Source organism: Endozoicomonas arenosclerae, assembly GCF_001562015.1.
Lineage (GTDB): Bacteria > Pseudomonadota > Gammaproteobacteria > Pseudomonadales > Endozoicomonadaceae > Endozoicomonas_A > Endozoicomonas_A arenosclerae.
Genome location: NZ_LASA01000088.1, coordinates 1 through 51,238 on the forward strand (window position 1 = coordinate 1; position 51,238 = coordinate 51,238).

General features: G+C 47.8%; 46 protein-coding genes and 2 pseudogenes. 21 read left to right on the forward strand and 27 right to left on the reverse strand.

Annotation, left to right across the window (positions count from 1 at the left end; genetic code table 11):
- The 7 genes and pseudogenes from WG89_RS13645 to WG89_RS13675 all read right to left on the reverse strand — a co-directional run.
- Window positions 1–196, reverse strand: a pseudogene (locus tag WG89_RS13645) (hypothetical protein); the annotation flags it as partial.
- A gap of 344 nt (window positions 197–540) precedes the next feature.
- Window positions 541–984, reverse strand: a complete 444-nt coding sequence (alaE, locus tag WG89_RS13650; protein WP_062266996.1) for an L-alanine exporter AlaE — start codon at window positions 982–984, stop codon at window positions 541–543.
- Between the two features lie 360 nt (window positions 985–1,344).
- A complete protein-coding gene (locus WG89_RS13655; RefSeq protein WP_062266998.1) occupies window positions 1,345–2,208 on the reverse strand; it encodes an SDR family NAD(P)-dependent oxidoreductase in 864 nt (287 codons plus the stop codon).
- The gene (locus tag WG89_RS13660; RefSeq protein WP_062267000.1) at window positions 2,192–3,952 is read right to left on the reverse strand and encodes an FAD-binding protein; all 1,761 of its coding nucleotides are present in this window, start codon (window positions 3,950–3,952) and stop codon (window positions 2,192–2,194) included. Before WG89_RS13660 ends, WG89_RS13655 begins: the two co-directional genes overlap by 17 nt.
- A 7-nt stretch (window positions 3,953–3,959) precedes the next feature.
- Window positions 3,960–4,739, reverse strand: coding sequence for an SDR family NAD(P)-dependent oxidoreductase (locus WG89_RS13665; RefSeq protein WP_062267002.1), 780 nt, complete (start codon window positions 4,737–4,739; stop codon window positions 3,960–3,962).
- 157 nt (window positions 4,740–4,896) lie between these two features.
- Window positions 4,897–5,727, reverse strand: a complete 831-nt coding sequence (locus WG89_RS13670; RefSeq protein WP_172806815.1) for a hypothetical protein — start codon at window positions 5,725–5,727, stop codon at window positions 4,897–4,899.
- 135 nt (window positions 5,728–5,862) lie between these two features.
- On the reverse strand, window positions 5,863–7,239 hold the full coding sequence (locus WG89_RS13675; RefSeq protein ID WP_062267007.1) for an alkyl sulfatase dimerization domain-containing protein: 1,377 nt from the start codon (window positions 7,237–7,239) through the stop codon (window positions 5,863–5,865).
- A 273-nt stretch (window positions 7,240–7,512) separates the two neighbouring features.
- On the opposite strand from WG89_RS13675, the gene WG89_RS13680 reads away from it, so the two are divergent.
- The 10 genes from WG89_RS13680 (at window position 7,513) to WG89_RS13725 (ending at window position 18,250) form a co-directional block, all read left to right on the forward strand.
- Window positions 7,513–8,130 carry a TetR/AcrR family transcriptional regulator gene (locus tag WG89_RS13680; RefSeq protein ID WP_062267009.1) on the forward strand — a complete coding sequence of 206 codons (618 nt, stop codon included), beginning with the start codon at window positions 7,513–7,515 and terminating at the stop codon, window positions 8,128–8,130.
- A gap of 2 nt (window positions 8,131–8,132) precedes the next feature.
- A complete protein-coding gene (locus tag WG89_RS13685; RefSeq protein ID WP_062267011.1) occupies window positions 8,133–8,612 on the forward strand; it encodes a GNAT family N-acetyltransferase in 480 nt (159 codons plus the stop codon).
- 278 nt (window positions 8,613–8,890) lie between these two features.
- A complete protein-coding gene (locus WG89_RS13690) occupies window positions 8,891–10,021 on the forward strand; it encodes a helix-turn-helix transcriptional regulator (protein ID WP_062267013.1) in 1,131 nt (376 codons plus the stop codon).
- Window positions 10,022–10,455: 434 nt separating this feature from the next.
- Window positions 10,456–11,031: an acyl-CoA thioesterase gene (locus tag WG89_RS13695; protein WP_062267015.1), complete on the forward strand. Its 576-nt coding sequence runs from the start codon at window positions 10,456–10,458 to the stop codon at window positions 11,029–11,031.
- A gap of 50 nt (window positions 11,032–11,081) precedes the next feature.
- Window positions 11,082–11,489 carry an ester cyclase gene (locus tag WG89_RS13700; protein WP_062267016.1) on the forward strand — a complete coding sequence of 136 codons (408 nt, stop codon included), beginning with the start codon at window positions 11,082–11,084 and terminating at the stop codon, window positions 11,487–11,489.
- Between the two features lie 273 nt (window positions 11,490–11,762).
- A complete protein-coding gene (locus WG89_RS13705) occupies window positions 11,763–12,830 on the forward strand; it encodes a 3-ketosteroid-9-alpha-monooxygenase, oxygenase component (RefSeq protein ID WP_062267018.1) in 1,068 nt (355 codons plus the stop codon).
- Window positions 12,831–12,993: 163 nt separating this feature from the next.
- The gene (locus tag WG89_RS13710; protein WP_062267020.1) at window positions 12,994–14,601 is read left to right on the forward strand and encodes a GMC family oxidoreductase; all 1,608 of its coding nucleotides are present in this window, start codon (window positions 12,994–12,996) and stop codon (window positions 14,599–14,601) included.
- A 408-nt stretch (window positions 14,602–15,009) separates the two neighbouring features.
- The gene (locus WG89_RS13715) at window positions 15,010–16,668 is read left to right on the forward strand and encodes an arylsulfatase B (protein WP_062267022.1); all 1,659 of its coding nucleotides are present in this window, start codon (window positions 15,010–15,012) and stop codon (window positions 16,666–16,668) included.
- A gap of 272 nt (window positions 16,669–16,940) precedes the next feature.
- A complete protein-coding gene (locus WG89_RS13720; protein WP_062267024.1) occupies window positions 16,941–17,150 on the forward strand; it encodes a YgdI/YgdR family lipoprotein in 210 nt (69 codons plus the stop codon).
- 278 nt (window positions 17,151–17,428) lie between these two features.
- Complete coding sequence (locus WG89_RS13725; protein ID WP_062267026.1) at window positions 17,429–18,250, forward strand: hypothetical protein; 822 nt, start codon at window positions 17,429–17,431, stop codon at window positions 18,248–18,250.
- Between the two features lie 39 nt (window positions 18,251–18,289).
- On the opposite strand, the gene WG89_RS13730 is transcribed toward WG89_RS13725, so the two are convergent.
- From WG89_RS13730 to WG89_RS13750, 5 genes are all read right to left on the reverse strand, one after another.
- Complete coding sequence (locus WG89_RS13730; protein ID WP_062267029.1) at window positions 18,290–19,120, reverse strand: SDR family NAD(P)-dependent oxidoreductase; 831 nt, start codon at window positions 19,118–19,120, stop codon at window positions 18,290–18,292.
- 121 nt (window positions 19,121–19,241) lie between these two features.
- Window positions 19,242–20,270, reverse strand: coding sequence for a 4-hydroxy-2-oxovalerate aldolase (dmpG, locus tag WG89_RS13735; RefSeq protein ID WP_062267031.1), 1,029 nt, complete (start codon window positions 20,268–20,270; stop codon window positions 19,242–19,244).
- Window positions 20,271–20,274: 4 nt separating this feature from the next.
- Window positions 20,275–21,189: an acetaldehyde dehydrogenase (acetylating) gene (locus WG89_RS13740; protein ID WP_062267033.1), complete on the reverse strand. Its 915-nt coding sequence runs from the start codon at window positions 21,187–21,189 to the stop codon at window positions 20,275–20,277.
- A 93-nt stretch (window positions 21,190–21,282) separates the two neighbouring features.
- Window positions 21,283–22,080: a fumarylacetoacetate hydrolase family protein gene (locus tag WG89_RS13745; RefSeq protein ID WP_062267034.1), complete on the reverse strand. Its 798-nt coding sequence runs from the start codon at window positions 22,078–22,080 to the stop codon at window positions 21,283–21,285.
- A 15-nt stretch (window positions 22,081–22,095) separates the two neighbouring features.
- Complete coding sequence (locus WG89_RS13750) at window positions 22,096–22,914, reverse strand: alpha/beta fold hydrolase (protein ID WP_062267036.1); 819 nt, start codon at window positions 22,912–22,914, stop codon at window positions 22,096–22,098.
- A gap of 286 nt (window positions 22,915–23,200) precedes the next feature.
- On the opposite strand from WG89_RS13750, the gene WG89_RS13755 reads away from it, so the two are divergent.
- Entirely contained in the window at window positions 23,201–24,214 is a 1,014-nt protein-coding gene (locus WG89_RS13755) for a hypothetical protein (protein ID WP_062267038.1), read from the forward strand.
- A gap of 122 nt (window positions 24,215–24,336) precedes the next feature.
- Window positions 24,337–25,080 carry an NUDIX hydrolase gene (locus tag WG89_RS13760; protein ID WP_062267040.1) on the forward strand — a complete coding sequence of 248 codons (744 nt, stop codon included), beginning with the start codon at window positions 24,337–24,339 and terminating at the stop codon, window positions 25,078–25,080.
- 232 nt (window positions 25,081–25,312) lie between these two features.
- Here the strand turns inward: WG89_RS13760 and WG89_RS13765 are convergent, their stop codons facing one another.
- Window positions 25,313–26,707: an SGNH/GDSL hydrolase family protein gene (locus WG89_RS13765; RefSeq protein WP_062267042.1), complete on the reverse strand. Its 1,395-nt coding sequence runs from the start codon at window positions 26,705–26,707 to the stop codon at window positions 25,313–25,315.
- Window positions 26,708–27,005: 298 nt separating this feature from the next.
- Between WG89_RS13765 and WG89_RS13770 the strand changes: the two genes are divergently transcribed.
- Entirely contained in the window at window positions 27,006–27,782 is a 777-nt protein-coding gene (locus WG89_RS13770) for an SDR family oxidoreductase (protein ID WP_062267044.1), read from the forward strand.
- Between the two features lie 2 nt (window positions 27,783–27,784).
- Window positions 27,785–28,270: an SRPBCC family protein gene (locus tag WG89_RS13775; RefSeq protein WP_062267046.1), complete on the forward strand. Its 486-nt coding sequence runs from the start codon at window positions 27,785–27,787 to the stop codon at window positions 28,268–28,270.
- 29 nt (window positions 28,271–28,299) lie between these two features.
- Here the strand turns inward: WG89_RS13775 and WG89_RS13780 are convergent, their stop codons facing one another.
- The 5 genes from WG89_RS13780 to WG89_RS32715 form a co-directional block, all read right to left on the reverse strand.
- The gene (locus tag WG89_RS13780) at window positions 28,300–30,225 is read right to left on the reverse strand and encodes a hypothetical protein (protein WP_062267048.1); all 1,926 of its coding nucleotides are present in this window, start codon (window positions 30,223–30,225) and stop codon (window positions 28,300–28,302) included.
- Window positions 30,203–35,479: a TniB family NTP-binding protein gene (locus WG89_RS13785; protein WP_153301596.1), complete on the reverse strand. Its 5,277-nt coding sequence runs from the start codon at window positions 35,477–35,479 to the stop codon at window positions 30,203–30,205. The genes WG89_RS13780 and WG89_RS13785 overlap by 23 nt, the downstream gene beginning before the upstream one ends.
- A 119-nt stretch (window positions 35,480–35,598) precedes the next feature.
- Entirely contained in the window at window positions 35,599–36,039 is a 441-nt protein-coding gene (locus tag WG89_RS13790) for a nuclear transport factor 2 family protein (RefSeq protein ID WP_062267052.1), read from the reverse strand.
- A complete protein-coding gene (locus WG89_RS13795) occupies window positions 36,036–36,437 on the reverse strand; it encodes a nuclear transport factor 2 family protein (protein WP_062267054.1) in 402 nt (133 codons plus the stop codon). The genes WG89_RS13790 and WG89_RS13795 overlap by 4 nt, the downstream gene beginning before the upstream one ends.
- 205 nt (window positions 36,438–36,642) lie before the next feature.
- On the reverse strand, window positions 36,643–36,768 hold the full coding sequence (locus WG89_RS32715) for a hypothetical protein (RefSeq protein ID WP_281177697.1): 126 nt from the start codon (window positions 36,766–36,768) through the stop codon (window positions 36,643–36,645).
- Window positions 36,769–37,455: 687 nt separating this feature from the next.
- On the opposite strand from WG89_RS32715, the gene WG89_RS13800 reads away from it, so the two are divergent.
- The 5 genes from WG89_RS13800 to WG89_RS13820 all read left to right on the forward strand — a co-directional run bounded on the left by WG89_RS13800 (window position 37,456) and on the right by WG89_RS13820 (window position 40,410).
- Window positions 37,456–38,433 carry a sugar kinase gene (locus WG89_RS13800; protein WP_216638486.1) on the forward strand — a complete coding sequence of 326 codons (978 nt, stop codon included), beginning with the start codon at window positions 37,456–37,458 and terminating at the stop codon, window positions 38,431–38,433.
- 126 nt (window positions 38,434–38,559) lie between these two features.
- On the forward strand, window positions 38,560–38,778 hold the full coding sequence (locus tag WG89_RS13805) for an anion permease (protein ID WP_062267057.1): 219 nt from the start codon (window positions 38,560–38,562) through the stop codon (window positions 38,776–38,778).
- 363 nt (window positions 38,779–39,141) lie between these two features.
- The gene (locus tag WG89_RS13810) at window positions 39,142–39,531 is read left to right on the forward strand and encodes a hypothetical protein (RefSeq protein WP_062267059.1); all 390 of its coding nucleotides are present in this window, start codon (window positions 39,142–39,144) and stop codon (window positions 39,529–39,531) included.
- Window positions 39,515–39,919, forward strand: coding sequence for a helix-turn-helix transcriptional regulator (locus WG89_RS13815; protein WP_062267061.1), 405 nt, complete (start codon window positions 39,515–39,517; stop codon window positions 39,917–39,919). The genes WG89_RS13810 and WG89_RS13815 overlap by 17 nt, the downstream gene beginning before the upstream one ends.
- Window positions 39,916–40,410: a hypothetical protein gene (locus tag WG89_RS13820; protein WP_062267063.1), complete on the forward strand. Its 495-nt coding sequence runs from the start codon at window positions 39,916–39,918 to the stop codon at window positions 40,408–40,410. Before WG89_RS13815 ends, WG89_RS13820 begins: the two co-directional genes overlap by 4 nt.
- 48 nt (window positions 40,411–40,458) lie before the next feature.
- Here the strand turns inward: WG89_RS13820 and WG89_RS13825 are convergent, their stop codons facing one another.
- The 5 genes from WG89_RS13825 to WG89_RS13845 all read right to left on the reverse strand — a co-directional run bounded on the left by WG89_RS13825 (window position 40,459) and on the right by WG89_RS13845 (window position 45,610).
- Window positions 40,459–41,661 (reverse strand): acetyl-CoA C-acyltransferase, encoded by a 1,203-nt coding sequence (locus tag WG89_RS13825; RefSeq protein WP_062267065.1) that lies wholly within the window; start codon window positions 41,659–41,661, stop codon window positions 40,459–40,461.
- A gap of 52 nt (window positions 41,662–41,713) precedes the next feature.
- A complete protein-coding gene (locus WG89_RS13830) occupies window positions 41,714–42,187 on the reverse strand; it encodes a MaoC family dehydratase (RefSeq protein WP_062267067.1) in 474 nt (157 codons plus the stop codon).
- A 5-nt stretch (window positions 42,188–42,192) separates the two neighbouring features.
- Window positions 42,193–42,975: an SDR family oxidoreductase gene (locus tag WG89_RS13835; RefSeq protein ID WP_062267070.1), complete on the reverse strand. Its 783-nt coding sequence runs from the start codon at window positions 42,973–42,975 to the stop codon at window positions 42,193–42,195.
- A 272-nt stretch (window positions 42,976–43,247) separates the two neighbouring features.
- Window positions 43,248–44,438, reverse strand: coding sequence for an acyl-CoA dehydrogenase family protein (locus tag WG89_RS13840; protein ID WP_062267072.1), 1,191 nt, complete (start codon window positions 44,436–44,438; stop codon window positions 43,248–43,250).
- A gap of 20 nt (window positions 44,439–44,458) precedes the next feature.
- Entirely contained in the window at window positions 44,459–45,610 is a 1,152-nt protein-coding gene (locus WG89_RS13845; RefSeq protein ID WP_062267075.1) for an acyl-CoA dehydrogenase family protein, read from the reverse strand.
- Window positions 45,611–45,941: 331 nt separating this feature from the next.
- Between WG89_RS13845 and WG89_RS13850 the strand changes: the two genes are divergently transcribed.
- Both WG89_RS13850 and WG89_RS13855 read left to right on the forward strand, forming a co-directional pair.
- A complete protein-coding gene (locus WG89_RS13850) occupies window positions 45,942–47,279 on the forward strand; it encodes a YcjX family protein (RefSeq protein WP_153301597.1) in 1,338 nt (445 codons plus the stop codon).
- Window positions 47,276–48,292: a TIGR01620 family protein gene (locus WG89_RS13855; RefSeq protein WP_062267078.1), complete on the forward strand. Its 1,017-nt coding sequence runs from the start codon at window positions 47,276–47,278 to the stop codon at window positions 48,290–48,292. Before WG89_RS13850 ends, WG89_RS13855 begins: the two co-directional genes overlap by 4 nt.
- Here WG89_RS13855 and WG89_RS13860 read toward each other — a convergent pair whose 3' ends face one another.
- From WG89_RS13860 to WG89_RS29395, 4 genes and pseudogenes are all read right to left on the reverse strand, one after another.
- Window positions 48,293–48,673, reverse strand: a complete 381-nt coding sequence (locus tag WG89_RS13860; RefSeq protein WP_062267079.1) for a thiol-disulfide oxidoreductase DCC family protein — start codon at window positions 48,671–48,673, stop codon at window positions 48,293–48,295.
- A complete protein-coding gene (locus WG89_RS13865) occupies window positions 48,651–49,982 on the reverse strand; it encodes a serine/threonine-protein kinase (protein WP_062267081.1) in 1,332 nt (443 codons plus the stop codon). The genes WG89_RS13860 and WG89_RS13865 overlap by 23 nt, the downstream gene beginning before the upstream one ends.
- A gap of 397 nt (window positions 49,983–50,379) precedes the next feature.
- Window positions 50,380–50,649, reverse strand: a complete 270-nt coding sequence (locus WG89_RS13870; RefSeq protein ID WP_062267083.1) for a hypothetical protein — start codon at window positions 50,647–50,649, stop codon at window positions 50,380–50,382.
- Between the two features lie 379 nt (window positions 50,650–51,028).
- Window positions 51,029–51,238, reverse strand: a pseudogene (locus WG89_RS29395) (hypothetical protein); the annotation flags it as partial.

Below are 51,238 nucleotides of genomic sequence, written 5' to 3' on the forward strand. Positions count from 1 at the left end.
ACGCAATAGAGGCCAGTAGCTGGTGGTAACAGCCCGTTGCTTCCATAGCCAGGGCTGTTGACTGGGGCAGAGAGAGAACCCACTCCGTGATCTCTGTGGGTGAATTAGCAATACGTTTGAAAGAACCATCCTGACTACAAATGTCTAACCATTGCGAAGACACATCAATACCAATGAAGTTAAGTATTGTTTCCATAACGGTCACCTAGATCTAATCTTCATACGGGGGGGGTGACCACAAGCTGGCGTTAGCTTGCAAAAATTGTCTACCGTAAGGTAGGAGTGCTCCTAATCGTCGCTCATGCTTGTGGGTGGGGATTTCTCAGTCAGTCTGTCCGAAAGGCAGTAAGCAGTCGATGCCCCTCACCCCCGCCTCTAACCTTATACAAATAATTAGAGACAGGTTAAACATACAAGCTTGTCGAAGTGCATTACCAGCATCCTTCGACAAGCTCAGGATGAACGGAGTATGTATGACTATTAACGATGGCTGCACTAGTGCCTATCCTGCTCAAAAAGCGCTTCAGGAGTCTATCCAACTCACAGAGGCTGAGGTGTCGCCTGCTGGCTTCGTTCAGCCAACATTTTTCGACAATACTTCAACCAGAAACCATAGGGAGCACCAAGTACAAACAGTGCCAGTGTTTGACTGATGGATGCCTTGATGATGCCTTCCAGACTGGTACCCGCAATCAACAAAATCACAATATACAGAGGCAGCTGGAAACTCAGATAAGCCAGAATATCCGCCAGCACAGATTTCAGCCAGTGAGGTCTGGAACCGCTCAGCCAGACCACCACTTTATCCCGATAGTAGCCATACCCCCGGGCTGTAAGAATATTCACAGGTTGGCAAAGTAGCCGCGAAATCAACGACTGCTGCAGTGTAAAGCCAGCAATGGCCACTTCAATAAACATGCCAGTGACAAAGGTAAATGAGATCAGCGCACAAGTGTCCGCCAACCAGAAACGATTGATTTTCATTGGATAAAAAATAGTTTTGCACTGCAAACCTGTTAGGACAGCTAACCTGGATGCAGAATTAAAATTTAAATGCCTGGAAAAGTGCAGATGAACTGCAAAAGACAGAAGGGATCAATCGTAATAAACAGTCAGACAGCGGCCACCGAACAGACCCAGAATGGCCCGTAAAGTAGAGAGAGTAACCTTTTGGTAGTACTGAGTGTTCATTGGGTAAAGACAGAAAACAAATGAATGAGATAATCCGACGAGAATAAGATTGCATGCAATCGTGATCAATCAGTATTAATCACGATCCGATCAAACAGAGAAGCCTTACCCAAAAACTATGCGCAGGTAAGACTTCCCGTCATGACTCACAAACTACTCAATAACGGCGGGGTTGGCTTCAGCAGGACCACCCAGAAAGGCTCTATGAGAAGGTGGTTGCTGGCCATCAACATCCGTTACACCCAACTCTTCTGCCAGTTCAGCGGCTACCCAAACCTTTCCGGAACGTTCCAGCAGATCATCGGCATTCGCCAGCGCATTAATGACTCGACCACCAAACTCTGGGGTTTCAGCAGTAGCCGCCATATCGGCATACTTGTCGGGCTCAGCATCAAATACCTGCTGGGTTCTTTCTGTTTTGACCAGTCCCATCCAGAGCGACAAACAGGTGACATTGTAGGGTTTGAAGTCCACCGCCATGTCAGAAGAGAACTTGTCCAAAGCCGCCTTTCCTCCCCCATAGGCAGGACCGTGCATATAGCAACGGGCACCGAATGAGGAAATATTAACGATCAGCCCTTCTTTTTGTGCAGCCATTATCTTCCCGGCATAAAAGCTGGCGACATAACTGGATCGGGTTCCCACTTCCATAATATCCAGCATGCCCAGACTCTTTTCCCAGAATGGGCCAGGCTGTGTCAATTCAGAAGGAATGGCTGTGGCATTGTTTACCAGAATATCCAGTCGACCACTTTCACGCTGTATGCGATCAAAGAGCTGCCTTACCTGAGAGTCATCACTGTGATCACACTCAATGGCAATCCCTTTGCCACCCAGCTCTGAAATTTCTGCTGCAGTGGCATAAATAGTGCCCGGAAGAGGGTTATCCCCTTCCTGGGTAGTGCGACCGGTGACATAAACAGTAGCGCCGGACTTGCCCAGTGCCAGAGCTATGCCCTTACCTACTCCCCTGCTGGCCCCTGTGACCAGAACCACTCGATCATGCTTCAACGGCATTCTCAACTTCCTGCTTGTTCTCGGTTGTCGCTTTTGGTTCGTACTGGCTCAGATGTTCTGCCGCCAGATAGCCAAAGGTCATAGCAGGACCAATGGTTGAACCCGCCCCCGGGTAAGTATGGGCCATAACCGACGATGACGTGTTACCAATGGCGTAAAGTCCTTCGATGGCTTCACCATTTTCATGCAATACACGCGCATTAACGTCTGTATACAGGCCGCCCTTGGTACCAATATCACCGGCATTGACTTTCAGAGCATAAAAAGGTCCTTTTTCAACCGGGGCAACACAAGGATTAGGTTTACAACCCGGATCTCCATAGAAACGATCAAACAGAGATTCACCTTTATTGAATTCAGGATCCTTACCGTCCTTCGCATGAACATTGAAGTCAGCAACGGTATTCACCAGCCCTTCTTTATCAATGCCAATTTTTTCAGCCAAAGCTTCCAGAGTGTCGGCTTTAACAAAATAATCCTTCAAACGCTTAGGCAGCGCGGCATCAGGCTGTGCATATCCTGGAAGAACCGCTCCACAGGGATACTTGTTGCGGAAGGTGGCATCAAATACAAACCAGCAAGGTACACCGGTGACACCTTCTTTATGGGTGTCGTACATGGCATAGCCGATGTCACTGTAGGGAGCGGCTTCGTTCACAAAACGTTTGCCACTACTGTTCACCATGATGCAACCTGGCAAAGCTCTCTCAACAAACAACGCTCTGGCCTGAGGCTCACCGGTTGGCGTTGTGGTCGGAGCCCACCAGCTGTGATCCATCAGAGCGGTTTGTGCGCCTACTTCCAGACCTGCCCGGATAGCGTCACCGGTATTATTGCCAGCCGGGGTAGCACTCCAGCTGCTGTTGGATGGCTGTGGATGATACTTTTCACGCATGGCCTGATTCTGCTCAAAGCCACCCGCTCCCAGCACCACACCTTTTCTGGCATGAATGGTTTCAACCTTGCCATTCCTGCGAATAGTGATACCTGTTACACGGCCATCTTCTTGAACCAGCTTTTCCATGGGAGAACTGAGCCACAGAGGAATATCACGATCCATCATGGATTTTCTGAGTGAACCGATCAAAGCACCACCCAGAGTCAGGTGACGATCTTTTGGCCCTTTAATACGACCACCGATGTCTGTGTAATAGCGAATCATGACTTTCATGTTGGTCCAGATCCAGCCAGGTGCTCGGGTGAGCATCTGCCGGGCTTCTTTCACACTCATGGTCATCCGACCCATCATGAGAGTGCCTTTACCTGGTGGACGCTGAAGATCAAATTGATCACCCAGTTTACGGGCATCAAAAGGGATAGGGTCCATGGAACGATAGCCTGGCATGCCATGATCCAGCTCCGGGTAGTAGTCGGTATACTCGGCCTGAGCTTCAAACTTTACATGACTATTGTCTTCCAGGTATTTGACCATCTTGCGGGCATTGGCCACATAGGCTTCAATTCGGCCATCTTCTACCGGGTTCTGAATGACATTCTTGATGTATTCCACGCCGGCTTCATCATTATCTTTCTGACCCATCTGGCTGATCTGGTGATTGTTGGGAATCCAGATACCACCACCGGAAATGGCCGAAGTACCGCCATAAAGGTCGGACTTCTCAATGACCAGTACTTTCAGGCCAAGGTCGTGAGCCTTGATAGAAGTGGTCAGCGCTCCTGCACCAGACCCCACCACTACCACGTCAAATTCATGATCCCAGTTCTTGTTATTATTGCTCATCATTGATTCCTTAAACGTGATAGCCGCCATCGACAGAGATCATCTGCCCGGTAATGTATTTCGCCCTGGACGATGCCAGGAAGCTGACTGCATCAGCCACTTCTTCCGGCCTGCCAAAGCGCTGCACACATAATCCTGATTTCACCAGCTCACACCACTGATCATCAAAAACACCTTCTTCCCTCAAACGCAGGAAAATGCCGGTCTCTATAACTCCAATAGCGACACTGTTCGCCCTGACGCCATGATGACCTTCTTCTTTGGCAATGCCTTTAATCAGCGCCTCAATAGAAGCCTTGGGTGCTACCGATAAAACGTCACGGGCCGGGTATCGGCTTAACCCTGCTGAGCTGATATGAACAATGGAACCGTGACTTTTTCTTAGATAGGGAATCGCTGTATGGGCAACGTTATAAAAGCCGTTAACGTCACTCTGGATAACTTCCTGCCAGAGTTGAGGTTTAATATTGGCGATGTAATCTTGAGGAATGTCATAACCTGTAGCCATGACAAGGGTGTGAACCTGTCCATACTGGCGGGAAAGCTGCTCAAACAATGTGGCAATGGTATCCAGATTGGCCATATCCAACTGAAAGGCTTCTACAGAACCTCCTTCAGCTTCAATCTCTGATACCACTTCCTGTGCCCGGGCCTGGTTCTTGTGATAGGTCAGGGCAACCTTCGCCCCTTGCTCTGACAGGCGTTTGCAGACAGCACTACCGACTCCGCCACTGCCGCCTATGACCAGCGCGACCCCGCCGGGGAATTCTTCATTATTGTTATTATTCATGAGGTGTCTCTGCAGAGAGAAGCAAAAGATCTATTTATAGTGTTCCTATAAATAGATTGGATACCTGAATTTTTTCGTCTGGCACCCAATCTATCATCGTCCGAAGAGACTAACGGCCTGATAGTACTTAAATGGCATTTAGTAAATATCTGGTCTGCTATTTGCGATCTTCATATCGAAGTGCGGCAAAAGTCAGAGAGACCAGTCTTTTGACATCATCCTCTGGCAACTTTCGGTAATAGCTCTCAACAAGCAGTTTTATAGTTTGAACATCATCATTACTCACCGGACGGGCAAACATTTTCCTGAACATCATGGCCATTCTTTTTATACGATCATCATCGTTCGATTCAAAACTGCTTGCAGACATCCTGGCCAACACAAGGTGTATCAGTCGAACCTGCTCATGCTCATTGACTTCCTTGCCATAAAGATCCTTCACTAAGGCCTTCAGAATTTCAAAGTGTGCATCCCCAAGCTCACTGGCAATATATCTACCAGCCATGTTCACCAGGTGCTCAACCCGCTCATCTCTTTTGAGCCTGCTTTCATAGTCTCGGCAGGCTCTTGAGAATTCCTGAGCCTGTAAGCAGGTTCTTCTGATCTTTTCCTGCTCAGGTAATGCTTCCAGAGCTTCACAAACACTGCTGCTCAATAGCTCAGCCTCCACCTTATCGAGACGTGGATAGAGGCATTGAGTCAAAAAGAAAATGCGATCTCTGCGGTGCCATAAGTAAGGCGCGTCCAGCACATTGGTCACCAGATTTTCGACCTTGTCCTGTTCGGTTATCTCCCAATCTTCAAGAGCTTTGGGTGCAGAAGCTGTAAAGGCTGGATTCAAGTGTTGGTAGCCGGTACTGATTGTCGAACATGCAGGCACAGCATAAATAACAGTTCCCGAATTAGAAGCCAATGCAGGGCTACGGGTCACAACGCCTGTTTGAGTGCTGGAAACGACGGGCTGCCAAAGGGGGTTCAAACTTTCCATGTCCTGTTTATCTCTCAGTCGGTCCTCGATCATTCTTTGACCGAAAAATTAAGAGATAGTTCCAGAGACAAGAGAAGTAGAGTGCTCAGTAAAAAAAGCAGGAAGGCCCAATCATCAAGCCTTCCTGCAGAGGTATTAAAGTTTGGCCTTTGCCTTGCCAATCTGTGACTGCAGCCAGGCAATTTCACTGAAGGTTTTATGCGTCTCAGCAGCATTCTTCAGCAATACTTGCAAAACCTGAATATGGGTCTCAGTCACTTTCTTGTTATCGGGCTCCGCTTCCAAAGCCACCTCAACCAGGTGAATCGCTTTGATCGGATCGCCTTCTTTCAAGCGTTTTTGCGCCATCTTGATGACGTTATCCACACCACCAGCCAGTTCTACAAGATCGGAATAAACTACAGTGGGCCTATAAGGATAGAGTTCACTGGTGTACTTGTATTGGAACCAGGCTCCAGCTTGATTGACAGTCTCACGAATCGTCCACTCAACACGACCATGCTGCTGGCTCAGCCCTGCGTACTCTTCAGGCAATTGAATGTCACGCATCAACTGGTAAACATCCTTACCCTGACTCAAGCCTGTCCAGATTTCATCATGAACATAAGTCGCAGCATCCCTGAGCAGTGTCAGGTTACTCATGATCTCTTTCTTATCAGTAATGGGCTTATCCTGACCTGGCAGCAGAATTTCAGGCTCCAGGTTGATCATGGTATTCAGGGTTTCAATGTACTCTTCCAGAATACGGTTCCGGTCGGAACGTACTGTTCCCAGGTTTGGCCACATGGGAATTTCAGGCCCTACTGAACCACCACCGGCGAAGAGTATTTTTTCATCCGGCATCCAGAGACCGGCTGAGTTAATTCCCTCTGCACCCGGTAGAGCAATCACTTCAAACTTAACGCCACCCAGCTCGAATTTATAGCCGTCATGGTCTTCAACCATGATGTCCGGAGTAATGGGTCTGTAAGGGAAAGGATCTTTTTTCCTGGCTTGCTGCTGGGACTTTTTCATCAGCTCCTTTGTCCAGCTGTAAAGCTCTGCATAACGTGGCAACAGGAACTGACTGGCTTTCTTACGATGCACCATGTATTCAGCCGATGAGCGAGTCATGATGATCTGGGTATCTTCATCCCTGATCATAGGAATCCCCCCTACATCGTCATGCTGACCCTGAGGCAGGAAGATGTATTTGACCGGTCCTTTCAACACCTCTTTCAAAAGCGCCATCTGCTTAGGCGCCTGGTGAGCAAAGCCGGTATCAATAACAACAGCCCCTTCAGGAGTGTTCACCAGATACACATTGGCCAGGCCGGAGACATAAAAAACATTTTCGGTTATGGCGACACGTTCAATAGGTACACGAATAAGGTCACCTACTGGAGTACCACCAGCACGGACATCCTTGGTGTTGAGATTCACATCGGTACCGGTGGAAGCACTGCTGGCAACACTGAGGCTCAAGCCAAACAGCACAGCAGAGATCTGTTTCAAACTGGAGGGAATGGACATGGGTTAGGCTCCACACTTTTGTTTTTATTCTTGCTATGAGCCTTGTCTCACTCGCTCACAGCCGTTTGCCCTTAAACCCCAAACCTGACAACAAAACAGTACATCATGGTAAATTTGATTTGAACTATGACAAATAGGGTTACACTTTTCAATATCTGTTTCATTTTTCCGAGTTTCTTTTACATCCATTAAGAATTTCATAGAATCCAGAGAACAGCCATGAGCGATAAAAGCAGTCATGAGCGATAAAATAGCCCAATAACGAGTTTGACCATGAGCAGTGATCCATTTAGCCAACAGAGCCAGAGCAGGGACACCAAAGCCAGTCGCACGCTTAACCTGATTCTGGATGCCGCTCTGAGCTGTTACGAACGCAATGGCATCGATAAAACCAATATTGATGAAGTGGCCCGTGAAGCTGGCGTAAGCCGCACCACTTTTTATCGGTATGCCAAGAATCGTGAAGACTTGTTTAACCAGGTACTCAAACGGGATGCCCAGGAGCGAACCGAAGAAAGAAATGTCGCCCTGCGATATCATGATAATCTGGCCGATGTTTTGATTGATGGTGCCCTGTTCAACATGCGTGGCAGAAAGCATCGCACCATGTTTAAACTGCTGTTTTCTGAGGATCAGCCTTCTGCCATTGGAAGAGGCAATCTATCACCCGCCAACTTCAGACCCATGGCTCGCTCCATGATAGAAAATGCTTTTAATCGTGAACTGGAACGAGGCAATATTCGCGAGGGCATGACACTCGATCTGGCTGTAGAGTTTATTTGCCGAATTCTGCTGTCACTCATGGCCCACCCCGACCCGTTTCTGGATGACGAGAGATCTCTCAGACAGTTTTTGGAAGCCACCCTGCTTCCTCCCATCATTAAGGACTAAAGATGTTTACTATTCGTCCCGCAGAAATAAAGGATTCAAGAAGTCTCGCCATAATCGGGCAAACCGTCTGGATTACCACCTATGCCATTGAAGGCATTCGCAACAGCTTTCTGGATTTTATTGCTGAAGAATTTTCAGAGGCGCACATGCACGAAAGAATCAAAACCGAGCAGGTACTGGTGGTAGAGTCGGGCGAACATTTATGTGGTTATGCCGTTTTGGAGCGCCCCGAAAAAGAACAAAAAAGTGAGCTGGTTACGCTTTATCTGTTACCGGAATTTCAGGGAAACGGGCTTGGAAAAACACTACTGGATGAAGCCATAAAGCTGGCGCCTCAAGGCATATGGCTTAGCTGTTACGAAGGTAATCAAAAAGCATTAAATTTCTATAAGAAGCAGGGGCTGACCGTGACGGGAACCCGCTATTTTGAGCTGGATAACGAGAAGCATCTGAATTGGATTTTAGAAAGTCAACCAGCTTAACACGAGCCTGAATCTTCACACAATATCGTCCAAAAAGACGATAAAGCGCTTGCTTGACGGGTCTGTAACGAAGTATCCTGCAGCCAGAACTGTGGTGACCGAAAGGAGTTTACGGGTTACCGAAACGGCAGCAGGGATAATCCCATCAGTACCATTGCATCTGATGTATACCAACAAACCCTGAGCGACTGTTAACCAGCTAGCACCAGTCCTGACTCGTTCAGGCTAAAGCTGAGTAAAAATACAGTCCTTGGGGTAAGAAGAAAAAGAACAGATCCATGAGCGAGATTATCAGCGTAGAAGAGTTCAGCAGCCTTACAGGCGCATTATATGAGGGGCTACAACAAAAGGTTCCCTGGAAATCCTTCCTGCACAGCTTGCAGGAAAAAATGGATGCCAATTATGTGACCTTTATCATACGCCCACCTTCCAACGAGTCTGACGGCCTGATCCTGAGCACTGGCCACACCGGTGACGAAGTCGTAGCCTCTTACAACAAACATTTTTTTGCCATGGATCCTTTTGTTGACCTGCCCAGCAGCAGCGTGGTGACACTGGACGAGTTTATTCCGGAAGGTGAACGAAAAAACTCAGACTATGTTCAGCAGTTCCTGGCACCCATGAATGTTCATCACATTCTGGGAACGGACATTAATACCCGCGACGGAGCCAAATACAGCCTCAGAATCAGCCGCAGTTCCGAAAGCGATCCATTTACCCAGAAAGATAAAGAAGTCATCAGCCTTTTTGTCCCACACCTGCAACATGCTATTGATATCAACCACCAGATAAACCGTGTTGAAACCGAGCGAGACCTTTATGCTGGCGCTGTTGATCAGTTAGCGGTAGGCACAATCATTCTGGACGAAGAAGGCAAGGTCCTTCAGACCAACCATGTGGCCCAGGACCTGCTTCAGGAAAATGATGGACTTAAACTGAGTGGCCATTCTCTGCAGGTAGGCACCAGCCGCGACACCCGAAAACTTCGCGAGCTGATCAAGCAGGCACTTTCTGCACAATTGAACAATACACCATCTGTCGTTGAGGCTTTGAGAATCCAGCGTCCATCCGGCAAGAGCGACCTTGGTATTGTTGTACGCTCAGTTCCCACCAATCAGTGGGCTGAGGGCAAGCATTGCCCATCGGTGGTTATTTTTGTCAGTGATCCTGACAGACAATCCCAGGCTCCTCAGGAAATTGTTAAGGCACTGTTCGACCTGACACCTGCAGAAGCGCAACTCGCCATGCTGCTGGCTAACGGCTTAACACTGGACGAAACATCCGAACAACTGTGCATCAGCCGAAACACGGCCAGAGCCCACCTGCGCTCCATCTTTTCCAAAACCGGTGTTACCCGCCAGACCATGCTGGTAAGACTGATTCTCAAGAGTGTTGCCACCCTGGGTTAATCTTCAGGTTTTGAATCAACTCTTTAAAAAGGGTTGATTCAAAACTTAAACACTCTCCTCTTCTTCTTAAGAAGCTTCAAAACGATGCATTAAATAAAAAACGCACAAAAATAAAGCTATTCATTAGTAAAAAACAAAATAAAAAAACAACAAAACCATCAACATTCAATCATCATAATGTCATAAAAAGCCTAATAACCTCACCTCCACCCCTTAAAAGCCATTACTTGATAAGTAATAAAGCATGACCGACATTAGTGGCACACTCTTTGCCTTAATAATTACAAACATCAAATTAATAACTTCTCCCAACCTGCTCAGATATATGGAATAGAGCACTCAACTTCAATGGAGGAATTATGAAAAGAACCTTCCCTTAGAAATAGAAGCGGATAACCAACGAGAGACACCAACAACCTAAAAGGATTTACCAAATGGCTAGAGTTAGCATTAATGCACCCGAAGAGTACGATTACAAAAAACTTTTCACTGTTACCTACAGCGATATAAACTGCGCCGGGCATATGGCAAACAACATGTTTCTGTCTCATTGTAACGAGGCATTACTTCAGTACCTCCTGGCGAAAGGGCACCCAAAGACTCCACAGAACTACCCTGGCATGATTGGCGATATTGCCATGATCACCACTGACTGCGCTCTGACCTTTAAATCAGAAGTGTTCTATATGGACGAACTTCTTTTGGAAGCCACCGTTCATGAGTTCAGCAAGAATGGTTTTGACTTTGCTTTCAAGATCTCCAGAGAATCAACAGGAAAACTGGTAGCCGTTGCCAAGATAGGTGCAATTTATATTGATACCGTTAATCACTCCGTAGTGCCAATACCCGACCTGATAAAGGAAATATTTTCAGATAATATGGCAAGAGATAAAAACAGTAACTTTATGCCCCCAGTAAATAACACTCTAAGTCACGACCCAAAAAAACATCCTAACCATATTAACAATGAATCACAGAGTAGTCCTAATTACATTATTAAGCGGATGTAGCTCTTAGTTATTTTTTATCCAAACAATGCTAACTAAGAAAGAGGCAGATTATGAAAAGTAACAAAGAAGTCATTCAAAAGTTCTTAAGTAATGTTAATCACAGAAACTACGATGCCCTGGAAAATATACTGGCACCAAATTTTCAAAGGCATTGCCAGGCCACTCCGCAGGTTGAAATCAAAAACAAAGAAGCCTTTATTGAATTCATTAAACTGGATCATCAGAGTTTTCCTGACGGTGTTATGAAACCTAAAATGATGATCGCAGAAGAGAACACAGTAGCAGGTATGTACACCTACTCCGGAACACAAGAGGGCACTCTGGGTGAGCTTCCCGCTCTGGGCAACTCATTCACACTCAACTTCCTTATGTTTAATACCATTGAAAATGGGAAAATCATGGATATGCACGTTGAATGGGATAATATCTCTCTGCTCGGACAGTTAGGTCATATGTAAAAGATTCTCTGTAGCAACCCACACTCCCTCAATACCAAAGCTGTGTTTCAATCAGGTGTTTGAGGGGGAGACCTTGCCCTTTCTGGCTTCTGGTTCCCGCTACCAGAATATTGACATAGATCAACACTGACCATCTTAATCGTCCAGTTAGACGATGCCCCCCCCTACCCTAAATCTACAATGCCAGAAAAGCATTATAAAAATTCCATACAGAATAGGCGTCTACCGTAGTTCTAACAGACTCCTAGACAGCCCAGCGGGAGAAGAATAACGATGAGCCAGCTGCACAGAATCGAAGCCAAAGAAATTGAAGACCGTTACGCCAGAGGTTGGCACTGTATTGGCCTGGCGGAAGAATACAAAGACGGGAAAGCACACACTCTGGATATTTTTGGCACCAAACTGGTGGCCTACCAGGGTGAAGACAAGCAGATCCATATCCTGGATGGCTACTGCCCACATATGGGGGCTGACCTGAGCAAAGGCTGCATCGAAGGTAATTCTATTCGCTGCCCTTTCCATGACTGGCGCTGGGACTCTGACGGCAAATGCGATGATATTCCTTATGCCAAACGCATTCCTCGCAAAGCCCAGATAAAGTCCTGGCCTATTTGCGAGCAGAACAACCTGCTGTTTATCTGGAACGATCCTGAAGGCAACCCACCCATCGAAGAACAGGCCATTCCACGTGTTGAAGCCTGCTTCAGCGATGAATGGGCAGACTGGGAAGTGGCCAACCTGACCATCAACACCAACTGCCGTGAGCTGATTGATAACATTGCAGACAAGGCCCACTTCGGTCCGGTTCATGACGCTCCCAACAAATTCTTCTCAAACCGTTTTGAAGCTCACGTTGCCGAGCAGACAATGATTGGTAACAGTCCTCGCCTGTCCGGAGAAGCTGATCTGAAGACAGTAGCCACCTATTACGGTCCGGCTTACCAGATTACAGAAATGACCGGTGAAATGGATGGCATGCCTATTCATTCCATTCTGCTGAACTGCCATGTTCCCATTGACCGTGACAGCTTCCAGCTGCGTTACGGCGTACTGGTTCAAAAGGTTCCAGGTTTGAGCGATGAACAGAACCGTGAAATTGCTCAGGGCTACATTCAGCTGGCTCAGGAAGCATTCTTTGAAGACGTAGCTATCTGGGACACCAAAGTCCGCGTTGACAACCCGATCCTGTGTGATGGTGACGGTCCTGTCTATCAGCTGAGAAAGTGGTATGACCAGTTCTACACCGATATTGCTGACGTGAAGGAAGAACTCAAAGAGCGTCAGTACTTTGAATACGTAGAAGAAAGCAAAAAGGAAGCACTGGAAGCTGAGCCTGCTTGATAGCCCAGACCACTTCCAAGCAATATTGAGATTAAAGGGATGCCAGGCATCCCTTTTTAGAAACTGTTTGAAGGTAAGTCATTCGACTTACCCCTAAAAACACTTCTATTGAAAATCCCCAATAAAGAGCCAGCGACAGGTTCACAAACAATAAGGGATCAACATGATTAATGCCGTTGACTATATCGTGATCGGAGCAGGGTCAGCCGGATGCGTCCTGGCCAACCGCCTCTCAGCCTGTGGCAAATACCAGGTAGTGCTGCTGGAAGCCGGAGGTGGTGATGGCAACCCTCTGATCCATCTGCCCATGGGCTTCAGCCAGCTTATTGCCACGCCCAGCGTAAACTGGGGCTACAAGACTGAGCCGGAACCTTTTATGCATAACCGGGTTATTGATTGGCCTCGTGGTCGGGTAGTTGGCGGCAGCAGCTCCATCAACGGCATGGTATACGTCCGCGGTCAAATGGAAGACTTTGATGATTGGGCAGACCTCGGTAATGAAGGCTGGTCGGCACAGGACGTACTCCCCTACTTCAAGAAGAGTGAAAAGTTTGAGCGTGGGGGTGACGCATTCCATGGCGACAAAGGTGAAATGGCCGTTTCAGACTCCGACTACCGGGATCGCCACCCACTGACCAACCTGTATGTTCAAGCCGCCAACCAGGCCGGACTGCCCTTTAATAATGACTACAACAGCTCTGTTCAGGAAGGGATTACCTTTACCCAGAACACTATTAATAACGGCCGAAGAGCCAGCACATATCGAGCATTTGTAAAAGATGCACTGAAAGAACGCAGCAACCTGACCGTCATCACTGACGCCCTGGTCGAAAAAATCGATATTGAAAACGGTGCAGCCACAGGTGTTACCTTCCAGCATAAAGGCAAGCAGCACACCATTAAAGCCGCCAAAGAAACCCTGCTGGCCGCTGGCGCCAATAACAGCCCAAAGATTCTGGAACTCTCAGGCATAGGCCGAAAAGACGTTCTCGAAAAAGCCGGTATCAAACAGCTGCATGAGCTAAGTGGTGTCGGTGAAAACCTCCAGGATCATATCCAGATGCAGGTGGTTCACGAATTAAAAGGTGTAGGCAGCGCCAATGATGCTCTGAAACCCCACCGACTGATTATGGAAGCGTTCAAATACCTGGTGAAAAGACGTGGCTTCCTGGCTAACGGTGTTGCACCAATCCTTGGCTTCATAAAAAGTAATCAAAATGAATCCCGTCCGGATATCCAGCTGCACTTTGCCCCTGCCGGTGGCGACGTAACAGACACTGGACGCTTATTACCTGCCAAAGTACCGTCCATTACTTCTACTGCCAATGTCATGCGACCAGAGAGCAGAGGCTATAGTCACATCAAGAGCAGCGACCCCAAAGAAGCCCCAACGATACTGGCTAACTATCTTTCTACCGAACTCGACCGTCAAAAATCCATCGATTGTGTGAAGTGGCAAAGGAAGATTTACTCCCAGTCGCCCCTGGCACCGCTCCTTGATCAGGAAACCTTTCCCGGTAATAAAGTAGTCAGCGACGAAGAGATTCTGGATTACGTGATGCGGGAAGCTAAAACAGCTTACCACCCCGTAGGGACCTGCAAGATGGGCAATGATTCAGAAGCGGTTGTGGATAACAAACTGAAAGTACACGGTGTTGATAAACTGCGAGTGGTTGATGCATCGGTCATGCCCTTGATTCCATCGGCCAATACTAATGCAGCCACCATTATGATTGCTGAAAGAGGAGCTGAGTGGATTCTGGCCAGTTGAGTAACCTGACCCGCTGACATTGAGGGATTTTTACTGATAAGGCGAAAATCTTAACAGTAAAAAATCTCTCCCTCTCTTGTTTCACCACTTTTCTTCTTCGCAACCCCGTACTTTTAACAATAACCAGGGTATAGCCCGACCTTTTATAATTAAACGACAGTTTACGAGCCTGTCACGTATCTACCCACCGCAAGTAACTCTTCGAAAAAATCCCCAAATTCATTTAATACAGACACATCAAACAATCATTTAACACAATTGACTTAAAATATATATACGACACTTCCACATTATTTTAAGGGTTTTATCTTACTCCATAAGTTAAACCACTTGCCTTACTACTAATCCCGTCGAGGTTAATACCAAGACACAGAACAAAAACATTTCAAGCAAACAAAAAGAATAATCATGAACATTAAGAAAGCCATTGCTCCGGTGATGATGCTGTCAGCATTGTCTGCATCCATGGCTGTAGTTTCTGAAGAAGCACAGGCCAAACAACCCAACGTAGTTGTGATCGTAGCGGACGATCTCGGCTCCTATGACCTGGGTTTTCATGCCAAGAAGTTCCAACAAGCGGAAGACGCACCTACAGTCATCAGCACTCCAAACCTGGACAAGCTGGCTGAAGAAGGCGTTCAGATGACTCGTTTCTATACCAGTCCTAAGTGCACCCCGACCCGTGCAGAAATGTTCACCGGCCGCAACACAATCGATATGGGTATCCAGTACGCTACCATCTACCCATGGGAGCAGACTTCTGTGCCTCTGTCTGAGCACTTCATGCCAGAATCTTTCCAGGCCGCTGGTTACGACACTGCTATGATCGGTAAGTGGCACCTAGGTCATACTTATGAGCGTCAAGCACCTCTTGGTCGTGGTTTCGATTACTTCTTTGGTCACCTGAACACCAACGGAGACTACTTCAAGCACACCGTTCAACGCTCTCCGGACCTGCAGCGTAACGGCGTAACTGCTCATGAATACTTCCCGGACAGACCAGAATTCAACCCGGAACTGCCTAACTACGGTCCGTTTGTTCTGAGTCATGAAGCGGTTCAGTGGCTGCAAAACGAAAGAACTGACAAGAACAACAACAAGAAGAACCCATTCTTCCTATATGTGCCTTTCAAGGCACCACACTCCCCCTTGCAGGCACCGGCTGAGCTTATTACAGAAACCGATGAAAACGGCGAACCATGGGAAACCCCTGAGCGCGCGACTTATGCAGCAATGGTTACTGCAATGGATACCGCCATTGGTGAGATCGTAGAAGAGCTGGAAGATCAGGGCATTAAAGATGACACTATCATCATGTTCTTCAGTGACAACGGCGGCATGATCGGCAGTGGCGGTGCCAGCAACTTCCCACTAAAAGGTAAGAAAGGCCTCGCGTATGATGGCGGCATTCGTGTCCCAGCTATCATCAACTATCCTAAAAAACTTAAACCTGGCATCAATGATCAGTTCATGTCAGCTATGGACATCTTCCCAACCTTTGCCACCGCCACTGGCATTGAAGCCCTGAACAAGAAAGAGTTTGTTGGCGAAGACCTGTGGAAAGAGATCAAGAAAGGCAAGACCAAACCTCGTGAAGAGTCACTGATCTACGGATCAAACGACGTAGTGGGTGATAAGCACCACTTTGCAGTCATTCGTCCGGATGGCATGAAGATGGTACAGACTGTACGCACCACTTTCGAAGAGCAGGAGATCACCAGCGAACTGTATAACATCATTGATGATCCTTCTGAGTCTGTCGATCTGTGGGGCACACGCCCTCAACTGCAACAGGAAATGCAGGAAGAGCTGACCGAATGGCGCAAGCGTCGTCCATGGGCTGGCGGCATCTCCCGCACCGTTCCACAGGCGGGTTGGAGAGCACCTGCTGACTGGGCTGTTGAACTGAAACTGCGTAGCTCCAATCTGCGTGAAGACGACGCTGGCTACGAAGATAAGATGGACAATATCTACGGTTTCCTGAATGTAGTCGATAACCCTGAAGCCCTGTTCTTCCAAGACATGAAGTACAAGAAAGCAGGTGTTGGTGTACTGAAGTATGAGTGATCACCACTCTGACCTTCATTAACCTGACTTAATAGGCCACCCCCATAGTTTGTTGTCATGGGGGTGGTTTTTTTTGACCATTTTAAATGTTCTTTAAACACATCTTTCTCAATCTGATAGGCACACCTGAATACCCGGCTTCTGCAAACAATCCATAACAGAGAAAGACTTTGCAATTCAGTCCCAGTCTCTGTATATCATTACTGACTCTAAGCGTTTCTCAAACTTCATACATGCTCACCCTCTCAATAAATGAACTACAGGAGTATTCAATGAAATCCTTGTACCTGGCTATCATCTCCAGCGTTATCCTGCTGGCTGGCTGCTCTTCTCCCCACGTCATCACCATGAAAGATGGTCGTACCATTACCACCCAGGGCTCCCCTGAAATGAACGATGATGGTTTTTACGAATATGAAACTCTGGAAGGTTCAGACGCAAAGATAAATGGCTCTGAAGTCCTGGAAATTAACGAAAAGTAATTGAACTGGAGGGTCCCTGATTAAGTCTGGACAAAAGCTCACAAGCGTCCAAACAAAAGTCAAAACCCTCCTTTTTATTGAAATCTACCCTTCTTGCTTCACCCCACCTTCTTTAAACACCTGCACAAACATTTTCCTGAATCACATTCTGCATATTACTCCTGAGAGACTACTTTTCTATCTGGTACTGCTGATTACCCTGACGATGAGGACATTCCCCTGCTGTCAGGTCACTCTATCCAGAACTAACTAACTCATAGTCAGAAGCAGGTTTCTCCATGAAAAAATCGTTCATTCTCTATCTGGTTTCAGCCCTGTTTTCGTCGACATGCCTGACAGCCCAGCTACCACTTGTACTCACAGCCAAAGTGAATGGCTTTACCCAAGCCCACGGTGACTACGGCCAACTTTCTGAAGTTGAAGTTATAGCTTTGGAAACAGGAAAAAAGATGGCCACTTCGGGTGAAGATGGAACCTTTTCATTTGAATACCCGATAGGAGAACAACTGACACTGATGTTCAAGCATGGAGACTACCATCCCTCACAATCAGCAACGATTGTCGTCCAGCCTTCAGATGGTAATGATCAGAAGAAGAATTTCTTTACCTACCAGGCTATATCCTACTCAAAAACAGAGCTGATCACCTGGACCCGGCACCTTCCTGAATTTGCCCCCAAGATAAAAAATGATCATTGCCAGATGATTGTTACCGTGGCGGGCAAAAATAAAACGCTATACGACAACGAACAGGGTGAGGAAGGAGCAGAACTGCTAATTAACTACTGGCCAACAAAAAAAAACACCTCTCGCCTTCCCGGCACGGCAGATACATTCCATCAATGTTACTACGGAACACTTCCCATTTTTCACACCAACCCGACCTGTATTGGCTCTAAAACCAGCCCGGACGGAGGGGTTTTCGTCTCTAATATCCCCAGTGACAACCAGCAAATGTATAAAGTGCTTGCCCATAAGCCACAGGTTTCTTTCAGTCATGCTTTCATTCAGTGTCGAAAGGACTGGTGGGAAGAGCATGCGCCTGAACATTACTACAAGCTGATCAATCTTTCCCCACCGAATGGGCCTACTGTTCAATAACGATGGTTAAAAACGGGTAGTCTTCGAGGCTGTCGGAGATCACCCCTGCTCCTTCGCAAACTGTTTGGCAAAGGGTTTGTGGATAGCTGAAGGCAGGAATCGTTTCAGAATTTCCACGATTTTGGCATCCACACCAATCACGACTCGCTGCTTGTCTTTCTTCACAGCATTCAGAATTTTTGCCACACACTTTTCAGGTGCCATAGCAAACTTTTCAACCTTCTCAGCTGTTTGAGTCGCTACTTTCACGTTGGTTGAACTCTCAAGGTGCGCTCTCATAATGTTGGTTTTGATTGCGCCCGGATGCACACTGGTTACACCCACATTATCGCCATGTAACTCAGCCCACATGGTTTCACTGATGGTTCGAACTGCAGCTTTGGTTGCACTGTAAGAAGCTGTGTTGGGCATCCCCATAAACGCAGCCAGGCTCGACATATTGATAATGTGAGCATTACCACGACCGGCTTTGGCGGATTCTTTCAGAGCGGGCAAAAAGAAATTACTGCCGTAGATAACACCCCAAAGGTTAATACCCAGGGCGAACTCCCAGTCTTCGATGGAATGACCTTCAAAGGTCTTTTGCAGGGTAATACCGGCGTTATTGGCAAGAATGTTGACCTTGCCGTGAACCTCCAGCACTTCAGCAGGCAGAGCTTCCATTCTTTCACGACTGGTTACATCGACTACGTGATGACTGACTTTGACATTATACGGCTCAAGTAGCTTAACAGATTCCAGAAGACCTTCTTCACTGATATCCGCCAGTGCCAGATTACAGCCTTCACTGGCCAGTTGCATAGCCATGGCTCTGCCAATGCCACCACCACCGCCGGTGATCACCGCTACCTTGTCTTTAAAGTCTTTCATCTACACCACTCTTATTATTGTTTTAGAAGACAATTTGAAGTTATGAGATAACAGTTTGAAGTTGACAGTAGAGAGCCAGAAAATACTGCCAACTGTCAACTCTCCACTGTTAACGCTTCACTTAAATCAGGCCTTTCTCTTTCGCCATAGTCAGCGCCAGATCTTCGATCATGTCTTCCTGACCACCGACAGTGCCACGGCGCCCCAGCTCAACCAGAATGTCACGAGCCTGAATGCCGTACTTGGCTTCAGCACGCTTGGCGAACAGCAGGAAGGATGAGTAGACACCGGCATAACCCAGAGTCAGAGCGTCTCGATCCAGACGAATAGGCTGGTCCATAATGGGCACGACCCGATCTTCGGCCACGTCCATGATTTTGTAGAGATCAACGCCACTCTCAACACCCATGCGATCCAGAACTGCAACAAACACTTCCAGAGGTGTATTACCTGCACCAGCACCCAGACCCGCTACAGAGCCGTCAATACGGGCGGCACCTGCTTCAATAGCAGCCAGCGAATTAGCAATACCCATAGCCAGGTTATGGTGACCGTGGAAACCAATCTCAGTGTTAGCGTTCAGCTCAGAACGCAGCAGACCAATTTTTTCAGTGACTTCCGCAGGCAGCATGTAACCGGCAGAATCGGTCATATAGATGCAGTTTGCGCCGTAGTGCTCCATCAGTTTGGCCTGCTCCAGAATCTTTTCCGGGCTGACCATGTGAGCCATCATCAGGAAGCCTACCGTGTCCATTTCCATCTTGGCAGACATACCAATGTGCTGTTCGGACACATCGGCTTCTGTGCAGTGGGTAGCAACACGAATGCAGGAAACACCCACATCTTTAGCCATTCTCAGATGATCCAGAGTACCAATTCCGGGCAACTGCAGGGCTGAGATTTTGGCATTTTTCATCTTTGGAATAACAGCACTCAAATACTCTTCATCGGTATGAGCAGGGAAGCCATAGTTCAGGGAAGAACCTCCCAGACCGTCACCATGGGTCACCTCGATCAAAGGCATACCGGCGTCATCCAGAGCAGTTGCAATGCTGACCATTTCGTCCAGAGAAATCTGGTGCTGTTTGGCGTGCATGCCATCACGCAGACTCATGTCGTGAAGCTTGACTGTTTTACCTTGTAAATCCATCGTCTTATTCTCCCCGCTCTGGCAGACTGGTGTTACCTGCTGCTACTTCTTCAGCAATCATTTCAGCCGTTCTCAGACCGGCCGCGGTCATGATGTCCAGGTTACCTGCATACTTGGGCAGGAAGTCTCCAAGCCCTTCAACCTCCATAAACACAGAGACTTTACGGCCATCAAAGATAGGACCGTTTACCAGCTTATAACCGGGAACATACTTCTGTACGTCTGCAACCATGTCATGGATGGATTGAGTGATGGCTTCAACATCTGGCTCACCTTCCGTCAAACAGTGAATGGTGTCACGCATGATCAGCGGTGGTTCGGCCGGGTTAATAATGATGATGGCCTTACCTTTCTTGGCTCCACCTACCTTCTCAACAGCACCGGAAGTGGTACGGGTGAATTCATCGATATTCTGACGGGTACCGGGACCTACTGAACGGGAGGAAACAGTGGCTACAATCTCACCGTATTCAACAGGCTGAACCCGGGAAACAGCGGCTACCATAGGAATGGTCGCCTGACCACCACAAGTCACCATGTTGACGTTCATTTTCAGATCCGTCGTATGCTCTTTCAGGTTGACTGGCGGCACACAGAAAGGACCAATTGCAGCAGGCGTCAGATCCACCATGATCACACCTTTCTCGTTCAGCTTGCGACTGTTTTCAGCATGAACGTAGGCAGAAGTAGCATCGAATGCAATACGGATGTCGTCTTCCAAAACGTGGGGGATAACACCATCTACACCTTCAGCGGTGGTTTTGATTCCCATTTCACGGGCACGCTTGAGACCTTCTGAATCCGGGTCGATACCCACCATCCAGACTGGCTCGATCCACTCGGAGCGCTTCATTTTCATCAGCAGGTCGGTACCGATATTACCGGGACCGATAATGACCGCGTTGAGTTTTTTACTCATGCTTCCTTTATCCTATTCTTTATTATGAAAAATCTTTCACTCCCCGAGGGATTGAAAATTTTTTCCATCGCTCATGGCTGTCTATTTTTTAGCTCAGGATCCGAAGGTCACTGCAGCAGTGCCCATACCTTCGATCTCAAGGGTCATGACGTCTCCCGGACCTACAGGCTCCAGAGGCACCAGAGATCCGGAAAGAATGATCTCTCCCGCCTTGAAAGGTATGCCAAACTCACCCAGGGTATTGGCCAGCCAGGCCACGGCTGTCAATGGGTTGCCCTGTACAGCGGAACCCAGACCTTCACTGATCAGTGTTCCGTTTTTAAAGACTTTCATCTGGGCATTGGGCAGGTCAATATCCCGAGGATCCACCTCATTTTCACCCAACACAAAAACACCGCAGGAAGCGTTGTCAGACACCGTATCCTGAATCTTGATCTGCCAGTTATGAATACGGGAATCAACAATTTCAAAGCAGGGCATGACGCACTCAGTAGCTTCCAGCACGTCTTTTTCTGTCACTCCGGGCCCCACCAGATCTTTCTTCAGTTTGAAGGCAATCTCACCCTCGGCCCTTGGCTGGATCAGTTTGTTCGCAGAGATAGAAATGGTTTCAGCATTCTCGAACCACATCTCATTAGTGATAAAGCCAAAGTCAGGCTGATGGACGTTCAGCATGTCCTGAACCGCTTTAGAGGTCACACCAATCTTTTTACCGACTATTTTGTCACCGGCAGCTACCCGTCTTTCCACCATATGCAGTGAAATGTGATAAGCATCTTCAATGGTGATATCCGATTCCCTATCCGTCAGGGGATCAATGGTTTTACCCGCTTTAAGAGCTTCGTAGAGCTCATCGCCGTACTGCGCTCTTTTTTCTTTAGTGAAAGACATTTTGCTACACCGTTTTTATTGTTGGATAAACTGGATACATTCACGATTGAACAGAGCCTGATGCTCTACCATCACCCAGTGACCACACTCGCTCATAAGGTTAAAACGGATATTGCTGCAGTTTTCCATCATGGTCTGGGCGCCACTGACGGGACAGAACTTGTCGTTCATGCCCCAGAAACCGAGAATCGGGCACTGCAATTCTTTCAGCCGCTCTGTCAAAACAGGCACCTGCATAGTGGACAGCACACATTTGGGCTGATTCAGAACAATGGCCACACGCTCGTGAACAATGTCATCGGTGATTTGTTCCGGGTTATAAAGCTGCAGGCCCAACAGGCGTTTCATACCTTCAGGCTCGTTCAGTTCTCCAGCAGCAAAAGCAGCTCCCATCTTCTGAATGCCTTCCATTTGCAGGTAGTACTGCTCTTTTTCCATCAAGCCACCGGGAGCCATCAAGATGAGCTTCTCCACCAGCTCTGGCTTATCCAGTGCCATTTTGATGGCAATGGCACCGCCCAGAGAGTTGCCGACCAGCGTGACTTTATCGACATTCAGCTTGTCCAGAAGCCCCATCATGGCATCGACAAAAAAATCCAGAGTGTATTCCGTTTCAGGCTTGTCGCTGAGACCGTAACCGGGAAGGTCCGGAAGAATTGATCGATAACCGGCTTCGGCAAAGATCGGATAGTTGCCCTTGAAGTTACTGAAACCACTGGCCCCCGGACCACTGCCATGAATGAACAGAACAGCGGGCCCTATGCCGGCTTCCTGATAATGAAGGGTTAAGCCGTCGTCGAGTTTGACAAACTCAGCTTCCGGAATCCTGCTCATGACCTGACCTCCTGATGATGACAACCGGCCAGCGAATAGAGACAAATGGATTCACTGCGCGGTTTTTCTTAGCAAGAGATTTTTTCAATGCCTGCATCAGCAATCATCGTCTGTGTGGACTAACACTGACCAGCTCTGGCCTAAAACCGGAGACACCCGCTTTCTGGTTGTCAAACCCGGTTAGCTGAAACTGTCTACTTCAATACAATCGGATCATCCTCCCAATAACGTATTCTCCTGCTTTGACGATCAGCCCATACAGGCATTTCGAAACAGGATCAGAATCATGTCAGTGGATGGACTGGGAAAACACTCTCGCTCTACGAGCCCTCTGTCACATACAGAAGACGAACATTCAGGCCATAGTACTGATGAAAGCTCGGGCAAGGCCTTTAATCGAACCGTTGATGCTACCGCCACCCTGAAAAGAGGCAGGCTCTCAAGAAAAACATCTTCAAAACACCGTTCAGGCAGTCTCAACAGGAAACGCAGTCAATCCTTACGAAGGCGTCTGACTACACGAAAAGCCAATAATCCTGATGACCGATCCCGGGCCCCTACCAGCTTCCAGGAACAGCTGGTCCGAGAGCTGTTTACCATAAACCCAAAGGATCAGAGAGAAATTGCACGCTGGGCAGGCACTCTGAGGGCAGTTGAGCCAACGGAACAGGACTTTGAGAGCTGGGACATGGAATACTCGAAACAAGCTGCCATGGATATCCTGTTCAGAGATTTGCACTTCACCCTTAATGACCTCGACACCCTCATCAAACTCAATCAGATAAAGGGGTCTGATAAAACCCTCAGCCACCTGGAGAGTGTTGTTGCCAAACAGATTGCCGAGAGCACCCAGGGGGAAGCCGACCCTTTAGTAGAAAACATCACGACCAGAGATCAATACACAGCGGCAGAAGCCAGTACAACCCGGAGGTTTTTTCTGACTGACCATAATCTATCTAGCTTCAAAGTTTATGAGATCAAGGACATTCTATGTGGCTTGATCGGTCGCCCCTATGGATTGAGAGAAGACCTGACGGCCCTGAAAGATCAGCTTGAAAAGACTTTGTCGAACGGCTCGCCACTCAGCAGCAGCGCCAAAAAAGAAATCAAAAAGATGTGTGACAAGATCAATCGTTTATTTGCCAATGAACAGAAACGCAGCGATGTGCTGAAAGTTAACCGATTGGTACTGAAACTAAAACGCGCTATAGAGAGTAATCCTGAACTGACCGTAAACATGCCAGACATATCTGGATGGCCTGTCAGATTTGCCAGAATCATGCAGGGTCAGGAGGACTGAGAGATCTTCCTGCAATGCTTCCAAGACTCCATGAATATCGGTTTCTGAATATCAGGAGACATTGACTTCGGCGCTGCTTTTATAGAGATTCAACCTCACAATAAAGCAGTGAGTGTCTTTCAATGGAGTTCGTACAGGACAAATTTAACGGTATTATTATCGAGAGTGGCTCTGTCAGTGATTGCAGTAATACATTTCATACCTCACTGGTTGAAATTATTACCTTTGCACAAAACACAGAAAAGAACCTGATATGGCTGACCCTGCCTATTCATCAGTCACACCTGATTGAACCCTGCACCAGGGAAGGTTTTAAATTCCATAACTGCCTTGAGACAGAAATCACGCTGGTCTACAAAAATGTCAGCAACGTTTTTGTCCCTTTCATCCCTACTCATACCCTTGGTGCTGGAGCCTTGATCGTCAACAGCTCCCACGAAGTTCTGCTTGTTAAGGAACATGGCATGAATGGCTATAAACTGCCTGGCGGCCATATTGACCTGGGAGAACCCATAGAATCGGCTATTCAGCGAGAGGTTTTGGAAGAGACCGGCATTGAGAGTGACTTTGAAAGCATCGTTGGTATTACGACAAAGCATCCGTATCGATTTGGCAAATCCAACATGTATATTATTTGTCGTTTAAAGGCGGTCACCGACATCATTTCAATACAGGATAAAAACGAAATTGAAGATGCCCGTTGGACGCCCATATCGGATTACCTGCAGGACACCAATAACAGCCTTTTCAACCGCCAGATGGTAGAAAAGTTATCCAATGAACAGGGTCTCAGGCGAGTCCAGCTTGAAGGTGACCGGGGACCTCATAAAAAACAGGAAGTTTTCTTTTCCAACTCAAAGAACTGACTTCACAGCTCTGGGAAGGTCTTTGGATGACTGAACAGTCTTCTACCACCCAAAGACCTGAGAGCTGTACAAGCGTTTAAGAATTAAGGACTCGTCTCGAAATAAATTCCCGGTTTACATACGGACTCCGTTCACCCTGAGCTTGTCGAAGGGTCGTGGCATTGGACTTCGACAAACTCAGCCCGAACGGGTTTGAGTAGGGTTCAAAAAAGGAAGCTGTTTAGGACTATTCCTAAGGATTAAATGCAGGCCTTGGATAAGCAGCATTATCGTCTGGACTGGGTGTAAAACAGGAAGCCTGGATATCTGCATTAACAATCTTGCAGATTTCACTGGCCAGACTGGCATAAACTACACGTGTCGGATGCACCACATCCCAGAAGAAATAGTCATCCTGTTTATCAGACGCACAGGGTTTAACCGTACTTTTCTGATGAATATTTTCCATCAGAAGAGCCGATGAAAGCATATCGTTGGGATAGCAGGCATCGACTTTATTTGAAACCGTGCTGCCCGCATAAAGCCGCTCAAAAATCGAGAAGGTATCAACGAATCGAAAATTAACCTTTCCATGATAAGCAGGATTGGCCACCAGCTTATCAAAAGCAGCCTTTAATAAACGGTTGTGTTCCAGAACATCTGCATCGACATATTTTCCCTGTCCTTTCTTGCCACCGGACCGATATCTGGGCGCAATACTCATCCTGGGAAGGTTGGCTATATAGATAAAAGACTCAGGTGCTCCTTGAGGCGCTTTACTGGCCCAATCTGCCAGCCGAACCAGCTCATGATTAATGTCATTGACCGTACTTTCAGGAGTGATTCTTGGAGGGAACTTTCCTGGTTTTGCCAGGTAATCATTATTCATGTAATCGTTCGCACCATAGAATACAGCAATCAACTCTCCACCCTCTGATGCAGGGTGTTCCAAGTCGATATACGCGCTGACAATAGAGTGCATATTAGGCGGCAATAACTTGCCATTAACAAACTCTACGATGGATGCCTTGAGTTTTCTGAGATTCCAGGTCCAGTCAATTTTCTGCTGCCCCAGCCTGGAAGCCCAGCTACCTCCATAAGCCCGGTTAACGTAAACCTCGGGTAACTGAACCTGATTGCCAAGAATCATGTATCCCAGCCACTCTGACCAGTTGGGACCATTGCTGAATCGTCCAAACCCCTTGCCGTCAGGACCGTTGTAGTAATAGTGATCCGGATAAACGGGTATATCCACAAAGAAATCAATAATGCGGATAAAGAACCTGGCTATTTTGTCTTCCAGATTCTCGACAGCTGAAATAGAAAGATTCAGATAACTCAAGAGTTTTTGGAATTTTTCATTTTTATTCAGGGGTTTGAAGATGACTCCCGGTGTTTCCTCACCCGCCAGAGTTTTAAGCAACAATTGCGTATTCCCTATTTCTGACAGACTGTCTCCAAAAATAATCACTTTTTCAGGTAAAAAGGTTTGCCCACTCAGGACTTTCCTAGATGGCTCTTGCTCATGGATAAAGTCTTTTACAGCTTCAACGGGATTCGTGTCTTTTGAGAACCCAATCGGGACAGCATGCCCCCCAACCGGAATGGCAAACATCGCCAGGACAGCCAGTCTCTTAAACATAGACATACAACAACCTGATGTTAACTACGACAGGAAACAGAAATGAGTGATGCCACGCAAATTAAGGGGAATATAGTCAAGCTTTTTTGAATGAGCATTAAAATTATCTTTCACCTTAAAACATCAAACAACACAACAAATCAATTCAAATCACATCCATTTCCTAAGTATTCATAGAGCCCACTCTATTGTTGAAGTAGCCTTAAATCGTCCACTTGAACTAATACAGCTTTACAGGCAGTGGTTAACATCGCCTCATAAAAGCCAATATCATTTAACACAATAAATAGAATAAGAGGCGAAGATGCAGAACCCATTGGATTTCACAGGCAAAGTGGTGCTGGTAACCGGGGGTGGCAAAGGCGCTGGCAAGGGCATCAGTGAGCGTTTTCTTGAGCAGGGTGCCGACGTGGTCATCTGTGGTCGCAGCGAACCCGAAGATATGCCTGAGCATAACGGCAGGAAAGCGGTATTCTTTTCCTGTGACGTTCGTGATGTCGAACAGGCTCAACAGCTGGTTGACGCCACGGTTGAACGATTTGGCCGTTTAGATGCTCTGGTCAACAATGCCGGCGGTGCTCCCCATGCCGATGCAGCCACCGTATCACCCCGCTTTTCTGAAGCGATTCTTCGCCTGAACCTGATTGCTCCCCTGAATCTTTGCCAGATAGCCAATACCGTCATGCAAAAGCAGGAAAGCGGTGGCTCCATCGTTAACATTTGCAGTGTCAGCGCCAAACGACCTTCTCCAGGCACCGCCGCTTATGGTGCTGCCAAAGCAGGCTTGCTGAACCTCACCACCTCACTGGCTGTTGAATGGGCACCTAAAGTCCGGGTGAATGCCGTGATTGCCGGTATGATTCTGACAGAACAATCCCACCTCCATTATGGCGACGATGACGGCATTGCCAGTGTGGCTTCAACGGTTCCATTGCAGCGTCTGGCCAACCCTTCTGATATAGGCGACACCTGCCTTTATCTGGCCTCTTCACTGTCGTCTTACGTCAGTGGCGCTGATGTCACTGTTCACGGTGGTGGTGAACGTCCGGCATTTCTTGATGCGGCCAATACGGAGGGCTGAAAATGAGCTCTGAGATCAGCACTCAAGTCATGATCAACCTGCCTCTGGAGCAATCCTGGGACAAATTGAAAGACTACACACTGTCGCCCAACTATGTACCCAACCTGACTCACTGTGAACTGCATGAGGGTCCTTCAGAGGGTGTTGGAGCCAGCCGCAGGGTGTATCAGAAGAACGGCCAATATCTGGATGAAACAGTGATTCACTGGCAGGAGCAGCAGGGATTCATTATGCGCCTGCACAAAGGTGACAAGGTAGCGCCTCCTTTCAAGGAAGCCAACTTTCGATACAAGATCAAAGCTGTGGGTGATCAGACTGAAATGACCACCACCATGACCTATGAACTGGGTGGCGGGCTTTTTGGCAAACTGATCGACCGTCTATTGTTCCGACTGATTGTCAAAGGCATGGTGAAAAAGATTGCGGGCAATCTGAAATCTTTTTATGAAACCGGCCAACCTGCAAATCCGGCCATGAACACTCAATAGAAGAAGGGCTCTGCCCTTCTTCCCCAATTCTACTTTTTCACTCCAAACACTCTTTCGTACATAAACTCTGAGGTAATTTGCTGACAGAACTCTGCCACATATTGTTTCATCAAATCCCGGTCAACAAAGGTTGCCTCTGGTTCATCGATGGTATCCATCACCCTTGCAGGATCGAGCTTATAGTAATTTTTGCCATTTTGATCCCTGACAAAGTCTTTGCTGTGGACTCGTCCCAGAAGCGCAATTTTAGCGCCATCAGCTCCATAGCGACCGGCATGAAGATGCCCTTCCTGCCCAGACTTTAAACGCGAAGCAAGATAACCAGGCGCATTCAGCTTTTGGGGAATGATCGCTTGCAGATTAATCTTACCCTGATAGCTGAGCAATGAGTGCACAAAAATCGAGTAAAGAACCTGAACAGATTTCCCTTTCGTTCCTGGCATCAACAGTTCCGGAAAATCGTCCAACACTTCCGATAAAATCACTTCCAGTTCTCCCTTCTGGGCCACCATGACCAATAGCGGTCTATCTTCACCTCCCTCCTGGAGTTCATAGGGAGCCACTCTTCGGGTAAGCCTGCCAATATCTATGGGACTGCCGCTATCATAATCCACCCAGTCATCCTGAATGGTTCTTTTGCCCAACATGGCATCAATCGACGGTATGGAAAAGAGTTCCGGGACTGAAGCCTGTTCTATGACAAGATCACCTGGAAAAGCAGTCGGGACCGTTCTTTCAACCGAAATGTCCCCGCTGTATAGAGCCTCCAAAGTTTCTGTAGCCCAACGGCTGTGTACAGGGTGCTTCAACAGATCAGGAATGAGATGGATTGCCAGCATAGGCTCTACCTGAGGTTTCTGGGCAATCGACATATACAGAATCTTGCTATAGGCCTCGTAAGATAGTTTCCCCTGGTCATACAAATCTTTAAATCCATTCAACAGCAACAGGGTATTGAGTTCATGAGGAGAATCATTTACCAACTTGGCTATGTCAGTCGAGAGAGCCTTAAAACACCCCATAAACCTGACCAGCTCCTCACCATCAGCGTCAGAATCACTTAGATGATCTGAAAGCAGTTCAAAAAGTGCTCTTACACCCTCATCAGGTAATACCGCTACTACATTGCCTGGTACTTCCTGAACATACCAGGACAAAATTTCAGTAACCGGGGTACTCTTCTGAATCCCTCCCATGTACAGATTGGGCAGCTTAGTGTTCGGCCCACCATACTGTTTCATTTCTGTCCTGGCTTTCATCGCTCTGAAAGTCATTCGAGTAACGGGACTGCCTGCTCCAGTCACAAGTTGTTGTCTTTTACTGACATCAGGTTCATTCAATACCTTGTTACGGTGTGCTTCCAGGAGTTTTTTCTTTACTCCTGGAGGAAAACGAAAAATTGTCAGGTTATTCAGTTGAGAAAAGCTAAGCCTTTCAAACAGGGCTTCAGCTTCGGTTTCATTCGCAGATTTGAGAGCTTTGAATAACTTGCTTGAGTCTAAGCCCGATAGTTCTGATTCTTCTACTCCAGCACGTGCCAGAAAAGTCTCAATAGGCGGCCTGCTATCCCCTCGCTGAACAGAGGGAGTTTCAGTATGCTCCACAGCCCTGAAGACTACGGTTTCTTCAGGTTCAGACTCATCAGACTGATTCTCACTCTTGAGACTGCCCACCGTATCCAGGCGGTTAGCAATACGCTCCAGGAGATCCCTCTTATCACCAGCCTCGAATTTGGCCTTGAGGGAGTCCAGTTTTTCCTTGGGGACTTTTTCCGCCAGCCTTTCAAAAGTGCTGGAATCAAAGCCCTGGGTAAGGGTTTTCAGTTTATCCGCAGACAGGTTCTCTGCCAGCTTTTCAAAACGGGATGGATCAATGTTTTCAAAAGCACCGGCAAAACGATCAAGATCGATATTCTCTGCCACTCCCACCAGCTTATCGATAGGCAGATACTCCACCCAGCCAGCCAGCCATTCGATCCAGGGGTAAATGAGAAGCGGCTGAAATCAGTTTGTCCAATGGCAGTCGTGATGCCATATCAATCATTCTTTCATAGGGGAGATACTTCAGTGCGCCCACCAGCTTATCCAGAGGCAACTTGCCCAGTAGCCAGAGCGCTTTTTCAAACGGAATGTAGCCCAGTAGCGAAGCCATCTTGCCAAGAGGTAAAACAAGAAGCACTTTCAAAACCTTGCCTAAGGGGAGTATTGAGACAATAGACACCAGTCGTTTTACGGAGAAGAACTTATACATGCTGCTTAGCATCCCACCGCCACTGCCTGCCTGTCCTTCATCCGTTTCATCAACCGGATCCGTCATGGCTTCTGCTTCGAGCTTTTCTTCTTTTTCTATGTCATCCAGCCTGCTCTGTATCTTTTCAACAGCGACCTCTGCCTGTTCATCCGGATGTAAAAGCTTCATGGCAGAGGCTACCAGGGCGGGCATATCCTCCTGATCGGGCAATAATAAAGTCCCATTCGCAAAGGAGAATATCCCGGCTTGATCAGGGTCGGTCAAAGTAATGCAGACGGGATCAGAACTGTCTTGATTAATGATTCGAGATAACTTCCTTTCCCTTTCCTGTCTCTGTGCACTCCCTTTCTCTTCCTGCACTTTTGCGTGATGAGCTTTCTGATAGCTCAGAGCCATTCGGGCTAATCCATACTCTGCCTCAAAAGCCTCTTCTCTTTGAAAACCGGGCACTGATTTCAAAGCCTTTGCAGCATCGAGCAGCTTGACTAAAGGCAATTTCACAGAAGCGCCGTACGACTCCAGCTCCCTGTTTAAGTGACAATGTTTGCTCACCAGCCAGTCACTGAACGACCGGGTAAAGCCACTGAACGACCGGGTAAAGCCACTGCGCCGATGCATCAGGCCTTTCAGCTCTGCTTCTGTAAACTGGCCAATTCTGGCCAGAGTGCATCGGCTCTCCATGGCACTGGACAACTCTTCACGGCCACTGTAGCTGGCGGGATTGATCGTGGCGAGCAGCTTGAATCCTTCCACTGCCTCCCCGTTCAGGACTTCGTTAAACAAGCCTTCGAGGTAGCGACTGGGCAAAGTATTCAGTTCACTGATAACCAGTACTGAGCCTTCTTCCATAGCTTTTCTGGCTAATCTTTTGATCTCATCCCAATTCTCCGGACTGGCGTTTATTCTGTTGATGCTGCGGGCCTTGCCATGGGATTCGATCCAGGCGGGTAAAAGACGATCCAGTAATACATCCTTACCCCGCCCGGCCTCACCTTCTATGACCAGGGCATGCTTACCACCCGTCTTTTCAAGATCCAGCCAGACTTTCATCGCCAGCTGTCGTACAGAAGGTACGTCGTAATCAAAATCATCCCTTGGATTAGATCGTATCAGGGCAAGATAAAAACCTTCAAACGCCACCTTTCTGGCATCCACAGGCGTGCTGTCGCAAACGTAATGAGCGTGGAACCAATGATCAAGCGCCATGGCGTTCCGAGCCTGATCCGGTTTGACTTCACCAGCCAGGGTGTCGGAAATCGCCTGCCACAAAATGGCATTGACCTGTGCTTGTGAAAGGTCATCTACTCCAGCTACATAACCTTCTATTCGGGCCAGAATATCTTTGAGATCCCTGGGCCCAAACGTGTGATCGGGCAATACTTTGTGATAGGCCTGATAGATCTTCAAACCTACCGTTGTGGCGTGTTTTTTCAGTTCGGGTGACCATGCTTCTGGCAACCCTGGAGCAAAGACAGATTCCGCCAGGACTGCAGAAGGAATCTTTCGATAGTACAGAGTGACCGCTTCTTCCCTGATTCTGCGATCCATCACCCGACCATCATACGACTCAGGATTACCTGTCATGATCACCCGGTGACGATCCGTCAGCTCAATCCGCTCGCCAAAAATAAACAGCTCCGGAGGCTTTTTCTTCAGGCCTGCCAGAGGCTGTAATACTCCCTGTTTCACCAGATTGGCTTCATCCAGAATCAGCACCGGTGGATCCTTCATCCTCGCCCATTCCAGAATCGGACCAGGCTGGAAGACACTCTGACTGTCCTGAAAAGCTTCCAGAAGTTCATGAAACTCCTTTTCTTCCATGACTTTCTTCAGGCTGTCACAAGTCTCCTGATCAAAAGTAATTTTGACTTCCCCGGAATTCAGGGGAACTTTGGTCAGCTGACAGAGGGTTTGCCAGGTGGCATCAGGTGAAGGGCTGAAGACTAACTGTTCTTTCTTCAATCGAACTTCATTGGCCTTCATTACCTGACGACCAAACAACTCCTCCTGGGTATGTTCAGGACTCAGAGAAATCACGATCGGCTCTTTTCCTGGAGCATAGAGTCGAGCAGCAGCATCAGCCGTATAAGTTTTACCTGTTCCTGCTTCCCCCTTAATCATCAACAGCGGATTGGCTGCCAGCTTTTGCACCAACCTAACCACTCTGCGCATTTGCCTGAGCTTGCTGGTTTGTCCTGAACAGAATGCCTCGGCCAGATCACTGAAGTCATGCTCCAGTAATTCCGGTGACAGGTAATGGCTTAAAACGGACAGGACTTCCAGACGATCCAGGGGCTTGCCCAGTTGATCCAGTTGCCTTGAGAAAAGCAGCGCCTGCTCGTGAACAGGCTCCTTTTTTAACCTTCTCTCATGACCCGCCACCATCAGGGCATTGTAAGTCCTTCGATACTGCTCATCATTAACGGCAAGGAACGGTTCAATAATCTGCACAGTGCAACCCAACTGCCCGGCCAGGCTGACCTTTTCAACTTCAGGGACTGACTGCACCAGAAGATGGACCAGTTGCTCCACTCCATCAGCAGTTACCTGCCCCATACTCTCAGGGACAGTACAGCTGGGAGGGCTGAAATGTCGGGCCAGTTCCCAGTAATGTTGCTGGATAACTTCCCTGTTTATTTTGGGCTGATCTTTAAGCCACTGGCTGACGGCAGTCACATTGACACGACCGGGCATGACCGGGTCGGGGAAGCAGCGAACAATCTGGCTTTTCACAAAGCCATAAGCCAGAGGATCACCCCGATATTCTTTTGCCACCACATCATTAAGGGCCTTTTGCCAGTGATATGGGCCAACCTCTTCGGCACCATCGGAATGTCTTTCCATTTCGACTTGTGCCAGCAGCTTTTTCAACAACGTCTGGCTCAGGGTCTGGGGGCTTCCTGGATAAATTTTACTTTTACTTCGCGGGATGGAGCCCAGGCTGACCAGCAACTGGTTGACTTGCTGAAGTGTTCCCAATTCTATCTGCCCATGCAGTTCCACTGACTTGAGCCAATCAAGATTGACGACTGGAGTAGGGGCGGCTTTGGGTAATGGCAATTGCTGCCAAAGCCCTTCCAGTTTTTTCCCCCGGCCGACAACACAGGTCAGATTCACTTCTGGCAAAGCAATAGAGTTACCTGCAACAAAAAGGCTGGCCTGGGGAGAAAGCAGAGGCTCCAGTAACCGTGCCACTGCTGGATTGGTTTCCAGACCGTACAACCGTATCGGCTGGCCTTTTTGCAAAGCCTCCATCAGAGGGGTCAGTTTCTGATTAAAAGACATCGCCTGCAGACTCGTCATTGAAACAACGTTCAGCAGGGTTTGAGGGGCAGTACGAGCAGTTATTTCGTACTCAAAGACAGTTTTGTCCGATGTCTCTTCGTCGCTGATCTGCTGAACCAGTTTGACACCAGGCGACAACTGCGGCTTTCTGACAAAGGGCTTCAAGGCCAGCGCCTCTGGCTGCCTGACACGAGGATCAATCATTAAAGCCGGGCCAGGTTTAAGCTGCTCAAGACGATTGATCAACCTTACCCACTGTGATTCCAGCAATTTGCCGGTCACCAGTAAGGCTTTACCGCCTTTCAGCAACTCCGTCAGGGTATCATTCTCTTTGAACTGACCATCCTGCAGGGAGATATTGGCGACAACATTGTCAAAGTTATCGGCATTCAGACTGGCAAAAGCCTGTTGTGGTTCAGCCGGTGTGAGCTTTGACAACTTCTGGTTGATATCATCATGACTGGTATTGCTGAACTGAAACTGGATATCAACAGGAATAGTGACCCACTGCCCATTGGCCCAGTAGCCTCCGTCCCTGACTGCTTTTGCCAGAGACCTCATAAACTCGGGATCATCCTTGGGCGCATTCACCAGTTCCAGAAGACTTCCCCTGCGATCCAGCCTGGACAATATGCCATCGCTGAAATGCAGCCGGCCTTCTGAAGAGATCTGAAAACCACCATAGAGCTGACTTTGCCAGCTGCCCGCCTGACCATAAAAGTCTAACTTCTGGGCACCGGCTGTTGTTGCCGGAGCTGTGACAAATTCATCTTCGTCTTCGCTGAGGCTCAGACTGTCTATCAGTTCCTGATCTCCCAGAAGCTTTTTTTCCACTTCCGGAATACCCTTTACGCCCAGTGCATCGAGCCGCCGCCAACTGTCAGGCCCAGGATTTTCTTTGCCCCCGGCCAGCATTTCCTGCTTAACCAGACAGACCAGAGCCACATTATCGCCGAGGCGTCGTCCCTGATACCGGGGAGGACGATCAAACAGTTCATTGAGGGAAGCAATCTGGCCCGGGGACATATTGGCAAAGTCTAGTACCAGGGTTACGGGCTCCTGACCAAACAAACGGCCTGGTCGCGATTCAATACCAGCCCCTTCCAGGCAAGAGACTCGTCTCACCAGATCATCATGATCAAAGTCGGAAGGTTTGCCTATATAGGCTGTGTCACCTGGATAACCATTTTTCCGGTAGTGCTCCATGACGGCCTGGCGTTCTTTCTCATCCTTGACGAAGAAAGTTCCGCCTTCCTGTTTTCTGGGTGCATCGGATCTTGAAAGTAAGGGCGCTGCGGGATTAACACCGGAAATATTGGCGAAACGAAAAAGATCACCTTTTTTTCTACGCAGATCACCGGCTTCCTTACGACTGAAACAGGGCATCACCTCACCCGCAATACAGTCCAGAATCTGCCTTTTCAGCTCCTTGTCGGTCTGGCTGTCTGCCAGAGCCCAGACCACAGAGGCCCGGAACTCCTTATCTGCCTTTGCGCCTTTCAGCCACAGCCAGAAACGGGTCAACAGCGCTCGTCTGGGGACTTCCTTCACCACCAGCCGCCCTTTCATCCTACAGACATGGACCCGCCCTTTATCCCGGGCACGAGTCACCACCGACATTTGCTGTCGAATGTCCGAACGGGTGACGCTGGTGCCATGGGGGCCAGTAGTCATAGTCTTGATAGATTCACAATACCAAGAGTATTTATCGACGAAAGGAAGAGAAGGTTTGGCTGGATCTGCAACAGAGAGGTTTTGAAAAGAGGTGATGGCATACCATCACCCCTGACAGGTCACTCGGATTTTTCAGTATTGTGGACTGAATGAGCCTTGAAGGTAGTGCGAACGATTTTCCATTCGCCTTCTATACGCTGGTACTCATCTTCATAGATACCGCCCAGCTGCTTGGTAGCCCCTGACCGGGCATCAATATTGAAGTAAAACAGCGCCCAGCGAGCCAGAGCTGTGTCACCTTCTATCTTGATTTCCGGATTAGAACCATGATGAAGATCCACTACATGATTGTGGCAGGCCATCACCCTGAACAATTCGGCAAACTGGTCACGGTCTTTGAAAACACCCACCGGGCCATAATCAATGAGAATTTCACCCTCTGCGAAGCAATCCCGAACCCTTTTCACCTGTTTGGTGTCACAGGCATTCAGATAGCGATGCTTGAGCATGCGGATAGCTTCGATATCTTCCAGACGTTGAATACGTTCTTCCAGAGTCATGCCAGTTGCTCCACCTCAGTGCTCTTAACATTGTCTTCATAGCTCCAGTAAGCTTTCATGGAAGTCACTTTGCCTTCGTCGTTCAGCTCCATAACATCCAAAGTGTCGATCAGCATCTTCATGCCTTCCATCTTGATTTTCACCTGGAAGGCCATGGCGCCTTCATTGGCACTGGTGGTTCTGACCGGACCAATCAGGTTGGCAGAAGCTTCAGCCTGACCCAGACCGTTGCGGTAGAAATCTTCAATCGCCTTGATACCCACGTGAGGATCACTGCCCACAGGATCTTCAACCACTGCATTCGCGTCGTACAACGCCAGAATGCCGTCGATGTCTCCTGCATCCACCAGTTCAACGTATTTTTCCAGAACCGATTTTATAACTTTGGTGTCTATCATTGTTTTTATTCTCCACCCGTTGATCGTGCGGCTTTGAATACCAAGCCCCAGAGTCGAACTTCAGTTTATTGCAACTGCTTTGAAAAAGCGACGAGTGAAACTCTGGATCAAAACAATTAGTAGATTAATTTTAATTTTCAAACCTATTCCAGCGATGTCCGCTATTGGCAACTATAGTTATCTCTTATTTCATTTGAACGACCATTCAATGCAGCATGAATTTAAAATCATCCCCGCTGATTCCAGCCATCTTTTGGCTCTTAACGACCACCGCACCATCACAGCAGGCAAAAGCAGAAAGCCTGCTTTCCACAGCCGCATCAATGCTCATTAGCTATCCATTTTTCATGAGTTCAGTAGCACACCCCATTGGAGAGGGTACAGAGTACCCTTCTAACCACAACAACACTAACATCGACACATTAGCCTTAAGTACCTGTTTATGTTTAATCTCAGCCTCATCCGATGAACTCCCAAAAGCCGTTGAAGAAGCCAATGCTACTGGCCTCTCATGCACTATTTATTTCTCTGGGCAAATCACTCTGTAGCAGCCATTAAAAGTCCATAACCATCACTTGTTCGGAATATTCGACTCATCCGTTGGTTATTCTGCATCAGGGCAGATTGTGCTTGTTCCAACATACTCTATGGTCAGTACATCTGGTCACTTACACTTTCTTAAGCCTGATCCTGCAACAACCCGAACCAAGCCAGCACCCTACAGCTCTGAAGGACTGCCAGTCATCAGACCCTCTAAAAACTTTCACGGAACAGGCCTCCATCCAGGGTCAACTTTGATCGCCTGCACTCAGCTACATTAGGGATGGGAAGTATTAACGAGACTGCTGATGAGCATGAGGAGGAGGCGGCAGAACTATGAAACTCATAAAATCTCTCATACATAAAAAAGCCATGTAGAGCAGATAGGTTTTTCGAAATCTTGAAGCTATGCTTTCTGAAAAGCTGAACTCTCTAATTGATGAGCGAACCCCTCGCAGTAAGCCACTTAAGCACTAAAATGAAAATAAATTCTCATTTAAAAATAAAAAAAATAAAAGCGGCCATCATTGGCGAATGCATGATAGAGCTCAATGGTTCTCTTTTTGGCCCGATGCATCAGAGCTTTGGTGGCGACACTCTCAATACTGCGGTTTATCTGAGCCGAAGCTGTTCTCTTAACTCGCCAGAAACGGCAATTGAAACTTCCTATATTACGGCTCTGGGTTCTGATCCAGTCAGCAATGGCATGCTCACTCGCTGGCAGGATGAAGGCATTGATACCCGCCTGGTACTTCGTGACAACACCAGAACACCGGGCATCTATTTAATACAAGTGGATGACCAGGGCGAAAGAACCTTTCTTTACTGGCGCGATCAGTCACCTGCACATTATTTATTGCAACACCCTGACTTCCATTTGATTCAGCAGCAATTAAAAGACTTTGATCTTATATTCATCAGCGGGATCAGTCTGGCTATCCTTCCTGAACAGGATCGTTACAAGCTGATGTCTCTGCTATCAGATCTAAAAAGGAAAGGTATCGAAATTGTATTTGATAGTAATTTCAGAGCAGCATTATGGCCTCAGGATGATGGACTGAATACGGTTAAAAACTGTTATCTGAACATGTATTCGAACACGGACCTGGCATTAGTGACTTTCGATGATGAGCAGGTCATCTGGGACGACAAAACACCTGAAGACACCCTTGAGCGCCTGCTCAAGTCTGGCGTCAACAAGGTCATTGTCAAAACAGGAGCCAGAGGCTGTCTGGCGGCTGAAGCCTGCAACACCACTCCTGTCGCAATCAAAGCCGCCCCTGTTGAAACCGTTGTTGATACCACTTCTGCCGGAGATGCCTTTAATGGAGGATTTCTCTCAAGTTATCTGGCCGGAGGGAGTCTCATTGCATCATGCGAAAGAGGCAATCGTCTCGCAGCGGCAGTGATACAACATAAAGGGGCCATTGTTCCAAAATTAGTCACCAATAACTGACTAGTGCACCCCATACCGTTCGCACTGAGCCTGTCGAAGTGCATTACCTGCATCCTTCGACAGGCTTGTGTGTTTAACCTGTCTCTAATTATTTGTGGGTGCACTCATTGCCTGAATGTTGATCCAATGCTCTCTGTGCTGGCTGTTGCCGTTATCACCAACATTAGCTGTAACCTGATCACCTACAGCCATGCCAGAAACCTTTTGCTAATGGGCTACGGTTATCATACGATCGAGGAATGGATGAAGATCGGACTGGTGATTTCCATAGCGGGCATTATTATTTTCATCTACCGGATTGCTATGGTGGGTACTGATTGGAACCTGATAAATAAAAGAATCTAGAAGCCAGCTATTTAGTGTGCATGAAATACCTGTGCCAAAAGAAACCACCACCTATGATAACCTGTCATTCAAAGTGATGAACAAATCTCTAATATTAATAACAATCTAGAAAGGACAAGAAAAACCATAGATAACAATGAGTTATAAACTTTTTCATAATTCTCTTTTCTAAACCTACTCAGCACTTATACAAGAAAAATACGTATTTTATGATAAAATATCATAGAAGTACTTTACCACCCCTAACTCACTGAAAGAAAAAGAAAAATATATTTTTTTATGTGAACTGCTACATTTTTTTCACTCTTTGAGTTGCAATGGTATTGAGGTTTACATATATATTAACTTATAGTTCGTGCTCGTATGGAAGACTATCATGGATCTCGTTACAAAATTCTTCACTGTAAAGGCGCAAAGGAGAGTTTTGATGAAGCTCTGAAAAAGCATAAGAGTATGCGTACAAGGTATAAAGCACGCATGCGAAGCTTAATTGAAAGGCTAGGGAAAGGAGAGCCCCTCTCTAGCAGCAGTTTTCCAAGAGAAGGTTCTCTACCAGACGGTAGCCGCTTCAGGGCACTAAAAAAAATACCCATAAGAGCTTACCTTTGGCTCTCAAAAAAACACCCTGATACTTATTACATTAGCCATTATATTTATAAAGATTTTCAGAAGTTGAAAGATAGTGATACTAGAAGAGTTTGTGATAACTGGGAAATAATTGAGCAAGGAGATAAGAATGACGAAGTATCTTGAAGATTGGGTTAATAAGTCTGACCACAATCAACGCATCTGTGCTCAAGAAGATTTAATCATGAACGTAACGGAAGACCTTCTAGTTGCCATGGAAGGCTCAGGCATGACTAAGTCTGACTTAGCAAAGAGACTGGGGAAATCAAAGTCTTTCGTCACTCAAATTTTGAGTGGAGCAAGAAATATGACACTAAAGACTCTTTCCGATATCTGCTTTGTTTTGAATATAGAACCTAATTTCAATTTGAATAACTCAGATTGCCATCCAATGAGTAAATCTGGTTGGGAAGATGAGGAGTGTTTCACAAATGTACGCCCCTTAAAGCGAAAGGCGTACAGCCAAAAGCAAGTTTTTCAAGAAACCAGAGATTTAAGATTTGCATCAGAATGAAACAGGAAATTTTGAATAAAGCAGGTAGCAAGCTAACGCTTGGCGGAGTATTTTTATACAGAAGCAGCGTTGAGTTCTGCGATAATTATATTACAGAAGTGGACGATAACTTCGAAGCAGCTTATTCGACGCAATCATATAGGTATGTTCGAGAATGCAACCAATTCCAATCTGAAGATGATAATGGCAATGTCGTCTTTTTATACAAATTTATATATGAGGTAGGCTTAAGGCTAGTTGATCCAGAGCAGGATCAACAAGATGAAGAATTCATCAAATCGGAAATTGAAGCTTCATATAGTGTTGAATATGCTTCAAATGAGGAGTTAGACCAAGAGCAAATTGCTGAGTTTTCAAAGCATAATGTAGCATATCATGTATGGCCATACTGGAGAGAGTTTGTGCAAAATAGCTGCATGAGAGTTGGAGCATCACCAATAATTGTGCCTCTATATACACAATATCAACAGCAAGCAGGCCAAGAAAAGTAATATGCAAAATAATTGTGGAGGCTGTAATGCCTCCACAATACGGGATGATTAAACGACTTCAAACAATCCCGCAGCACCCATACCACCACCAATGCACATGGTGACGACTACATACTTCACACCGCGACGCTTACCTTCCAGCAGCGCGTGACCCACCATACGGGCACCGGACATACCGAATGGGTGACCGATGGAAATAGCACCACCATTGACGTTCAGGTTTTCATTGGGAATACCCAGCTTGTCCTGGCAGTACAGAACCTGGGAAGCAAACGCTTCGTTCAGCTCCCAAAGACCAATGTCGTCCATTTTCAAACCATTACGCTTCAGCAGCTTGGGAATGGCAAACACAGGACCAATACCCATTTCATCGGCACTGCACCCGGATACCGCCAGACCACGGTAGATACCCAGAGGATCAAGCCCTTTCTGCTCGGCCAGAGTACTGCTCATCAGAACCGAAGCAGATGCACCGTCAGACAGCTGGGAAGCATTACCCGCAGTGATGAAACGACCTTCTTTCACCCACTGACCGTCTTTGAAGACTGGCTGCAGACCACTCAGGCTTTCAAGTGTTGCGCTGGGACGATTACACTCATCAGCACCCAGAGTCACCTGCTCGAAGGTTGTCTCTTTGGTTTCCCTGTTGAACACCGCTTTCGTGGTGGTCATGGGAACAATTTCCTTGGCGAACAGACCGTCACGCTGAGCCTGGGCAGTGCGCATCTGACTCTGGTAACTGTATTCATCCTGAGCTTCACGGGAGATGCCATAGCGGTCAGCTACAATCTCACCGGTTTCAATCATAGGAATATAAGCCGTAGCGTCCTGCTCCAGCACCAGCTTTGACTGGTTACGGTAAACATTCTTGTGCTTGTTCTGAACCAGAGAAATAGACTCCAGACCACCGGCAACGGCCACATCAATCTCATCGCACATGATGCTTTTGGCTGCAGTGGCAATGGTCATGAGACCGGAAGAGCACTGACGCTCCATGGCCATACCGGAAACCGAATCTGGCAAACCACCGGCTACGGCACATAAACGACCAAGATTATACGATTGAGTACCCTGCTGGGCCGCAGCTCCCATCAGTACATCGTCCACTTCGCCAGGCTCAATGCCCGCTCTTTCTACTGCTTCACGAACTACATGGCCACCCATAGCAGGTGCTTCGGTATCATTGAAAGCTCCACGAAAAGCTTTACCAATGGCGGTACGTGCGGTGGATACTATAACGGCTTCTTTCATATCAGGCTCCTTGATCGCTTTTCGTTATTCTGGTTGGGTTATTCTGGCGTCTTTATTCTGGATAGTAGCGGGAGATGGTATCCACAACACAGGCGGGTCGGTCTTCACCTTCTACCTCGACTGTGACACGAACAGTGGACTGGATACCGCCTTTCACTTCTTCCACCTGCACCAACTCTCCAACCCCGCGTACACGAGAACCGACTTTTACAGTATTGGGGAAGCGCACTTTATCGCAGCCATAGTTAACACCCATTTTTATCCCCTGGACATCAACAATGTCAGGCAGGAATAGATTGACCAGAGACAAGGTCAGGTAACCGTGAGCAATGCAGGCACCAAAAGGTCCGTCTTTGGCTTTAACCGGATCAACATGAATCCACTGATGGTCGCCGGTAGCTTCTGCAAACAGATTGATCCGTTCCTGATCGATTTTCAGCCAGTCGCTGGTACCCAGTACTTCACCGACCTTGTCTTTCATGTCCAGGGGGGATTTGAATACGGTTGTCGCTTGTTTTTGGCTCATGACTGTTACGCCCTCTGACTGCTGGCTGAAATCACTTCACCGGCCAGATAAGAACTGTAATCACTGGCCAGGAACATCATAATGTTGGCGATTTCCCAGACTTCTGCGGCACGGCCGAAAGCTTCTCTGGAAGCCAGCTGATCCAACAGATCCTGAGGTGCAGACTTTTTAAGGAAGTCATGCAGTGCAATACTGGGGCTGACGGCATTGATGCGAATACCGTGTTCTGCCGCTTCAACCGCAGAACAACGAGTCAGCGCCATAACTCCGGCTTTGGCAGCAGCGTAGTGAGCCTGTTCTTTCTGGGCTCTCCAGCCAAGAACAGAAGCGTTGTTAACAATGGCTCCGGCCTTGCGCTCCATCATTTTTGGCAGCATGGCACGGGTCATACGCATGGTTCCGGTCAGAGTAACGTCCAGAACACGGTTCCACTCTTTGTCTTCCATTTCCACCAGCAGCTTGGAACCACCCAGACCTGCGTTATTGATCAGGACATCCACACCGCCGAGCTGTTCTTCAGCCACACTCACCAGTGTCTGTACATCGTCTTCTACAGTAACATTGCAAACCTGGGTATAAACTTCTTCCAGCCCGGTTTCGTCCTTGATCTTTTCAGCCGCTTCTTTCAGACGACCATCGTGTATATCACTGATCATCAAAGCGCGGCAACCTTCTTCAGCCGCCTTGATAGCCGCGGCATAACCAATACCTGCACCGGCGGCTGCAGTGATCAATACTGACTTGCCCGCCAGCAGATTGTGTCCTTTGACGTACTCAGGAATCAGCATCTGTGATCCACTCCTTTCATTATTCTTTTTTGGAAGGTAGCAGCGCTTTTTATCAGTCTCGTTTCCATACCATGCATGCAAACAAGACCTTTCAACAATTCCGCTCTACCTACTGTTTATTCTTAAACTGTTAACTGACCACTAGTACTGCCAAGCGTTAATGCTCATACATACTCCGTTCATCCTGAGCTTGTCGAAGGATTCTGGTAATGCACTTCAACAGGCTCAGTGCGAACGGTATGGGGTTTAGCGCTTAGCTGCACTAACACTCTCTACCGGCCTTTGGGTTCCTTGGGCATTCCCAGAGCACGCTCGGCAATGATGTTACGCTGAATTTCGTTAGTGCCACCGTAAATGGTGTCTGAGCGGGTAAACAGGTACATGGACTGGAGACGGTCCAGTTCATAAGGGCCTTCAGGCAGAACTTCAGAGTCAGCACCCCGAACATCCATAGCCAGTTTGCCCAGATCGGAATGCCAGGTAGCCCAGTAAAGCTTGTAGATCATGGCTTCTTTCTGAAGGCTGCCACCCTGTGGACCGGAAAGCATTCTCAAAGAGTTGTAACGCATGATCCGCAGACCCATCCAGGCATCAGCAATGCGCTGTCGTATGGCCGGATCTTCAGCAGCGCCATTCTCTTTGGAAATGTTGATGACTTCATCCAGCTCATTCTGGAAGTGCATCTGCTGACCCAGGGTGGAAACACCGCGCTCAAAGCCCAGCAGCGCCATAGCGATCTTCCAGCCATCTCCTGGTTTGCCAACAATATTGGCAGCGTCGGTCACAGCATCGTCAAAGAAGACTTCGTTAAACTCGGAAGTACCCGTCAGCTGTTCAATAGGACGCACTTCGATATTGGGCTGGTCCATAGACACCAGCAGGAAAGAGAGCCCTTTGTGGCCCTGACTGCCCGGTTCGGTTCTGGCGATCACAAAACACCAGTCCGATTCATGAGCCAGCGAGGTCCAGACTTTCTGGCCATTGATGCGCCATTTGCCACTGGCTTCATCCAGAACCGCTTTGGTTTTTACGTTGGCCAGGTCAGAACCAGCGCTGGGCTCAGAGTAGCCCTGACACCAGTACTCAGTGCCATCAACAATACCGGGCAGGAATCTCTTTTTCTGTTCCTCGGTACCAAAGGCAATAATGGTAGGTCCTGCCAGACCTTCACCAATGTGCCCCATATGACCCGGACCACCCACACGGGCGTATTCTTCATGGAAGATCACCTGCTGGTTGATGGACAGCCCGCGGCCACCGTATTCTTCTGGCCAGCCGGGACAGGTCCATCCTGCCTTGGCCATGTGCTGCTCCCAAACTTTTCTTTCTTCCGGGAACATATGTTCATCGCCAGGTCCACCCCGGTGGCGGAGCTGCTCGAATTCACCGGTCAGATTTTCTTTCAGCCAGGAGGCTATCTCTTCGCGAAACTGTTCGTCTTCAGAACTGAAGCTGATTTTCATTGTTTATACCTCTCCAGAACTTAGAGGATTGCCTGAGCAATCTTTTCGCGGTGATAGGCGCCATTGCCCAGGAATGTTTCGGTAGACTTTGCCCGCTTGAAGTAAAGATGGGGGTCGTATTCCCAGGTAAAGCCAACACCACCATGAAGCTGGATGGATTCTGCGGCGCAGTGGAAAAAGGCGTCGGAGCAATAGGCTTTGGCCAAAGCAGAGGCAACGGGCAGTTCGTCTCCAACGACACCACCAAACACAGCTTCCTGAGCAACACAGGCTGCGTAATAGATTGCGGATCGAGAGCACTCAACTTGCAGCATCATATCCGCTGCACGATGTTTGATGGCCTGAAAGCTGGCAATGGTTCGGCCAAACTGAACGCGCTCCTGAGTGTATTCAACGGTCAGGTCCAGAGCCTGTCTTGCACCGCCGCACTGTTCAGCAGACACGGCAACGGCGGCCAACTGCAGGATTTTCTCAAGATCTGACCAGCCTTCACCGGCTTTGCCCAGCAAAGCGTCAGCACTGATAAACACATTATCGAGTGAAACTTCGGCCTGCTTGCGGGTCTGATCCATGGTCGGTGTCCATTTACGACTGACACCTTCGGAGTCCGCAGGCAGGGCAAACAGACTGATCCCTTGCTGACCCTGAGTATTTGGATTTCGGGCGGCAACAATTAAGAGACCGGAGGTATGACCATCGGGAACATATTTATAGGTACCCGAGAGCACGAAGCCTTCACCTTCTTCTGTAGCGATCACACCCACAGAGTCAGCATCCCAACGATTACTGGAGGTATAAGCCAGAGTGGCAGTCAGACTGCCTTCTGCAATCTGTGGTAACCATTGTTGTTTCTGCTCTTCATTACCGGCTACCAGCAAGGCATTAACACCCAGCCCAACGGTAGAGAAGAAAGGTGAGCAAAGCAGCCTGCGCCCCATCTCTTCCAGCAGTATGGTCAGCTCAACATAACCAAGCCCAAGACCACCATACTCTTCCGGAATGGTTAAAGCCTGCCAGTACATCTCTGAACAGATACGTTGCCACAATGCAGAATCAAAACCGGATTCAGTCACCATGGCGGACCGAACGGCTTCGGAAGTGGAAACGTCCTGAAGAAAACTTTCGGCTGAATCCCGGATCATTTCCTGTTCATCGGTGAAAGCGAACTCCATCCCCAGCGACCCTCTTATCATTCTTGTTCAACGACTACACGCCGCGCATTGGGGCATACTGTGAATCGAATGGCGTTTTGGTTAATCGTTCGAATGGACGATTTCAGGGTGGTCACAACGTTGAGCACGCTCTCTTGTAGCGCCCATAACTCTTGCCATCTGGTGACCTGGCACTTGAAAAAAGACCTTCTCGACAGCACTATCTTTATAACAACAGGCGTACTGGCAGACCATCATAGTGCGAAGTCACTCAATTAAAGCGTCACTTAAAAATACTCGTAAAAAGGCCAAAGACCTGGCTGCAAACACAGCTGACTCTCTAGTTTCAGGTATGGACCGTTTACTGGACAGAAGAATCTGTCTGGGGATCACCGGATTCAGCGGCAGTGGTAAAACCACCATGATCACCAGTCTGATTCATCAGCTGCGCTACTACCCTGATGCCGCTTTGACAGCTCTGCCACCCGCACTGCAGGACCGTTTACTGGGTGTTGAGCTGTCTCCTCTAAGAGATTTGCCGCTGTTTCCCTATCAGGAAGGTGCTAATGCACTTGATCGCGAAACATGGCCCAGTGCCACCCGACAGGAGTCCGGTTGCCTGCTGGAAATCAAATACCGGGCTCGCAGCCATTTCATACCCGGAAAAAAGCCCGGTGTCGGCCGTCTGTTTCTGGAAATACACGATTACCCTGGCGAGTGGCTGCTGGACCTCCCTCTTCTGGAAATGAGCTATCTCGACTGGTGCCAGCAAAACCGGCAGCTCTCTTCTTCTCTGCTTGAAGATCCTTTTGTTCAAAAGCTTCAAACACTGAATCCACTTGAGCCCGTTGATGACTTTACTCTTAACGCTCTATGGCAGCAGCAGCTCGATTTTCTGAAACGCTGCCAGCAGCAGGGAATGAGCCTGATTCAACCCGGCAGGCTTCTGCATATTGCCCCTGACAGTCCTGAGAGTGCATTCCCCTTCATACCTCTGCCTACACTTTTGGAACCGAGCGATGAAGAAAAAGCCAATGCGCCTGATAACGCCCTGTACAGAATCTGTGAGAAAAACTATCAACACTATCTGAACCAGTGGGTGAAACCTTTCTATAAAAACACGTTTCAACGTGTTGACCGCCAACTGGTGCTGATTGATGTACTCCGCAGTCTTAATCAGGGTCAAGAAGCTCTGGATAATCTGAGACTCTCTCTTACCCAGGTATTGCAGAGCTTTGAATACGGCAGCAACAGTCTGATCCGACGACTGATCCAACCCCGCGTTGACCGAATCGTGTTTGCCGCTAGCAAGATTGATCAGGTTTTACCGGATCAGCATGAACAGGTTCGTTCACTCACTGCCTCACTGGTGAGAGAGTCCCAACGTCAGGCCACCTTTAATGAAGTGGATATCCGCTGCGAAGCCATTGCCTCTGTCCGCTCCACATCTTATACCGACCATCAGGGGCAAAAAGTACTGAAAGGCAACACAGAAGACGGCCCCGGCCTTCTGATGCACCCACCCCTGCCGGAAAAATACCCTGACAGTGACTACTGGAAGAACAGTAAATCATGGCAACTCAGAAGACTGCTGCCACCCGGCGGGCTCGATCTGCACAACGGCAGTCGTTTGCCCCATATCCGTCTGGACAGTGTTCTGAATGACCTGCTGGGAGATAAATTTTTATGAGCACCATTGACCCGTCTAAGCCTGCCCCTGAACAGAAAGATGATTACTTCATTCCCCTGGATCAGGAAATAAAACTGGAAACCCCTGATGCTCTCAGCGAAGAACGCGACCTGCCATTACTAAGTGATCCCTCACTTTCACTAAAACCTTTACGCTTTATCAGTCGTGCGGCTAAAGGGGTACTGGCGTTGGTAGCCATTCTGGCAACCTGGCAAACGGTGGAATTCTTCCACTTCCTTTATCAATCCCACTGGTCACTGGCGGCCATTTTTGGTGTTCTGGTGGCTGGATTAATAGCGGTATTGGGTAAAGCAGGCTGGGAATACTTTGGTTATCAGAAAGAATTTAAAGGCGTCGATCATCTGCAATCCGCCGCTGAAGGGATTTACCAAAGTCGCTCCAGTGGGAAAGCCAAAGGCTGGCTCAGCAGACTGAGACAACTTTACCAGAACAAGCCTCATCAGAATCTTCTTGATCAGTCACTGAGCAACCTTCCTGATTATGCGGATGATGCCGAAACGCTCAAACATGTTGATCAGCACTTGCTGACCCGACTGGATCAGCAGGCTCTGTCCAGAATAACAAAACACAGCCAGCAAACCGCTGTGATGGTGGCACTGAGTCCGGTCGCTATTCTGGATATGTTACTGTCCGGATGGCGCTGCCTGAAAATGCTGGACGAAATCTGTCAGGTATACGGCCTGCGCCCGTCCCTGCCAGCCCGCATCAAACTCTTGAAAATGATTCTGACCCAGATGGCTCTGGCCGGAGGCACTGACCTGATCACTGACCAGCTGGCAGACATGACTTCAAGCAAACTGATCGGTACTGTCAGCACACAGGCTGCCACAGGTGTAGGGATTGGTTTATATACAGCTCGAATAGGTTTTTTGGCCATGGAACAATGCCGTCCAATTCCTTTTGTGGAAGGCAAACGACCGGGAATGGGCAATGTGGCCAGAGAGATAGCCGGTTCAATCAGAAAGTTATTCAGAAAAGACGATCAGGTCTGATTATTTACACCGATCAGAAGAACATTTTCCAGGCCAGCGCCCTTCTTTCTTCAAGCGGACCTTTGTCATCCAGTCATAGGTCCATTTCAGAAACTGTTTCAGACCGGGAAGGCTCATAAAACGTCCAAGCCATGACCATCGGGGTAACTCTTTAAGCAGGAGAGCGTAGCTGTCGATACTGGTATAAACCTGACCGCTATCGGTCATGGTGTGTAATTCCAGTAAGGCTTTTTGTGGGTCTATACCCCAGTCTTCCAGTACTTTCTCCTGACCTGTTATATCAAACCACTCAACCTCACTGCTGAAACGGGCATTGCGCCAACGAGCTACTTCTTTGACACACAGAGGACAGAGGCCATCATACAGAACCCTTATTTTCATCGCCTTCACCTCCTTTCTGAAAATCAACGGCCTGACGAAGTGTTCTTAAGGCTTGCTCCCTGTCTATTGTACGCTCAGTAAACCAGGGATGCTTCAATGCCTGCTCTGGAGTCATTCTCAGTTCGGGAACCGGATGCAACAAGCTGTTAATCATATCAATCATCTGGCTTTTACTTCGCTTCATCTCTTCTGCAGATTCTATCAGGTGTCCCAGACCGGCTACCGTCTCTCTCTCAGGCGTTGTTAATTTGTTATAAAGTAATCGTTTGATGGCTTTGATATCCTGGAATGAGAGCGGCCCATCCAGCAGTGTTTTAGCGGTCTCACTGTCTTTGGAGGACAATTTACCCTTCAACATTCCTTTGATTTTTTGCACGTCACTGTCGCTCAAATCTCCATCCAGAAGCCTTATGATGCCTTGAATATCATCACTGGAGGTCAGCTGACTATCGAGATTAACTTCTTTCAACTTCATACGTTCAGACTCAGCTTCCAGATCATCCTCTGTTAATTCAGGACTCACTGGAACCATTGCCTGCTTGTAACTGCCATCAGCGTTGGGCTTCTGGTAATCAAGAAATGCCCTGAGCACCTCAAAAGCCGATTCAGATCGTTGATTGGGAGCATATTTACCCCATGGTTCTGCGCCATGGGTAAAAGAGTGGGTATGGAGCTGGCCCGGACTGTTCAAAACGCGGTAGAGGTGTTGTCCCTGAGCAAATGCATCCGTCGCATAACTGGCTTTCACCACGGCTTCCTTAAGCAGTTCCGACCGGTACAACTCCGGAGAGGCGTAGTCTTCATGACTATAACTGGCTTTTTCACCTTCTTCTTTGGCCCCACCAAAGTCAATCAGTTTCAAGTGGCCCGTTTTTAAATCAATCATGGCGTTATTGGGTTTCAGGTCGTTATGGATAATGCCTTTCTTATGCAGGTGATCAAGTGCCTGAAACTTCTCGTACTCCATATACGCCACAGCATTGAAAAATTCCTGACTGCTGAGCCTGCCACTCCCATAAAGATCAACCAGAACCACCATCACGCTATCTTGAGAAGGGCCATCAACAAACTCAGTCAATAGCCCACTGACACCATCGACCTCTACCATTCCATAACTTTTGACAATATTTGGATGATCTCCCAGTTTCTTTAAAATCCTGGCCTCCACTTCTCCCTCGTCACCCAAATGAGCCTGTTTCAGGGCAAAGTGTTCTTGTTTATCTTTACTTTTTTCCTGAATAACCCGATGCACCGTGGCAAATCGCCCTCGCCCCAGCACTTTTTTTGCCAGATGAGCGGTTTCATTCAATGGAGAGGGTTGCTGGAAGACATCATCTTCTGGAAAAAGCTCAGTATCACTGTAATTGCCAGGGGTTAAAGGGGAAGAGGAGACAGAATAGTCAGAAAGCTCATCAAAATCGGAATCGACATCGGAAGCAGAGGTTCTGATAACTATTTCCGGAACATCCTTGATCTGGACTTTTTTACTTTGCCATTGGCCGGACTTTTTATCTGCATTTGCAGCATTCTGATCCGTTTTGGGGGCGACAGGTACAATCGGCCCGTTTTTTTACCTGGAATATCCACAGAACACACCCCTGAATTCTTCAAGTCATGAAGATGTCCATCGGCAGGGATCAAAGCCTTTTAACGGATGTTATTGAAAGAAAAGAAAAAAAGAGGAGAATGAGGATACTGCAGAGTACTTAGTCACGAAAAGCCAGATTGAACCTGAGGCTTTTCAGCTTTTCTGTATATTCAATAAAGTCCATGGCGCCAATCAGCTCGTCAAAGCTGACAGAGCTTGGGGTCTCTTTGCTTTTGGCCTCTAATTTTTCCAACTGGCTCAGCTGTTGTTTGATTTTCTGAACTTTCTCACGGGTCTCCTGTACATCTTGCTCTGAGACTGTGTTTTCAGCTACCGGGGTATCATGGATGGTGGCGATGATTTCGGCTCTGACTATTGCCGGTGACATCAGTAATGTCAGGCATAAAATGCGAAATATTCTGGAAAAACTCGTCATGGATGAATACAGCTCTGTTTTTGGATTTATACTGCTTCGACTGCCTGCCTGGCTGTCTTGGGATTCAGCTTGAACCCTTCTGATCACATACCTTGAGTTCCATCTGATTACGGCTCCGATTTAATAGGTATTTTTACCTAAGGTCAAGAAACTGTGACAAGGTTAGCTGTTTTTTACATTTCTCCAACATTCGTCAGTTGACTTATATTTATGACATCTCCCTGACACCGAAGGTAGGATAAGATGAAGATCAGGACATCAGGGAAGAATAAGAATGAATCGTTCCATTATCACCGGCTTTTTATTTTGGCTCTTAATGGATTCCGGGGAGTTATCCAAACAACACTCCCAGAAGACCGGTTAGAGCTGCTTTCCCGCGCTTCTTGATATTGTGCAGGCACTCGAAGAAACCCAAATACAGCGGTAACTTCTCTTGTGATATACCCCGATGAGGACGCAACCAGGAACGCAACAGCGACCAGAACCCCTCCATTGTATTCACATGAATCTCATGAAAACCGTCGCCGTCCTCATCTCGTGC

Excerpts from the sequence above, each read along its gene's own strand:
- alaE (WP_062266996.1), bottom strand. The coding sequence starts at position 984 with ATGAAAATCAATCGTTTCTGGTTGGCGGACACTTGTGCGCTGATCTCA.
- WG89_RS13655 (WP_062266998.1), bottom strand. The coding sequence starts at position 2,208 with ATGCCGTTGAAGCATGATCGAGTGGTTCTGGTCACAGGGGCCAGCAGG.
- WG89_RS13660 (WP_062267000.1), bottom strand. The coding sequence starts at position 3,952 with ATGATGAGCAATAATAACAAGAACTGGGATCATGAATTTGACGTGGTA.
- WG89_RS13665 (WP_062267002.1), bottom strand. The coding sequence starts at position 4,739 with ATGAATAATAACAATAATGAAGAATTCCCCGGCGGGGTCGCGCTGGTC.
- WG89_RS13670 (WP_172806815.1), bottom strand. The coding sequence starts at position 5,727 with ATGGAAAGTTTGAACCCCCTTTGGCAGCCCGTCGTTTCCAGCACTCAA.
- WG89_RS13675 (WP_062267007.1), bottom strand. The coding sequence starts at position 7,239 with ATGTCCATTCCCTCCAGTTTGAAACAGATCTCTGCTGTGCTGTTTGGC.
- WG89_RS13680 (WP_062267009.1), top strand. The coding sequence starts at position 7,513 with ATGAGCAGTGATCCATTTAGCCAACAGAGCCAGAGCAGGGACACCAAA.
- WG89_RS13685 (WP_062267011.1), top strand. The coding sequence starts at position 8,133 with ATGTTTACTATTCGTCCCGCAGAAATAAAGGATTCAAGAAGTCTCGCC.
- WG89_RS13690 (WP_062267013.1), top strand. The coding sequence starts at position 8,891 with ATGAGCGAGATTATCAGCGTAGAAGAGTTCAGCAGCCTTACAGGCGCA.
- WG89_RS13695 (WP_062267015.1), top strand. The coding sequence starts at position 10,456 with ATGGCTAGAGTTAGCATTAATGCACCCGAAGAGTACGATTACAAAAAA.
- WG89_RS13700 (WP_062267016.1), top strand. The coding sequence starts at position 11,082 with ATGAAAAGTAACAAAGAAGTCATTCAAAAGTTCTTAAGTAATGTTAAT.
- WG89_RS13705 (WP_062267018.1), top strand. The coding sequence starts at position 11,763 with ATGAGCCAGCTGCACAGAATCGAAGCCAAAGAAATTGAAGACCGTTAC.
- WG89_RS13710 (WP_062267020.1), top strand. The coding sequence starts at position 12,994 with ATGATTAATGCCGTTGACTATATCGTGATCGGAGCAGGGTCAGCCGGA.
- WG89_RS13715 (WP_062267022.1), top strand. The coding sequence starts at position 15,010 with ATGAACATTAAGAAAGCCATTGCTCCGGTGATGATGCTGTCAGCATTG.
- WG89_RS13720 (WP_062267024.1), top strand. The coding sequence starts at position 16,941 with ATGAAATCCTTGTACCTGGCTATCATCTCCAGCGTTATCCTGCTGGCT.
- WG89_RS13725 (WP_062267026.1), top strand. The coding sequence starts at position 17,429 with ATGAAAAAATCGTTCATTCTCTATCTGGTTTCAGCCCTGTTTTCGTCG.
- WG89_RS13730 (WP_062267029.1), bottom strand. The coding sequence starts at position 19,120 with ATGAAAGACTTTAAAGACAAGGTAGCGGTGATCACCGGCGGTGGTGGT.
- dmpG (WP_062267031.1), bottom strand. The coding sequence starts at position 20,270 with ATGGATTTACAAGGTAAAACAGTCAAGCTTCACGACATGAGTCTGCGT.
- WG89_RS13740 (WP_062267033.1), bottom strand. The coding sequence starts at position 21,189 with ATGAGTAAAAAACTCAACGCGGTCATTATCGGTCCCGGTAATATCGGT.
- WG89_RS13745 (WP_062267034.1), bottom strand. The coding sequence starts at position 22,080 with ATGTCTTTCACTAAAGAAAAAAGAGCGCAGTACGGCGATGAGCTCTAC.
- WG89_RS13750 (WP_062267036.1), bottom strand. The coding sequence starts at position 22,914 with ATGAGCAGGATTCCGGAAGCTGAGTTTGTCAAACTCGACGACGGCTTA.
- WG89_RS13755 (WP_062267038.1), top strand. The coding sequence starts at position 23,201 with ATGTCAGTGGATGGACTGGGAAAACACTCTCGCTCTACGAGCCCTCTG.
- WG89_RS13760 (WP_062267040.1), top strand. The coding sequence starts at position 24,337 with ATGGAGTTCGTACAGGACAAATTTAACGGTATTATTATCGAGAGTGGC.
- WG89_RS13765 (WP_062267042.1), bottom strand. The coding sequence starts at position 26,707 with ATGTCTATGTTTAAGAGACTGGCTGTCCTGGCGATGTTTGCCATTCCG.
- WG89_RS13770 (WP_062267044.1), top strand. The coding sequence starts at position 27,006 with ATGCAGAACCCATTGGATTTCACAGGCAAAGTGGTGCTGGTAACCGGG.
- WG89_RS13775 (WP_062267046.1), top strand. The coding sequence starts at position 27,785 with ATGAGCTCTGAGATCAGCACTCAAGTCATGATCAACCTGCCTCTGGAG.
- WG89_RS13785 (WP_153301596.1), bottom strand. The coding sequence starts at position 35,479 with ATGACTACTGGCCCCCATGGCACCAGCGTCACCCGTTCGGACATTCGA.
- WG89_RS13790 (WP_062267052.1), bottom strand. The coding sequence starts at position 36,039 with ATGACTCTGGAAGAACGTATTCAACGTCTGGAAGATATCGAAGCTATC.
- WG89_RS13795 (WP_062267054.1), bottom strand. The coding sequence starts at position 36,437 with ATGATAGACACCAAAGTTATAAAATCGGTTCTGGAAAAATACGTTGAA.
- WG89_RS32715 (WP_281177697.1), bottom strand. The coding sequence starts at position 36,768 with ATGAGCATTGATGCGGCTGTGGAAAGCAGGCTTTCTGCTTTTGCCTGC.
- WG89_RS13800 (WP_216638486.1), top strand. The coding sequence starts at position 37,456 with ATGAAAATAAATTCTCATTTAAAAATAAAAAAAATAAAAGCGGCCATC.
- WG89_RS13805 (WP_062267057.1), top strand. The coding sequence starts at position 38,560 with ATGCTCTCTGTGCTGGCTGTTGCCGTTATCACCAACATTAGCTGTAAC.
- WG89_RS13810 (WP_062267059.1), top strand. The coding sequence starts at position 39,142 with ATGGAAGACTATCATGGATCTCGTTACAAAATTCTTCACTGTAAAGGC.
- WG89_RS13815 (WP_062267061.1), top strand. The coding sequence starts at position 39,515 with ATGACGAAGTATCTTGAAGATTGGGTTAATAAGTCTGACCACAATCAA.
- WG89_RS13820 (WP_062267063.1), top strand. The coding sequence starts at position 39,916 with ATGAAACAGGAAATTTTGAATAAAGCAGGTAGCAAGCTAACGCTTGGC.
- WG89_RS13825 (WP_062267065.1), bottom strand. The coding sequence starts at position 41,661 with ATGAAAGAAGCCGTTATAGTATCCACCGCACGTACCGCCATTGGTAAA.
- WG89_RS13830 (WP_062267067.1), bottom strand. The coding sequence starts at position 42,187 with ATGAGCCAAAAACAAGCGACAACCGTATTCAAATCCCCCCTGGACATG.
- WG89_RS13835 (WP_062267070.1), bottom strand. The coding sequence starts at position 42,975 with ATGCTGATTCCTGAGTACGTCAAAGGACACAATCTGCTGGCGGGCAAG.
- WG89_RS13840 (WP_062267072.1), bottom strand. The coding sequence starts at position 44,438 with ATGAAAATCAGCTTCAGTTCTGAAGACGAACAGTTTCGCGAAGAGATA.
- WG89_RS13845 (WP_062267075.1), bottom strand. The coding sequence starts at position 45,610 with ATGGAGTTCGCTTTCACCGATGAACAGGAAATGATCCGGGATTCAGCC.
- WG89_RS13850 (WP_153301597.1), top strand. The coding sequence starts at position 45,942 with ATGGACCGTTTACTGGACAGAAGAATCTGTCTGGGGATCACCGGATTC.
- WG89_RS13855 (WP_062267078.1), top strand. The coding sequence starts at position 47,276 with ATGAGCACCATTGACCCGTCTAAGCCTGCCCCTGAACAGAAAGATGAT.
- WG89_RS13860 (WP_062267079.1), bottom strand. The coding sequence starts at position 48,673 with ATGAAAATAAGGGTTCTGTATGATGGCCTCTGTCCTCTGTGTGTCAAA.
- WG89_RS13870 (WP_062267083.1), bottom strand. The coding sequence starts at position 50,649 with ATGTCACCGGCAATAGTCAGAGCCGAAATCATCGCCACCATCCATGAT.